This is a genomic window from Acinetobacter sp. ANC 4558 (assembly GCF_002135375.1).
Lineage (GTDB): Bacteria > Pseudomonadota > Gammaproteobacteria > Pseudomonadales > Moraxellaceae > Acinetobacter.
On record NZ_NEGH01000010.1, the window covers coordinates 1 to 57,671 of the forward strand.

Below are 57,671 nucleotides of genomic sequence, written 5' to 3' on the forward strand. Positions count from 1 at the left end.
CTTGGAAATTAAAAGATAGCGAGAAAAGTAATTATTCTCTCTATGACATAGCAGATAAATTACGTAGTCGTGGTTGGCAAGTTCCTGCATATTCAATGCCTGCACATCGCGAAGATCTTGTCGTACAACGAATTTTAGTACGTCATGGGGTGAGTTTAGATTTAGCATCATTATTAATTGAAGACCTAAAACGTACACTTGAATATTTTGATAAACATCCAGTAAGTGCGCCATTAACGGATGGGGAAGGTCGCTCTTTTAACCATGCTTAATTTTTAATAGACGGGGTTGAATTGAGTTTCAACCTCGTTTCTATATTAAACGGTACTGAATATATAGAAATAAAAATTTCTTCATTATAAAAAATGTATTTTTACTCAAATCTAAATAATAGATATCTGCGATTAAATTAAATTTAAACCAAGTATTGAAAAATAAAAATTTATGAGAAAAGCTTAAAAATGAGTTGAGTGTAGATTACATAAAGAAATATTGAAAATTTTCTAATCTTTATATTTATTTGTAATATTAAATGAATTAGTTTAAATGATTTTAAAAAGTATTTATATTTTTAAATTTGTAAAAATAATAATTTTGATTAAAATTTTTTCTTTATTTTTTAGAATAAATCATGTGTTAAAATGGTTGAAAATATATTTTAAATTAAAGTTAATATTTATATTAAATAAAAATTATTAATAAATTTAAAACAAAATAGAAAATCTATAAAATAAATTATATCTCAATTATTTTTTTAAGAATAATTGTATTTTTATGTAATTAAATTAATTTATAGTAATAAAAAATATAACAAATAATAATTTTTCTTTATCTTAAAAATAAAAAATCATATCAAATCTATTATTTTAAATATGGTATTTATAGTTGATTCTTAATAAATGATCATTATAAGAGTTACATCGAAGCAGGCATAAAATAAGGTGATAAATATGTCTAAAAGTATTGCAACACAAAATAAGAAAATGACCGTTGCTACATTAGCGGTCATGAATATAACAGCCGTAGTAAGCCTAAGATTTATTCCTTCAGAAGCAGAATATGGTCTAGGAGCAATATTCTTTTATACCTTCGCTGCGATTATGTTTTTGGTTCCTGTCGCTTTTGTAGCTGCAGAGCTTGCAACAACATACCCTCAAAAAGGTGGTGCATTTCGTTGGATTGGTGAAGCCTTTGGTGCAAGATGGGGATTTGTAGGTATGATTATGACTTGGTTGCAAGTCATCCCTTATTTTCCAACAGTACTAACCTTTGGTGCGGTGTCAATTGCTTTTATGGATCCTGATATGGGATTCGCCGAGTCATTCGCAAAAAACAAGTGGTATATTCTCTTTTTTGTTCTGATTGTATATTGGGGATCTGTAACTGTAGCTTTACGTGGTGTTGGAATATTCTCAACCATTTCTAAATGGTGTGGCATTATTGGAACTATTATTCCATCTATTGTTTTGGTTATATTGGGCTTTTCTTATTTATGGTTTAGTGGTAAGCCTGCGATTATTCCGTTGGGGTGGAATGATTTATTTCCAGATATGACAAATTTTCAAAATATTGTTCTAGCTGCCAGTATTTTTCTTGCTTATGCCGGTATGGAGATGAATGCTGTTCATGTGAATGATTTAGAGAATCCTACAAAGAAATATCCTATTGCAATCACTATAGCCTCTATAGGAACAGTTGCAATATTTTTATTAAGTACACTTGGTGTTGCATTCATTATCCCAGCAGATAAGATTAATTTGACACAAAGTCTTTTAATTGCTTACGACATGTTATTTGATTGGGTGGGAATGCCATGGTTGGGCTCAGTAATGGCCTTTATGCTTGCGCTTGGTGTTCTTGGTGGTGTTGTAACATGGATTGCAGGTCCTAATACTGGTGTATTGGCTATCGCAAAAGCAGGGTATTTACCAAAATTTTTCCAGAAAACAAATAAACATGGTATGGGGCATCATTTAATGTTTGTACAGGGTGTGATTGTTACACTACTGTCTATTACATTTGTAATCATGCCTTCCGTGCAAGCAGCATTTCAAATTTTATCTCAATTAACTGTAATGCTGTATTTGGTTATGTATATGCTAATGTTTTCTGGTGCAATCTATTTACGTCACTCACAACCAAATATCAAACGACCATATCGTGCTCCTGCATTACATTTCTGGGCGACATTAGGATTCATTGGTTCTCTTTTGGCCTTTGTATTGAGTTTAGTCCCACCTACACAAATACCAACTGGTAGCCCTGCTAGCTATGTCATATATCTATGTGTATTAGTTGCAATATTTGTCCTTATACCAATTGTTATTTTTGCTTGTCGTAAAGACAGTTGGAAAGATCCAAATTCTGATTTTGAGCCATTTACTTGGGAAAACCAGAATAAAACAAGTAGTTAAAAATACTCATCAATAAAATATTAAGGAATAACTATGTATAGTTTAGATGCCCCTATTGGAGTGATTGACTCTGGCGTTGGTGGTTTAACTTCAGTCAAAGAAATTTTAAATCTGTTGCCTGGGGAAAATATTATATATTGTGGCGATAATTTAAATGCACCTTATGGTAATCGAAGCGCAGATGAAATTATTGCATTAACAAAGAAAATGTTAAATTTTCTACAGTCAAAAAATGTCAAACTAGTTGCAGTTGCGTGCAATACAATATCATCTACTTTTGAATCTAAAGAGTATGAAGGGTATGAAAAGAACTTTAATTTTCCAATTTTATCTGTCATTGAACCAGCTGCAGAGGATGTGATTAGACAACACTATAAATCTGTTGGTGTTATTGCAACTGAATTTACCATTCAAACAGGTTGTCATAAGCAGTTAATTCAGAAAATGGATCCAACTATTCAAGTTTATGGTGAGCCTAGTAAGAATTTAGCAATGTTGATTGAGCAGGGGGATTTGAATAATCCAGCAATTCACAATGATATTAAGCAACATATTGCTAACTTGCTATCTCAACACCCATTAAAAGAGATTGTTCTTGGTTGTACCCACTATCCTATTGTTCAAAATATTTTTGAATCTATTGCTCCTAATATTAAGTTTATTAATCCAGCAAGAGATCAAGCAATTTCAGTAAAAAAGCATTTAAAATTATTAAATATTTTAAATCCTAATATATCTGGAACATTGGAAATCAACACCAGTGGTACATCGGAAATTTACACCACTATATTAAATGAATTGGAAATTAATAAAGATTACTCTCTGAACATTATAGAGTTTTAAAATTATCACTAGTTTAATATTAGGCTCTACGGGATATCTAAAAGAAAATATTTAGACTTTCCACTACCTATTCCGTAGAGTCAATATTTTAACAATAGAGTGATCTAATTGGATACAACGAACGATTCGAATTCAAAGCCGAAATACCAATATAATCGGGCTTTTAAATTTTAGCAGTATACTTAATTGCTAATAAAATAAGGTAAATATAATCAGATACTTAATTTTTAACCATTATATTTTCTGGTTGAGATAAATTCAAATATTGTGGATAGTATTGATGAAAAAATGGTGCCTTTATTCATAGGAATAGCAAGGTTATTTTTTCCACCCATCCACAATATCAATACATGGCAGAACAAGCTGACAAACACGCAGCTGATGCACGGCGATTAAGTGATGGGTGACCTGAATAAACAAAGGATCTCAACTTGTTATATCGAGTAGATTGTATGTTAAATTCGTATAGAGTTTATTATATTAGGTTTTATTGCGCTGAGTAGTTAGACGATCAATACTTTCTTAGAAAAATATCACCTATTAATTGCCCAAGAAAAAATTCTGTATTTATAGAATACATATAATCTATATTGAAGTTGAAATTTCTTTAAGATTAGATAGTAAATAATATATTTATTTTAAAGAATTTCAACTCCATTAATTTAAATTAGTAAATAAAATTAAAATATGCTTTATTTAGTAATAATTACTTTGAAATAACACTACATTAATTATAGTTCATAACTAAAGAGGCGGCTCCATTCGCAACACCTGACTCTACACTATTACTAGTTGTTTTATAACGAGCATAAAAAGGTAGTATATTGTTACCATCTTCTAATTTTTGAGATTCAGAAAAAATGGTTCCATCTGGTATTAAAATTTTTCCAGTATGATCTGTAATTTCAATACCTACGCCTGTTGCTACGGCTTGGTTTGTGCCACCACCATCAATAGCTAATAATTGATTATTGCTAATATCTTGATTACCTAAAAATGATACGCGCGCAGTTCCAGCAATTTCAGTACTGCAGTTAACTAATTTAATATAGAAAGGAACTTTAGGAGTCACTAGTCCTTTCTCACCTTGCAGAGGGTCAGTGCGATATTGACCTAAAATAACAGTTTGATTTCCAGTTTCATAACTTACAGAACATGCGGCATTTACGAATTCTCCTGTAAACTTTATAATTCCACCATTTACGATTACATTTGCTGAATTTGCATTTGTTATACCTATTAATAATAAAGACATTAATCCTATTTTTTGAATTGTATTTTTCATTGTCTCACCTTAATTAAAAATTGGTAGGGGAGTAAATAAAGTAAAATATTTTTAGAGTAATTTATTAAATTATTTTAATGCGTACAAAAATAATACAATTTAGGTACATTATTTAAATATTAATTATTTAACTTTGAGCACCTATTTTAATAGATTTATTATATAGCTAGTAAAAAACTACTGACTATTTTATAGCTAATTTAAATTATTTACTTTTTATTAAAATAATAAATTATTTTTTAGAGATTAAATTAAATATATGCTAGAAGGATTATTTAATATAAAAATTAACTATATAATTATTATATATTTTTTATCTCTATTTTACTTTAGATGATAGGTTTCTACAATTAAATTTAAAATGAATCTTTAAGTATTAGTTATTGCAGGTTTATTTAAAAATATAATTTGAAAATTAATATATTATTTATACTAAGAAATTTATCGTATAACCAATTGTGTCTTTTAGAATTGAGTTTTGATCAATCGGAGTATTCTCTATTTGGGCTTTGATGGTCATAGGTTCTATTCAAAGATTTATTAGCGAAGCTCAAAATTACTTTACCTTAAATACTAAATAAAAGACAAGCGTATATTGATTTTGTAATTAGATATAAGGAAAGCTTATCCACCTGAAAAAGACTATGTTATGAGGTTATTTGATCAGATGGTTGAGTTGATAGTGAATTGCATGAGTGAATATAAAATCAGAGATTTCGTTGAAATATTTTGCTTACTTAAAATGAGATCTAGGCAAAATATACCAAGCTTTAGATGTGTTATAAACTTAATTTTCAATTAAGAAAAGCTAAATAAAAGTCAATATAGGGTAACAAAAAATAAACAATTTTTCTTTACATGCTTGAAATTCTATAATAATATCCTTGAAAAATAAAGTGATAACTAAAAAACTTTATTTTTTTTTTATTAATTATGGGATTATATAAATGAAAGTTTCTCAATTCGTGATGGTATCAACATTTTTTGTAGCTGGATTAACTCAGGCGGCTACTGTTGTAAATGGCGGAACAGTACATTTTAAAGGTGAGTTTGTAAATGCTGCTTGTGCTGTAAGTTCAGATACTGCGAATCAAACGGTAGACCTTGGTCAACATCGTACAGCTAGCCTTACGGATGTAGGTCAGGTAACTGCTAATGTTCCATTCCAAATTAAGTTGGTTGATTGTGATACTAAAGTAAGCACAGCTGCTCAATTTGCATTCTCTGGTCCTCAAGATACAGTTGATGCGACATTATTAAAAGTTCATTCAGGTCCATCAGCGAATGCTGTAACAGCGACTGGTGTTGGCATTGAGATTTCAGACAGTAAAGGTAAAGTTTTAACTCCAGATGGTACAGACCTTTCTGCTGCTCAAACTTTAATTGATGGTAATAATACATTTAACTTTACTGCACGTTATAAAGCAACTGTAAAAGGTGTAACACCAGGTCAAGCTTATGCAGATGCAAACTTTGTAATTACTTATAATTAATCAATAATTGGTACTTCTGTGTAGTGTAGGAGTACCATTTTTTAGAATTATTTTTGATTAGCTATAAACTGGAATTCAAGAAAGATGTTGAAAGTATTTTCGAAGTTTTTTATAAAAATCATAGCAATATTCGCACTTTTGGTTAATATTTCATATGCTGCTGGTGGCATTGCATTAGGTGCAACTCGATTAATCTATGATCAAGATAAGAAACAAGCATCTATGCCTGTTGTTAATAGTACAACGGATAAAAGATTTTTGATTAATTCTTGGGTTGAAGATGCATCATCAAAAAAAATAAATACATTTATTGTCACTCCACCTATGTACGTTAGTGAGGCTAAATCAGAGAGTTCATTACGTATTATTAATATGAATCAAAATTTAGCACGTGATCGAGAAACACTCTATTATTTGAACGTGCAAGCAATTCCATCAGTAAGCAAAGAAGAGTTAGAAAAGACTAATGTTTTGCAACTTGCAATACTATCTCGAATTAAGATGATGGTACGTCCTTCTAATTTATCTATTCGTATCGAAGATGCACCTAATTTATTAACTACATCAGTTAACAATCATAAAATTTTTCTTAAAAATCCAACGCCATATTTTATGACAATTGCCAATTTGTCAGTTGATAATCAAAAACAAGCTATTATTATGCTTGAACCATTCTCAGAAAAGGCTTTAGAGCATTTTGGTCGTGAAGTTAAGTTTCAAACGATTAATGATTATGGAGCATTTACTGATGAACGAACAATAGCCATTCAGTAGAAGATAGAGTGTTAAGAATGGTAAGGGTAAAGCTAAATTTTTCAGGAAAAACATTCTCTGTCAATACGATTTTCTATTCTCTTCTCTTATCTGGAAATTTTGTTTATGCGAGAGATTATTTTAATCCAGCCTTATTGCTAAATACTGAAAACTCTCGAGTTGCAGATTTATCTAGTTTTGAACAAGGTTTTCAGTTGCCAGGGAATTATCAAGTCAATGTGTATGTCAATGATAATTTCGCTGTTAGTAAAGAGCTAAACTTTTTTCAGTCCGAACAGAGTGATGTGATTTCTGGTGGTTTAGAGCCTTGTATTGATAGTAAATGGTTATTATCGTTAGGTATAAAAATTTATGATTTACCAGAAGCAGAAACACTACAATATAAAAGTTGTTTAGATTTAAAAGAATATATTGCAGATGCTTCTGTTACATATAATTTTAATATTCAAAGATTGGATATTAGCATTCCTCAAATTTGGATGAAAAATAATGCACATGGCTATATTCCTCCATCTGAATGGGATCCAGGAATAACAGCAGCCTTTTTAAATTATAATTTAAATGGGAATGTGACAGATAAGAGTGATAGTATTTTTTTATCTTTGAATTCTGGTTTTAATATTGCAGGTTTTAGATTTAAAAACCTTTCTACTTATAATTATTTTAATCAACGTGATGAAAATACACATCGATCAGACTGGAATAATGTCCAAAGTTTTGTAGAAAAATCCATAATTCCATTGAAAAGCGAACTCATTTTAGGGGATAGCAATGTTCAAAATATGATTTTTGATGGCATTGGCTTTCGTGGAGCTCGTGTATATAGTTCTGAAGCAATGTTGCCAAGTAGTATGCAGGGTTATGCACCCGTAGTGCGTGGTATAGCAAATAGTAAAAGTATAATTACTATTCGCCAAAATGGTTATATCGTTTATCAAACTAATGTCAACCCTGGACCATTTGAAATTACAGATATAAGCGCAATGGCTTTGAGTGGCGATTTGGATGTAACAGTTGAAGGGAGTGCGGGCACGGTACAACATTTTGTAGTCCCTTATTCAGGTATCCCAATCTTGTTACGTGAAGGAAGGACTACTTTTGATATTACTGCCGGTGAGTTTCGAAGTGGGAATAAAGAACAAGATAATCCTTTATTTTTTCAAGGAACATTAAGCCGTGGCATAGGTTCGAACATAACACTATTTAGTGGTGCGCAAATAGCATCTAAATATCAAGCAGCATTGCTAGGTATTGGTCGGAATATGGGAACATTAGGAGCTTTTTCTTTTGACTTGACCCATGCAAATAGTACATTAGCAGATAACAAAGATTATAAAGGACAATCTTATCGTTTATTATATTCAAAATCATTAAATCAGTTTGGTACTACATTACAGCTATTAGGTTATCGTTATTCAACCAAAGGCTTTTATACTCTTAATGATGTTACATATAAGTCAATGGAACGATTTTCGCCTGAAGAAAAGATTGATGAGTTTGGTAATAGTTACTATGACCCAAGTTCATATTATAATTTAAACTATACGAAAAAAGGCCGATTTCAATTAAGTATTAATCAAAACCTAGGTCCGCATGGTTCCTTATATGGTTCTGCGAATTATCAATCGTATTGGAACTCCTCAAAAACAGTTAAGAATTATCAAATTGGCTATTCTAACGCAAATAAATATTTTACTTATTCAGTATCTTGGTCGATGCAAGATTCATCGTCTATGTATAATCAAAAAAGTAACTCTATCGCTGCCAGTATCACAGTTCCCTTAAATGCTTTTTTTGGCAGTAGAGATCGAGTAACCAACGAAATATATAGTAACTCTAGTGTTGTACAAAATTCATTTGGTGGAAATTCTATCCAGACAGGCATTAATGGATCTTTGGGTAAAAATCGACAATTTAGCTATAACCTTCAACAAGGCCGTAATAATGAAACGGGTGGATTTGGTATGGCTTCTACTCATTTAGATACAAAGTATGGACGTGCTGGAGCAAATTATAGTTTTACTGCTGGAGGAAAAGAAAAAAGTTTTAATTATGATCTAGCGGGTGGTTTGATTATTCATTCTGGTGGCATAACTTTAGGTCAAACTTTAGGTGATACTAATGTATTGATTGATGCTAAAGGGGCGAAAGATGTCAAAATTGAAAATTCAACAAATATTCATACAAATTCAAAAGGTTATGCGATTTTGCCTTTTGCTGAAAATTATCGATTAAATCGTATTGCTCTTGAAGCGGACAGTTTAAATGATCAAACGGAAATTTTAACTAACGTACAAAATTTAGTTCCAATGAAAGGTGCAATTGTACGTGCAAAGTTTGATACACGCATTGGACAACGAGCGTTAATGACTATCAAGCATTTTGGTGAATATGTTCCATATGGTTCAACGGTTACAGAAGAAGAGCAGAATATTACAAGTTTAGCGGGACTAGAAGGGCAAGCTTTTTTAAGTGGTTTAAAAGAACAGGGAAGGCTTAAAATTTCTTGGGGGTCATCTGAAAATGAAAGTTGTCATGCTCCATATGCATTTATTCAACAAGAAAAACAAAACTCAGATGATGGTATTAAAATGCTTGAACTTAATTGTCTATAGGGAGAGAAAATGAGCCTGAAAGTAAAATCTAGAGTAGCCAATCTGATATATTCAGCAGTATTCTTAATCTCAATATTGGGCGCAAATTCAGTTTATGCAGCAGTTTGTTTTCCCGTTGGTTCAGCTTTTATTTATGACCACGATTATTCATTTAATTCTACGAATAATTATCTAGGTTACTCACCACCTTGGAAGGAATTATTAAGAGGCGGTAATTATTCTGTTGGTGGCGCATGTGCATCTGTTATTCATGAGACATTTTTTACTTTGAAAGCAGCATCTGGTTTAACTCCTGCTGGAAGTGATGCAGAAGCTCAGTGGTTTAATTTACCTAATAATGATTATCTTCAAGTCGCAATGCAAGTTTATATTGCAGGTAATAGAGACGCTTATGTTAATGTGCCACAAACTGCTATTAGTAACTTGTGTACTGGTAACTGCAGTAATAGTTATAGCACAGGAAGTAAGGTTAAAGTAAAATTAAAAATTAAGAAGAAATTTGTTGGACAATCTTTTTTAGTCAGTCGTGAAATAGGGTATATATATGCCGCAAGTGCTGCGGCAGATCGACCAGATAGAGCTATAGTAATAATTAGATTGAATGCTGTGATGACCGTTCCCCAATCATGCAGTTTTGATGTAGGTGACACTATTGAATTTGACTTTGGGTCAATTCCCTCAAGTGCTTTTTCAGTAGATGCTGGATCCAAAGCAAAGGGGGTGAATACATTGACTAAAAACATTCGCATTGAATGTAAAAATATTGATGCACAACAGATGTTATCAGCTCGTCTTGAGGCAACAAATTATAATGATAATGTGATTTTTTCTGATAATCCTGATGTTGGGTTTCAATTAGCAGATAATAATGACAGAGTGCTGATACCTAATAATATGAGTAGTTTTATCCCATTTAAATTAGATGAAAATGCACGTAGTAGTTTTATACTTAAATCTTGGCCCATTAGTATAACTGGAAAAATTCCTAAACCAGGACCTGTTGCAGCACAAGGTCACATACGTATTGATTTTCAGTAGAGATGAGTGGTATGCAGAGTTAATATTATGAATATAAAAAAATTATTTATTACATGCTGTGTATTGTATACATCTGCTCTATATGCTGATCCGGTGGTAAAAGTAAATTTACGCTTTAAAGCAATGATTATTGATCGTAGTTGTACTGTTTCATCTGAAAGCCAAAATATCAATGTTGCTCTGGGGCGCTGGGGAACTAAAAATATGACAGATATCGGTGATCAAACTCGTCCGATATCATTTATAATTAATTTATCGGATTGCTCAGCTACAAATGTTTCACTGTCATTTAAGGGGCAAAAAGATTTGAGTAATCCACAATTATTAGCTTTATCAAATGAATCAACAGCTGGAAATGTGGCGATTCAAATTTTGGATCAAGACCGTAAATTATTACCTCTAGAGACATCAACTAGACCCATAATTGTAGGTAGTAGTAAAAATTTACAGCTTAGTTTCTTTGCTAATTATATTGCAACTCGTAAAAATGTCACAGCTGGTACTGCTGACTCAATAGCGAATTTTGTTCTTAATTACGATTAATATATGTGCTTAGAGCTTTTTATTTGGTTATAAATTATTACGCAAATGCGACTTTGTGATTATTATCACTCTAAAACAGTATAAATATCATGGAAGTTATACTTTAAAGACTGTGAACTGGATCAGCTTGATGAATATCTAAAATGTCAACATGTCTTGATGTTTTCTTTAGATAGTTTTTAATTTCAAGAATGCATGACTCTGGAACTCTGAGCACCTTTGTTAGTTCATTATAAATAAACTTTCTACCAGCACCTTCGCGCTTTCCACCGTGATTATTTGACATACCGTTTATTCGATAAAGTTACTCAATAAAATAGTATATTGAGGTTAAAATAAATTCAAATTTAAATGTTGTAGATAATTTGATCAAAATGAATAAATTGAATATTTTTTAAAATATTAAAAAATAGATACTTAATTAGCAAAAAATAAATATTGTTTAACATTAATCTCAATATGTGGTAAATACTAAACATTAATAAGATTTTATAAATATAATTATGGCAACAGGATTCGCAGTTCATAACGCCCCTACAGATCACGGAGGCTTCATTCCTTCAACTCAAGTTAGAAATTCACAACAGGGAAACCTCTTTGTTAGAGCTGGAGATGGACACTTTTGTCCTAAATGTAAAACATGGTCTACTGTTATTAAGAGTCATGATCATGTCATTTTTGACGGCAAGGCTGTTGCATATGCAGGTGATAAATTAACCTGTGGTGCAAGGATTTTAACTCAGCAAAGTCATGTTGTTGGTGATAAAGAGAATTATTATGGAGGTTCTACTTTGTCAAATTTAAAACTCATCAATTCAAAAGAACATTTAAATAATAATTTTACTCCAAAAGAGCAATATGAACATTTTTATGTGGAGAATTATAAAACAAATATATTTGTACAGCATAAGGCGGTAATTAGTGCGAATGAGCAAAAAAGTAAAGGTGTTGGTATATTGCAAATGCTTTCAGGAGCTGTTAGTTATTTTTTGAATTACAAAATCACAGATAATGAATTATTTGTTAGTGCTTCGATAAATGCGCATCCTTTATCTAATGATGCTAAAGTTTATCCTTTTGGCAAAGTAATTATATCAAGAGAGGATCAGATTTATACCACCAAACTATTGGAAAAAAACAAGGGATTTTGGAATACAGATGAATACAAATCTCCAGTTGGTAGTTGCACAATTATTTTACCACCGCCAAACTTACAAGTTATCAAAGTAAAAGTAATTTTAGGATATAGGGCACAATATAATGACGCGGTTGGACAGGTAGTTCCTGTACCTGCATCAGTATCGCATGGGTTCAGCATAAGTTCTTTTGCTAGGAAAATATAAAGATGTTGTTAAAAAAAATATTAAAGACCAGTTTTTTAATAATTTTGGTAAATAGTGTACTCGCTTGTAGTCATAATAATGATAAAGCTCAGAATAATTCACAAGTTAGATATGAGCAAAAAAAAGATATATCTGCAGAAGATAGAAGACTAATAGAAGAATATAACCATATTATTGAAGATCTAGTAAATGGTGATGAAAACAAATATCAACAAGAGCTAAAATTATTCTTACCAAAAGCATCACAAATAAAAGACTCAATTGAACGAAATAATATTCTTATGAACATTTATATGCAAACAAAGCAATATAAAAATGCATATAAGCTTAATGATGTTCAAATTCAGGAAGATCCGACTGCTAATAGGCTTGCATTCAGGTGTCAAATTTTAGAATTATTAAATAAAGAACAAAGTGTAATAAAACAGTGTTATGAGGTATCAGCTAAAGCAATTAAAGTAGAGTTGGAGCAAATACAAAAAAATGATCCTATGTATAACTATGCAGAGTTTACATACTATTTAGAAATGTATAGAGCAGGGCATACAGAATATAAAGAGAAGATGAGACAAGCTTTATCATCGATCAAGGATGAGTCCATGAAAATGAATGCAAATATCTGGTATGAAGATGCCGTATCTAGAGTGAGTAATTAGTGAGTGGGTAATGAAAATTTCAAAAATTTATTTGCTGGTATCTAATAAGGCTCTTTTATAAGTCACTTATCCCTCAATTTCTTGTTGTAAATACCAGTAATTAAATTGAATTTTAAACCAATTTTTGCCTCAGTTTCTATAATGCTTCGATCGGTACCTTTATTGATGAAGGTACCAATATCACTCTTTCCACCCATCCACAATATCAATACATGGCAGAACAAGCTGACAAACACGCAGCTGATGCACGGCGATTGAGTGATGCATGGCCTGAGTAAACAAAAGCCCTTAAATGAGGGCTTATTAAACAGAATAAAATTCAAAGTTTTATAATTAATTCTATAACCGTTTTGATTGAAAAAATAACCATAATAATTCTAGAAATAATATTGAAATAAGAAACTACAAAAAAGAGGAATTGTGAATTTATTGTTGTAAAATGTAATACAAATAGTAATAATAATGATTCTTATTTATATTTATCTTTATTACCGCAATGAATAGATATTTTCGATTTAAAAATCTTAGCCTGGGTATCCAATTAATTTTAATCTATGGTGGAGGTTCGGCTTTAGTATGGGCAGATGAACAAAGCCATGATACTAGCCCGATAGCATTAAAAACCATCACAGTCACCGCAACAAAAAGTGACAAAACAGAGGGAACAGGAAGTTATAAGGCGAATAAATCAAAGTCAGCATCGAAATTGAATCTGAGTTTAAGAGAGACACCACAGTCAGTCAGTGTGATTACACAGCAGCAAATTGAAGAAAGAAATTTAATTACGATAGACGATATCTTAGCCGCAACACCTGGTGTGACTGTGACTAAGCAAGATAGTGAGCGCTCAAGTTATTATGCGCGTGGTTTTTCGATTACTAACCGACAAATTGATGGAATGCCAGTGGGAGATAATAGTCCACGTGCAGATAGTTTTTTCTTTGATCGTATTGAAGTCATTAAGGGTGCAAGTGGGTTATTAGGATCGACAGGCAATCCATCTGCAACAATTAACATGATTCGAAAAAGACCAAATAAAGAGTTTACAGGGAATGTGAGTTCTAGTTACGGTAGTTGGGATAATACGCGTGTTACAGCGGATGTATCAATTCCATTGACAGAAAGTGGAAGTGTTCGCAGTCGTGTTATGGCTGCATATACAGATAAAGAATCATACATGGATTTTTATAAATTGAAGTCCACAGCAGCAATGGGAATCATTGAAGCGGATTTAACAGAAAATACCACAGCTGCTTTTGGTTTTCAGTTTCAAGACAATGAACCCAATGGTTCAACATGGGGAACCGTACCTTATTTTAACGCAGATGGAAGTCGTGCTAATTTACCAAGAAATTTTAGCTTAACAACAAATTGGAGTTCAATTAAGCATCGTGATAAAACTTTTTTCGCAGATATTCAACATAATTTTAACAATGAGTGGCTTGTAAAAGCGGCAGTTGGGCATAGTACTTCGAATAATAATTGGCTTGTTGCTTATGGTGCAAGTGGATTCCCTGATCCAGTTACGGGTAAAGGGCTTGGATTATGGACTCAAGTGTCTCCATATTCTGAAAGTAAAAAAATGCATTTAGATTTATATGCGACGGGACCATTCCAAGTTTTAGGTCGAAAACATGAACTTATTCTAGGTTATAGTGGATATAAATCAGAAACTACATCCCAAAAAGTAAAATCATTTATTGACTATCCTAGTCAGATTCCTGATTATCGAGATTGGACAGGTAATTTACCAAAGCCAACGTATGAAAAGACAGGCGCAGGAAGTAAAACAACAACAGAACTATTTGGGTATTACTCTACAGTACGCTTTGATTTAGCTGATCCACTCAAGTTGATTTTAGGTGGGCGTTATAATTTGTATGATTATAAAAATGAAACATGGACAGCGAATACCGGTAAGGTGTTATCAGATAAGCCAAGACATTTTAAACGTTTTGTCCCATATGCAGGTCTAGTTTACGACATTAATAGTCACTATTCTGCATATGTTAGTTATACAGATATGTTTACACCATCAGGTAAAAAAGATCGAACAGGTTCTTATTTAGATCCAGAAGTTGGAAGTAATACAGAACTCGGAATAAAAGCTGAATTTTTAGATGCCACATTATTAACGACAGCAGCATTATTTTGGTCATCTGTTAAAGATCTTGCAATTCCTGATAAGGAATATAATGATGCGATACCAGTAGGAGAAAATATAGAAATGGCATATTTGGCTTCTGGTAAGGGGCTGAAAGTAAATGGATTTGAAATTGAAGCCATAGGAAAGCTGCAAAATAATTGGAATATCAGTGCGGGATATACGTATGTGAATAGTGTGAGTTCAGCAATCTCCAAGTCAACAACAACTATTCCGCAGAATCAAATTAAATTATTTACAAGTTATACGCTTCCTGAAAGTTTATGGAATGGTGCAAATAAGTTAACCATTGGTGGCGGGGTAAATTGGCAAAGTGAAGTTTCTCAAAATTGGGGGGGAGCACCTAAAAATGCCTATAATAACGGCATAATTGTACAGAAAGCTTATTACTTAGCCAGTGCGTTTGCAAATTATAAATTTAGTGAAGAATTATCAGCAAGTATAAATGTAAATAATTTATTCGATAAAAAATATTATTTAAACGTAGGTTTCTACAATGGGGTTTATTGGGGTGAGCCAAGAAATGTCACCGTATCCCTTCGTGCTAAATTTTAAAATAAATAGGGCGAAAAACATTTTTATAAATAACATTGATCTAATTTATAAAGTTTAAATCAAATTACGGTACTTTTAAGTATAAAGGTACCGCCTGATATTTTTTATTAACGGTTAACTGTTACTTTAATTTGGCTGCTATTTAGTCAATTACCAACATCCCATCCCAACTAAAATAATCCCTCGTTAGATTTTCTCTATTCATCACCCAGCTTCGGTTAATCATCTTGCATGAACCAATAGCTAGTTTTTTATCTCCAAACTTAGCCCTTATTTCCTCAAAAGCACATTGTAGTTTTTCATTCTTTTCTATAAATGCAGTGTCTGAAAGTAAATCAAACAGGAAAAAGCCCTCAAGTGAGGGCAAATATTATAAGTTATTGAGGTGTTTTATTTAGTTTGCTTATATCATATCCATACTGTTCTGCTGTCTCTAGGTACGATTTATATATTGCTTCATCGATAGTTGGTGTACGAGATAATATCCATAAATACTCATTAGTAGGTCCTCCAATTAAGGCAACTTTATAATCAGGGTCTATGCGAAGAATCCAGTAATCTCCTTTTGTAAATGGCACCCATCTGAGCCCCTTGGGTAGAAAGCTAACTTTAAGTTTACTATTACCTGTATTTTGAGGGTAGGCAATGCCTTTTGCAGCAATAACCTCATTTGATGATGTTCTGCAACTATTTAAAACGGAAAGAGTATTGTTTGGGTTAATAGAATATTGTGCTGTAGTATTTGCGACACATTTACGTTGAAAGTACATAGGTATATGAGCAATCTCATACCATTTTCCTACATATTTTTGAATATCGATTTTACTAACTGCTTCTGGAATTTTAGTTTCGGAATGGGATATTGTTGGTAGTGTTAGAAAACAAATCACCAGTAAGCGCATAAAATCAAACTTCATTAAACTTTTCCCGTTAATGTCCTTTAGTTTTTGTCATCATCTTTAGTTACCTTAGTGACTATAAGTTGGATGTACTAATATTAGATGATTGTAAGAATAAATGTTTTGTTTTTCGACCACTTACTCGTTTGCGCCAAAGCTTAAAACTACTGGATTTTAAATTTTGGCGCATTAGAATGATTACTGCCGATTCATTCAAATTATATTCGCGATTAATGGCCTCAAATGGAATTTTATCTTCCCAAGCCATTTCAATAATACGAGACAAATCAGCATCTACAAGTTTTTGGGTATTTTTCATAGTAAACGATATTTTATCAATAAAAATCTAACCTAATGTATCAAAAATTGATAGAAACTTTATAATTTTATTAATAAATCATTCTAATTTTTATTTATACCAGATCAATCAAAACATCTGGTTTTAACTTAGTTGAAAAGGATGTGTATAACCTTTAAATAAAATCAATATCCTGTGCAGATTAATACATGGCCCGAATAAAATTAAGCTGCTTACGTGAAATACATGAGCAGCTGCAAATTAAATTAATTTATTGTTTTTATTGTATATGGCATTAAATTAATATCTTTCTAATCATTCACTAAACTTAAATTATTTGACACCTGCTTCCTCCAGAATCCATTCTTCAATTTTTGTATGATGAACACGAAGTAAATCCACTGGTCTATCTTTGTAGTGTTTTTCCGCAGTCGCACTTGGTTTATGTCCCATGATCTGAGCAACAACACCAGTTGGAATATCTAACCATTCTGCCAAATTTGAAAAAGATCGACGTAAATCATGAATAGTAAATTTGGGTAATCCCTTTTCTTCTAAAGCAATATAGTAGCTTCTGCGGATATCTGTGATATGTCCTGATTTAGATTGCTCAGACCAAAATACAAAGTCGGAATTAGGGTGCTTGGGAAGTAGTTGTAAAAGATGTTCCACATAAGGAGTCATTGGTATTATACGATCTTCTTGCTCTACCTTATCCCAAATGGAGATAGTTTTCCATTTAAAGTCTAATTGAGAGTAGGTGAGAGAGCGCATAGATTCAGATCGAGATCCGCATAAAATACTTATCTGTAAAAAAGTTTTATGCATAACATTTTGGATATCATTTACAGCCATAAACCAATCTTTTAACTGATTTCTCTGGACAGAATTTTTCACAGGTTTTAATACAGGTACAGCTCGACGCACACGTTTTGCTTGATGAACTTTTGAATCTATTAAATCTTGATAGGTATCATGCTCTTGACACCAATTAATACATGATCTCGCAATACGAAACCCAAGTGCAGCTCTACCTGGTCTCGTTTGACCTTCGATTGTTTGCCAATCAATTAATGTATCAGAGGTAATCATAACTAATGGTACGTCAAGTATAGATGCCATGACACCAGGTATGGTTAAGCCTTTTCCTCGAACTTTTTGTTCGCCACCTCGATGTGATAATTCAATATGATCTCTAAAATGACGATCCGACCATAAGTGTTTATTGGCTTCTATATATTCTAAGAAGACATGACCGAAAGTGATTTTTTCATTTTGCTTGGCTTGAGAAAACTCATCATTTTTCAGATCTTCCTCAGCTTTATTACGTCTGGGATCGATTCCTTGATCACACAATTATTGAAACTGTCTTGATTTTTTTCTTGCATCATCCAGAGACCAAACATTTACATCACCGATAGTTATGCGTAAACTTTTACCAGAAGCACGACCTTGAAAAATATATGATCTGTTTTCATTTTGGGTAACTCGAACCGATAGACCGAGTGTGTCAGTATCCCAATAGAAAATTTGGTTTTTATCATCAATAGGTTTTTCAAATTTTAAAACCTTTGAAGTCGTAAATTTTAGCTTCATTTGTTTATGGGTGCTTACATGAGAAGTGGTGTAAGCACTATGTAAGCAAATTAATTCAATATTGGTCAACACTAATAAATGCTAAAACAGTCTAACTAATTAAAATAAAAGGAAAAATATAAATTAAATCAACAATAGTAAATACTGATAAATGCATAAAAATCAGGACTCATAATCCGTTGGTCCCGTGTTCGAGTCACGGTGGGCCCACCATATTAAACCTCATAGATCATTGATTTATGGGGTTTTTTGTTGTCTACGATTTTTGGTCCATCGGATTTTACGGTCCATTTATTTAATAGTCCGTTGGTCTATCTAAACTCTCACCACATCCCCAGTACATTTTTCTGCATTTTGCTTCCCATTTGATTATCGTTACAGATTATTCATCATTTGATCAATGTAATCTATACGGGAATCGAATGGGAAATGAAATGCTTCAAGGGGGTAAATGCAGCTTGAATTTTGTATTGACTCCCTAGTGATTAAGGGGGGAACTGCTTAAAGGTATGGGGAGTTTTCTTAAAGATATTCTTCTTAAAATGGCCGAGGCTGTGAATTTATAACTTGAAGAATTCTAGAGTTCTTTACGTATTTAATCGATTATTACAAACATATTATTTACATGGTCCAAAGAACAAAGGAGCGACCATGAAAAAGTACTATCCTCAACTCGATGCCGGGTCAGATGTTCTCAATGAAATTCCTCACCCAAAATGCTAATCCATTACAAAAGCAATTCGTGTTTGTAAGAAACCAGATGAACATATCGTAAATAAACTACGTGCTGTTGCTCTAGTATTGTTATAGGCTCTTCAATGGATAAATTTAAACAATGGTTAATCAATCAACATCAGGCAAAAAAGTTATACCAGCAAGAACTTACTCAATGTCTCTTTAAACCAAGTAGTTATGTACAGCAGATTGAAAATGGGGAACATATCTTGGAGATTATGGAATACCTAGAGTATTGCAAGGTATTAGATGCAGACCCAAGAGAAGGAATTGCATTAATTGATTTAGCTATATCTTCTTTTTAGCAATAACCTGTCTAATCAAAGTAAGTCCAATTTGGAGATCGATCTTTAAACTATGGCAATACCAGACATATTCCACAACATCTAAGCGACGCTCGCCCTGTTCAAATTTTTGGACATATGAGTGTGGCTTATCCATGCGGTCAAAGCTATTCAAGAACTAAACATATCTCCGCAAATTTCAGACCTGCATTAACTCAGGTTAAGCAAACAAGCATTATGTCATGGACAATCATTGTATTAATTACCTTATGCATTAGTGTAATACCAACAGGTTTTGGTATTTTACTGGTCCCATTAATAGGCCTAGTTGGTGCAATTATCGGACTACCATTTAGTCAATGGTTAGTAAAAAGAGCACATAATGTCAGCGTTATCACGCGGGATAATCCTGAACATAGTGATTATTTTTGGTTATATGATTTAGTCTCTAATCTAGCTCAAAAAGCGAATATTCCAACGCCTGAAATCGGTATTTATGAAAGTCTAGATATGAATGCATTCGCTTCAGGTGCTACACCAAATAGTTCTGTAGTTGCATTTAGTACAGCGCTAATTGAAAAAATAACAATTTCTGAAATCGAAGCAATTGCTGCCTTATAGGGGGTGATTTTTTATCTCAATTGGGGCATGATATTTATGTTGTTGGGGGAACCCTCTGGGAAATACTTAGCTAAAAATTGCAAAATTTACAAGTTATAAAAAACCCGCATGCCGCGGGTTTTTAAATCTACATGAAATTAAGCATTTTCACGTGCAATAGCACGGTAACCAATATCTTTACGGTATTGAACACCGTCAAAAGTGACTTTTTTACATAATTCTAGAGCGGTTGTTTGTGCTTCACCAATAGTATGACCAAGTGCTGTTACACAAAGGACACGACCACCAGCAGTCACAATGTCACCATTTTCATTGCTTGCGGTACCTGCATGAAACACTTTGGCATCTGTCATTTCAGTTGCTAGACCAGAAATAACATCATCTTTACTTGATGTTTCAGGATAACCTTTAGATGCAAGTACAATTCCAACCGTTTTGCGTTCATCCCATTCTGCTTCACGTGGTAGGTTACCGGCAATACCAGCTTCAACCAGTTCAACTAAAGATGATTTTAAGCGCATCATGATGGGTTGTGTTTCTGGGTCACCAAAACGACAGTTGAATTCGATTACACGAGGTTGACCTTCAGCATCAATCATCAGACCTGCATATAAGAAGCCTGTGTATACATGACCATCTGCTTTCATGCCATCCACAGTTGGACGCATGACTTCTTTCATGACTTTATCAAAAACATCTGCTGTCACGACAGGTGCGGGAGAGTAAGCACCCATACCACCAGTGTTTGGACCTTGATCACCTTCAAAGATGCGTTTGTGATCCTGAGATGTTGCCATCGGAAGAATATTATCACCATCAATCATGCAAATGAATGAAGCTTCTTCACCATCAAGAAATTGTTCGATAACCACGCGTGAGCCAGCATCACCAAATTTATTACCTGCTAACATGTCATCAATTGCATCGAATGCTTCTTGATTGGTCATTGCAACAATGACCCCTTTACCTGCGGCAAGACCATCAGCTTTAATGACAATTGGCGCCCCATTTTTTTCAACAAATGCTTTTGCTGCTTCTACTTCAGTGAATACATCATAGAATGCTGTTGGAATATTGTGGCGCTTCAAGAAATGTTTAGCGAATGCTTTTGAACCTTCTAATTGTGCTGCAAATTGGGTAGGTCCCCAAATTTTTAAGTCTGCTTCTCGGCAAGCATCAACTACACCATTGACCAGTGGTGCCTCTGGACCAACAATAATTAAATCGATGGTATTATTCTTAGCAAACTCAATAATTGCAGCATTGTCTAAAATGTTTAAGATAACATTTTTACATTTGTTTTCTGTAGCAGTACCCGCATTACCAGGAGCGACAAAAACCTGAACAACTTTGTCATCTTGTGCGATTTTCCAAGCCAAAGCGTGCTCACGACCACCGCTACCTAATACTAAAATATTCATCGGTTCATACTCCATGAATCGAAATGATACAAAGTCCTCAACCCAATAAAAGGGGGAGGACTTTGTATCAGATTAGAAATCTATTTTATTCAGCATGTAAGACTGTAAATAAGTCATGATTTTCGTCAATTAGTGACGGAAATGACGCATGCCAGTAAATACCATTGCAATGCCAGCTTCATCTGCAGCAGCAATTGTTTCTTCATCACGCATTGAGCCGCCAGGCTGAATAATACATTTAATACCCGCTTTGGCTGCATTATCAATTCCATCACGGAATGGGAAGAATGCATCAGATGCCATAACAGCACCTTCGACTACAAGTCCTGCATGTTCTGCTTTAATTGCAGCAATACGAGCTGAGTTAACACGGCTCATTTGACCTGCACCTACACCAATCGTTTGACGATTTTTTGCGTAAACAATTGCATTTGATTTCACGTATTTTGCAACTTTCCAAGCAAAAATGAGATCATCAATTTCTTGTTCAGTTGGTGCACGTTTAGTGACAACTTTCAGATCATCTTTGGTAATCATTCCCAAATCTTGATCTTGAACTAATAAACCACCATTCACACGTTTATAGTCAAGTTGAGTTTTACGAGCATCAATCGCAGGTAATTCACCACAAATGAGAACACGAACATTTTTCTTCGCGCCAGTAACGTCTAATACGCCCTCAGCAATACTTGGTGCAATGATTACTTCGACAAACTGACGATCTACAATAGCTTGTGCTGTTGCGACATCTAATTCACGGTTGAATGCAATAATGCCACCAAATGCAGATTCTGGGTCTGTTGCATACGCTAAATCATAAGCAGTTTGAATACCCTCTAATGAAACTGCAACGCCACAAGGGTTTGCATGCTTGACAATAACACAAGCAGGTTTAGCAAAAGATTTCACACATTCAAGTGCTGCATCGGTATCTGCAATATTGTTATAAGATAATTCTTTACCTTGTAATTGCTGAGCCGTTGAGACTGAAGCTTCTGTTGCCGATGCTTCTACATAAAACGCTGCCGATTGATGAGGATTTTCGCCATAACGTAAATCTTGTGCTTTATTTAATTGCGTATTAAATGTGCGAGGAAATTGATCTGCTTGACCTTCATTTTTTCCTACGCGGGCACCAAGATAAGATGCAATCATGCCATCATATTGTGCAGTATGTTCGAATGCTTTTACGGCTAAATCGAAACGTGTTGCATAAGAAAGTGTAGAATTCTCTTTAAGCTCAGCAACAACAGTTGCATAGTCGGAAGCATTGACAACAATTCCGACAGACGCATGATTTTTTGCAGCTGCGCGAACCATTGTTGGTCCACCAATATCAATATTTTCAATCGCATCAGCAAGAGAGCAATTCGGTTGAGCAACAGTTTGTGCAAATGGATAAAGATTTACAACGACTAAATCAATTGCATCAATATTGTGTTCAGCCATAACAGCTTCATCAAGTCCACGGCGAGCTAAAATACCACCATGAATTTTTGGATGTAAAGTTTTTACACGGCCGTCCATCATCTCTGGAAAACCTGTATGCTCTGAAACTTCTACTACTGCTACATTATTATCTTTCAATAATTTATATGTACCGCCTGTAGATAAAATTTCTACCCCAAGAGCAACAAGGTTTTGGGCGAATTCAACAATACCAGTTTTGTCTGATACAGAGATTAAAGCACGTTTAATAGTCATGATCGTTGTCACAGTCACAGTAATTTAAAACAATTTTGCAAAAATGCAGGTTAAAAAAAATGCCTGCGGAATTCGCAAGCATTTTATCATTTATTCACTCATTAAACCGTGAGCTTTTAACTTTTTACGTAAAGTTCCACGATTTAGTCCAAGAATCTCAGCAGCACGTGTTTGGTTACCACGCGTATATTCTAGAACGACAGATAAAAGAGGCTTCTCCATTTCTGCTAGCACCATATCATACACTTGTGATGGTTGTTCGCCTTGTAATTGTGCAAAATAATGACGAACTGCGCGATCTACGTGGATACGAAGAGCAACATCAGATTGTGCAGTAAAAATAGGAGATTTGCTATTCATGCGAATTAATCCGAAAATCAGATATCACTAGGGTAAAGTGATATATAAATGTGGTCTATGAAATATGTGAATATCGCTTCAAATTATAAAACGATAATTCTGAAACTGGTATATAGCTTGCCACAAATCTTCGTTTTGGTCGAAAAATAAGCGTAACAATAGTTTAATTTTTGTTACAGGCTCATTTTAAACAATAAAATTGGTCTTATGCGCTTTATATGAAATAAAGCACATTAAACTAATAAATTTTATTGTATATATAACGAAGAGTTTGCAGCACAAAGCTTACGTGGCGCGTATAATACCATCCTTCTAGGAAAAGTGAGCAAGAAAACTGCATTTTTTTTAATTTTTTAATAGATTTTTTCAATACTCATGGGCGAATGATTTGTAATTTATAATGATCAAAGCTTTTTGCGGGTACTGGAATAAATAAGTCAAAGGTAAAAGGGCTTTCTATTGGAATTCGTTGAATATTTTTCAAACTATGAGTGAGATATTCTTTTGGTGTATAGGTTTGACTGAAAATGGTCTTTCCATCTTTACTTAGAGTTAACAATAAAAGTGGCATTTGTAAGCTTTGTTGATTTTTATTGGTTAATTCTCCTATCAACGTGAAATTTTCATGATTATTGGTGTGAATTTTTATATTACCTAAAAGAATTAAAGTATATTGTTTGTCTAAATTTGAACATTTAACAAAGTTACAAAACTTGATCATTATATTATTTATTGATGGATGTTGTGAAAAATTATGATTAAATACGAAAAGCTGAAGACATAAAATAATAATTAAGATAGAAGTTACTACTCCCCAAATTATGTAATAAGTAATACGTACGGTTTGTTGTTTTAAAAAGGCTTTATCTTCTGCAAGATTTAATATGGGGGTTTTTTGATGTGGTTCAGTATTGAAATAAGTTAAGTTGTTTAAATAGGTCTCTAAATTGATATTTGAATGTTCAACTTTTAAATTGAAAATTTTTAAAAGATCAGAAGATGAATTGATCGTCTCCTGTTCAAGACTTAAAATTTCAGTGTGTTGTTGTTCTTGGCTGTTATTATTTTTGATACTTTTTAAGTGAAGAAGAGCATTAAAAGAGCAAGCACACTTTGGACAACAAACCATGCCCTGAGCAACAGTCAATTGCGTGACTGAAACTTTATATATGCTTGCACAATTCGGGCATTGGGTTTGTTTGTCTGTCATATATTTATATTATTGTCATCAGTTTTATATGGGCTGGCGTTTCCCTGAAATTCGACACCAGTATTCATCATGCTTGGTAATATCTAATATATCAAAATATTCGGCATAAACTTGTGAAACTTCATCAACCTGTTCACTAATAATACCCGCTAAAGCAAATTCGCCTAAAGGTTGAATTAAATTTGCAAACTCAGGAGCAAGAATCATGAGCGGTCCTGCTAAGATATTTGCAACAAAAACATCGGCTTTTTGACCTTGCAAGGTCTCGTTAAACTCATCAGGCAAGCCAACGAATAAATTCTGGGCAACACCGTTTAATTCGGCATTTTGCTGAGTTGCTAGTACAGCTTGTGGGTCAATATCGGTTGCATACACTTTTTTTGCACCAAGTAATAAAGCAGCTACTGCTAATATTCCAGATCCACAGCCATAATCAATTACAATTTTATCCTTTAAATTGGTTTGACCTAACCATTGTAGGCATAAAAAAGTAGAAGCATGGTTACCTGTACCAAATGCAAGACCAGGATCAAGTTTTAAATTTACAGCATCTGCTTCTGGTGCTTGCATCCATTCAGGAACGATCCAAAATTTTTCGCTAATTTGAATCGGCGCATAAGCATCCATCCAAGTGCGTTCCCATTCTTGGTCTTCGATAAACTCAAAAGATAGAGGAGCATCTGGCATTTGTAGCTTAATAAAAGTAATGAGCGCATCTACATCAATTTCTTCATCTTCTTCTTGTGCATAAATACCAGTAACAATAACGTGATTCCAAAGTGGTGTCTCGCCTGGGAGTGGTTCTAATAAATCCTGATTTTCAGCGTCATCTAGGGTTACACTGACTGCTCCCAAGGAATTGAGTAAGGTCTCACTAAAATCGACTTGAGCTTGATCAACGGTAATATGAATTTGTAACCACTTCACAGATATAACCTAATTAATTTTCATTGAATGCATTATTGTAGCTGATATCTTTTTTTACTGTGTAAATTTCTTAATAGATTGAAATAAAATATATAAAAATTAAAAGATGAAGTTTGTTTATTATTGAATTAATACATCATAATTTCTTGTAGTAAGTGTTTATAAAAACAACTCACTACAAGATTTTAGCGTTAATGAAATTAATTAGCAGGTGCTGGCGCCGTATATGCTAGAGTACATTTACCAGCATATTGTTTACCTTCAATATTGATGGATTTTGCATTTAAATCTGATTTACAAATACTACTTAATTCAGCTTCAGTCCCTTTGATGTTCTTATAATTACCAGATGGGATAAACTGAGTTTGACAGGTTCCATTCCAGATAATACCACGTGCTGCGAAACTTACAGCATCACCTTGTTTTTTACCTTTACATACTTGCTGATATTTTTGAGGATTGTAGGTGCTATCGACTTTGTCATTCGCTTGTACAGTTAACGGTGCAAAAAAAAAGCAAGATAAAACGGCAGAGAGCAAAAAATTGGTTTTCATGATGACATTCTTCCTTTTGTGTTAATGTAATGTTCAACTTAATTTAATAAATAAATTGCACAATAAACAATCATATTCTTGTAGTAAATACGTAGAGCGATTCAATATTTTCACTACATTTTGAAACAAAATGAAATATACATAAATAATGTAGGGGTATTTATTTTCAAGATAAAATTGACTGAATTTGTCAACTTATTGCTGAAATTTTGCTACAATATAAAGTCATTCTTTTATTCTCTCTTTACCACTATGCATTATCCTAAAGTATACGATGTCATTGTTATCGGTGGCGGTCACGCGGGCACAGAAGCTGCACTCGCTGCGGCACGTATGGGTCGACAGACTTTACTTCTTACTCATAATATTGAAACTTTAGGACAGATGAGCTGTAATCCAGCAATTGGTGGTATTGGTAAATCACATTTAGTACGTGAAATTGATGCGCTGGGTGGCGCAATGGCTTTGGCTGCCGATAGAGGTGGTATTCAATTTCGTATTTTAAATTCACGTAAAGGCGCAGCAGTTCGTGCAACACGTGCACAAGCTGATAGAGTTCGTTTTAAGGCTGCAATTCGACATACGTTAGAAAATCAAGCCAATTTAGATATTTTTCAACAAGCTGCAGATGACTTAATTGTTGAGGGTGATACTGTAAAAGGTGTCGTGACTCAAATGGGTATTCGCTTTGATGCGAAAACTGTTGTATTAACAACAGGGACCTTTTTGGGTGGCGTAATTCATGTTGGTTTGAATAATTCATCAGGTGGACGTGCAGGAGATCCGCCTTCAATTTCATTAGCTGCACGATTACGTGAATTAAATCTTCCAGTAGGACGTTTGAAAACAGGTACGCCACCACGTATTGATGCTCGTTCTGTCGATTTTTCTGTAATGATTCCACAGCCAGGTGATTTCCCTTCACCCACTATGTCATTTATGGGTAATGCTTCAATGCATCCAGAGCAAGTGAATTGCTATATTACTCATACCAATGAAAGAACCCATGATATTATTCGAGGCGGCTTAGATCGCTCTCCTTTATATACTGGTCTGATTGAAGGTGTGGGACCACGTTATTGCCCATCCATTGAAGATAAAATTAATAAATTTGCAGATAAAGATTCACATCAAGTATTTTTAGAGCCAGAAGGTTTGGATACGCATGAACTTTATCCAAATGGCATTTCAACTTCACTTCCATTTGATGTGCAATTTGAGTTGGTAAGATCAATTCGAGGCATGGAGAATGCACATATTCTTCGCCCTGGATATGCGATTGAATATGATTATTTTAATCCACAAGCATTAAAATTTTCGTTAGAAACAAAAGCGATTAATAATCTGTACTTTGCTGGTCAAATCAACGGTACAACAGGTTATGAAGAAGCTGGTGCTCAAGGTCTTCTTGCAGGTTTGAATGCTGCACGTCGCGCGTGGGATCAAGAACAGTGGACTCCAAAACGTGATGAAGCATATATTGGAGTATTGGTAGATGATCTTATTACATTAGGAACCAAAGAGCCGTATCGTATGTTTACTTCACGTGCAGAATATCGTTTGATGCTTCGTGAAGATAATGCTGATCAACGCTTAACGCCAATTGGTCGTGAACTCGGATTGGTAGATGATGAGCGCTGGGCTATATATTGTGAAAAAATGGAAGCTGTAGAAAAAGAAACGAGCCGTTTACAACATCTATGGGCTGCGCCGAATAACCCAATGGGTAAGAAGTTTGTTGAATTAACAGGTGCGGATCTGTCTAAAGAGTGTTCTGCAATTGATTTGTTAAAACGACCGAATATTAATTTTGCGCAAATTGCTGAATTGACAGATTCAGAAGTATCTACTTTTGTGGGCGAACAAATTGAAATTGCGGTGAAATATGAAGGCTATATTCATCGTCAGCAGGAAGATGTTGCACAATTAAAGCGTTTAGAAGAATCTAGAATTCCAGCCGATTTTAATTATGATATTGTTTCTGGTCTATCACGTGAAATTACATTGAAATTGAAAGATGTTCGTCCTGAGACTTTAGCTCAAGCTGGTCGTATACCTGGTGTTACCCCAGCAGCTGTTCAATTATTGATGATCACGATTCGTAAAAATAATCAAGCTAAAAAATCTGCATAATATTGAAAATAAAAAAGCCCGTGTCCTCACGGGCTTTTTTATTGGAAGATGAGTATTTATTCGGATTATTAAATGTCCGTTTCGGCAAATTAAACAATTATTAATATTCTTATTCATTCAGAATACATCGCAAATTATCGTGTAGATCGAAAGGTTCTATTCATGGAATATTAAATTTTAAGGAGATCACAATCTCTTTCCTATTTTAAGCATATAGTAGTTCCATTCTTTCCTAAACAGAAAAAATGCTTTATGAAGCATTTCTTGTTATTTCACAAAATATCATTAATTTTATATATTTACTTTACGTTCAAAACTTAGAGGAGATGGCGATGACGATGAAGTTTATTCGTTATAATACCGCTGAACTTGCATGCGGATTTTAACAGTGCAGAGATGGTGTGATAAAGAAAATAATAATATTTAATATAATTAGAATTTGCAGCGTAAATAAAAAAAATACACAATAATAATCCGTGAGTCCCTGTAAAGGGACTTTTTTATTTCACTGCATTTTTTAAATTTTGAAATTTTTTTAGTAGATGATTCTTGATTTTTATTAAGTAGATTTTATAAAGGATTGAACGTATATTTTTAATATTTTTTTGAAACATATCTTGATGAATCCAAAAAATTAAGGAGGAGTAAAATAACTAAAGTATTTATCCAACAATTTAATAAGAATTATGTGGAAATAGCAGATTATCAAAAGACAATATTTTGTGCTTTTAAGCAGGATAGAGAATCATGCTATCTAGTAATTCAATCATATTTGAGCTTAAAAAAATTGTAGGCGAAGTCAGGTACAAATTTATAAGTAAAATAATTTAAGAACCTTGGTCTTAAAAAACCTTAGTAAAGAGGATATATCGGCAGAGATATGCTTTTCAGGGTAATGAAAAGAGATGTGTAGAAATTTAGATAAAGAAAAAGCCTGAAAGTTGAGTTCAGGCTTTTAATAATTCAATCAGTGAGAGTTGAATGTGAAAACAAATATAACACAAAATGTTACAAAAATGCAAGTTGAAAATTTTGAAGTCACTCAGAGTTATTGATATTTGTTATATTAATACGGTGAGTAGACATTTTTGAATCAATATACTTCACGATACTCTTGAACATGTCACTTGTTGGAGTAAGGTTAGGAATTGGATTTGGTTCTCCACATTTAGTAGTAATTGTATTTAATTATGCTAATAAGGGGGTGAAGTTTTAGCATCCTCTTTAGCCATCACCTTAGAGCTAATCGCAATGACAGTTGCAACAGCAATAGCAGGTATTGTTGTAAATAATACAAGAATTATTTTTACTGATCGTTTCAGGGGGGCGAAAACTCTAGCTTCTAGGTTATTTATAATTTTTGCTCTAGCTTCGATTATGTGAATATTCATGGTATATAAATCAGAAAAATAAAATAAAAAAATTTAAAAATCAATAAAGTAAATCCAATTAACAAATTAAAAGTTGATTAAAAATGATTGTGTAACATAATCATTATTCAATATCACACGATAGATTGCGTATGAAATTAATTAACTGTCGATCATGTGGGCGTTTATTGGCAAAAGGAAGCTTTACGACTTTAGAAATAAAATGTCCAAGATGTAAAACAATGAATTTTATGAGCATCACGAATGCCTTACTCGATTGCCCAGAGCAACCAAAATCTAAATCTAAACAGGTCGTTTAGATATTTATTGGAGAGAAAAATGGTTAAATTTAATGTAAATCAAAGTGCGAAAACTTTAGGAAAAATAGGGAAAAGTTCTTCATTACTTCAACATGAACGTTACTGTGTAGCTGAGAAAGTGATTAAAAAGATTTGCGAAGTATCTATATATAATAGTGATGAAATAGTTTTATCTAGAGCATTAACAAATTTAAAAGATGAATCAATAATCATGCCGAAAGGAGATCCTAGTGTTGGATATCCTCAGATCTGTTTACGATCGAATCGAAAACCTGAGCCAACAGATTTGGAAGCAATTAGTAAAATAGCAGATGATGCAGCAGCGGCTCATCCTAATGATCCTAATGCTAGAGCAAAAGCTGTTATCAAAGCCATAAATCAAATTTGTGGTGGAGGAAGTTTAGGGCATGCATGGGTCATTGTTTTTGAAAGTGACAATGTTACTGACTCAAATTGCCATAGATATGGATATCATGAAGGCGTGGGATATACAAAAAATAGAAGTAATGATAGGCCGAATCGAGGATTTGCTTATCAATTATGTTTGAAAATTAGTAAAGAGCAATTTCATGTACTTGAGCATAAAATTATTCCTCAATTAAATAAAGAAAGTACAGAGATTGCTAAGAATTTTCATCTACAACCTAATCCGGATGAACAAGGCGTTTATACGCCACTGACAAATTGTACTTGGTTTGCAGGTAATGTTTGGAATCGAACAATGAATCAATTTGTTGAGTTTAAACAGCCTTTTGATGGTAGCGAGCATGCAGAAGATTGGGGGATTAACTACCTTTATCATATCGATGAGGTATCTGATCCAGGTTATTTATCTCTGGAAATGGCGAAGATACTTTCTAATTATTAATTTTAGAAAGTGATTTAGTTGTTAATTCAGAAATAGTAACAAAAAATAAAAAAAGCCTACAGATTCTCTTTAGCGGCTGAATCTGTAGGCGATGGCTTCACGGAGTTATTGTCTGTTACTTATCGTTATATTTTAACTATAGGGTATAAATTAATATTTGATATTTATAATATTGTTACTCAAGTGTCAAAAGTATTTAAATTAATATTATTTTTTGAAACACTCTCTGTGATTTTTTTCACAGTACTATATGTATTGGATAAATACTTCATGAATGCTTGCAGAAAATATAGGATCGAAAATAAGAGGCTCACTTTTTGTGGGTTTTTTGTAATATTTAAGACGTCTTATAATTAGTGAAAGAGAAGTAGAAAGCTAGTTCAAACAATAATTAAAGACGTTTAGGGAGATCTAGGTTAAACAGGCTCTTTTGAAGCCAAGTGAATAGTTTGAAATTTGGTACAAAAAAGAAATTCAGATCAGTTAACTTCTTTAAGGGTTTATTTTTATTCTAATATTGCGTATTTTAAGATTAAATTAAGAGGCTGGTTTTATGAAAAAGACATTGGGATTATGTTTAATAATTGGTGTGGTTGGATTAGTCGGATGTAGTGGAACTGAAGCTGAAAAAGCCAGAACTAATCTTGAAGATCAGGCAGTTTTAAATATTAAAACAAAGTTAGATAACCCTAACGCCGCTCAATTTAGAAATCAACATGGGGGCTGTGGGGAAGTAAACGCTAAGGATAGTAATGGTAATTACACGGGTTTTAAAAAATATGTAGTCATTGATGGTAATGTGATTATGGAAGGTGAGGATAAAAATGGAATATTTGCGCAACAGTGGAAGCAGAATTGTACAAGTCATCGTTAAATAAATAATAAGTATAAAATGATCATATCTTGTGATTCTTATACATTCTTAACATATGAAGAAAGATCAGTATTTATCATATGAAGAAGAAATCAGTTTGCTTGATTTCTTCATTTCAAATGATTTTGAAGATTTTAAAATGATCGTTATATTTATTGAGTAATAGATTTTAGAAAAGTAATTCGATTTTGTATTAATTCAATTTCACATGAAGCAGAGATAGCCATTTGTGTTGAAGTAGGCCCCACTTCGGCTAAGCTAAAATTATCACATTGTTTTTCTTTATAATCATTCCAAGATTTTTGAGCTACTTCTAGTTTGGTTTTAGCTTTGGTTTGCATATATAGATTTATATATGTTTTGTTGAGCTGTTCTTTTAGAACGGAAACTTCATTATTTAAACAACCAACAACTTCGGCAAAATTACCTGCATTTTCTTCACAATTAGCAGCCCCAATATGTGTGCTTAGCAGTAATAGTGAAAGAAAAAATAGGTTTTTCATTGTTTAATCCTTTTAAATAAGAAGATTGTAGAGATAAAATATTTTGACGATATTAAAACATATCTGTACATAAATTAGCGTGCTCTTTATTTCTTTTTCAACTAATTTTCAGTATCTTAAAATCATTTAAATAGGGATATATTTATGAAAAAACTATTAGGACTTTGCTTGGTTCTGGGGTTGATAGGGTGCGTATCAAATCAAACTACATCTACACCCAATATAATCAAAAATGAGTTTGATGGTAGTAAGGCAATTACGTTTAAACCTTCTAACATTGTCTGTACGTATTCGAATTGTCCAAATTTCGGATTTTCATGGAATAGTAAAATGAAAGATGTGATTGGTGTAACCATAGTTACACCAAACCAAATTAAATATGTTCATGAGATATCTTTTAATATTGATGGAGATATAAGCAGTTTTAGTACTAAAGATATAGGCACTATTCAACTTATGCGAAAATCCGAATACAGCAGTCAAACGATTTTGGTTCCTGTAAAAGTGTTAGAAAAGACTAAGAATGCAAAAGTGGTCAAAGTCCAAATTAGTGGTCCAAGTTTTGTTCAGGATGGTTCATTGATGAGAAAAGATGGGGGCAAAGTGGTAGCATTTAGAAATCTTATTCAATTATTGAATCAAATTGAACAATGACATGTTACCCAAGTTTTAAATTAGCACTCCCTTTTAGGCGGTTTTAAATATCTAAAGAAGAGTCACAATAGTTAGTGATACTTGTTTTTAGCTTCTGATTTTTTTAGCAGAAAATAAAAAACATAATATGTGGAAGTTTATCCAAATTATCAACAAATCTAGGTAATTAGCTGACTTTACTTAATCAGGTTATGATGTCATTTTACAAAAGTTAGAAGGTGGCATCATGATTTCAGCGTACATTGAAAGGTCGCTACCTTACTGCGTTAAGTAGCCTATAAAAGCATTGAAGAATGCTGTAAGAAAATTCTAATGTAGAGCATTCTTTATTCCATTAGATTTTAAATAAAAAAGCCTCGTTCTAGTGGGGACTAGCAACGAGGCGTGTCTTAAAAGTGAGGTGAATTAAGACTAGGTTTTCAGAATATTCCTAGATTTTGTAAAAAAATAGTAGACACCTAATATGAATTGTAAAGTATTCAAATGGTTTTCTACTTAATCATGCTCTTATGTATTTCTTATGTGAAATAGGAAGAAAATGAGTATTGATAACTGATTTTAGGGTACATGATTCAGAGATTATATTTGTAATCCGCTGACTTGTGATGTATGGAAAAAGATCACTGGTAATAAAAAATGATTTAAAAAGATTACAAGATTGAGTAGATTCTAGAACTAAGAAGAAAGGATTATTTTAAGGGCTATTTGAATTATAAGGTGGGATTTTTATAAATCTCACCTTATTTTTTAACTCAAAAATTCTAATTTTTGCAATCTAAAGTTGTAGTACTTCGATGTGTAAAAATAACAAATTTTTGAATTTAATACCACGAATAAAAATGGGAGTTTAGAAGCCCCCATTTTGCCTTATGGTTAAGCAATATCAATTAATTTTTGGACATAATGAATTGCACTGTGTTCAACTTCATCAGCAGTCGGATTATTTTCTGCATTGTAAAATGCGTACATTGATTGATAATTGGCTTGGACATATAGAGCTGTTGTTTCAAAAGGATAAAGAATCTGATTTAAGGGTAACTTATATTTTCCAGTTTTTGAAAAATCTTCTGATTTAATTCCAGCAGATACAGCAAGCATAATTTTTTTGTTTTTAAGCTTATCACCAGTTGATCCATAGGCCCAACCATAGGTAAACACTTCATCTAACCATTGTTTCAGTAAAGGTGGGCAATTAAACCAATATAATGGAAATTGAAGTATTAAGTTTTCATGCGCTTCAATAAGAGACTGTTCTTTCGCAATATCAATTTCTCCATGTGGATATGATTGATAAATTTCATGAACTGTAAACTTCTCTGGGTATTTTCTTAACTCTTCAATCCATCGCTTATTGATATGAGATTCATCGATTTTAGGATGTGCGACGATGATTAACGATTTTTTCATTGTTACAGCTCTATTTAGTTCAAAGTTGATAAAAATAATTATATATTTATGCTTTACTAAATATAAGTACGGTACTTAATGTTATATACTATCCAAAAAGATAGTATGGGTGATTAAAATGAATGAATGTATTCCAACAAATACACAGTTAGAAGATACAGGGTTTGGATATACACTTTCTCTGATCAATGGAAAGTATAAAATGATTATTATGTATTGGCTTAATGAACATAAGGCTGTAATGCGATTTAATGAATTACAACGTTCTATAGGGAATATTTCATTTAGAACCTTGAGCAATACGCTAAAGGAAATGGAGAGAGATCAACTTATTATTCGTAAAGAGTATCCTCAGATTCCTCCAAAAGTAGAATATAGCCTGTCAGAAAGAGGATTATCTTTAATCCCTTTATTGGATATGATGTGTGAATGGGGAGAGCACAATAAAACTCTATGATGATGTTTAAGATAGATTTTATGTTTTTTGGGACTTCTTTTACAGGGAAAATCTAAAAAATTTTTAATTACTTATATAAAAGGTAAATCATGAAGCTCGTCATTTTAGGTGCAACAGGCATGGTGGGGAAAAGTGTATTACATGAAGCACTTCAAAATATAGATATTGAGAAAATTCTTGTGATTGGTCGTGAGAGCAGTGGTATAGAGCATGCGAAGCTCAGTGAGATATTGCTTAAAGATTTATTCAAAATGAATGAGATTGAGAAAGATCTTGTTGGATATGATGCATGTATTTGGGCAATTGGGATGAGTTCAGTTGGGAAAAGTGAACCTGAATATGCAAAAGTGACAGAAGAACTTACTCTATTATGGGCAAAAAACCTTTTACGTATTAATCCTAAATTCTCATTTTGTTATTGCTCGGCTAATGGTGCAGGAGGAAAAAGTATGTGGGCGCGTGTACGTCAGCGTGTTGAAACGGAATTACAGCAAATGCCATTTCAATTTTCCGGCGCTGTACGCCCTGCAGTGATTCAACCTAGTCAAAATATTACTAGTCGCACTCGTGCATATCGGATTGCTATAGGGGTTATGAAACCTCTCAATCCAATTTTTCCATATCTTATTCGCTACTGTCCAAAGCAATTCACGACATCAAAAATTTTAGCACTATCGATGATTGGCGTTGTTCAGGGAAAAGCAAATCAATTCATTCTGGAATCTAAAGATATCAATCAACTTGGGCAGCGTTTATTAAATAATTAACTCATAAAGCAGAATGACTTATTTGAGTTTGTAACTTAAATTTTATAAATATCAAATTAAATGTTGAATATGATTTAATGACGTGTTTGAAATTGATTTGGCTGGAAACATTGGTATATTTCAGTTTTTGGTTTTATTCGGCAGTTTTCTTTATGTAGAGAAACTGTTATTTTTTGCGAAAAGAAATCAATTGTTAAAAGTATTTATATATTTTTAGCTTATATAATTTTCATTATTTATTGATGGTTCCATTTTTTAGTCTTATTCAAGTTGAAATCATAGTGCTAACGGAGATTAATGTACTATACAAGTGAGTGTGCGAGCATTATCAAATGGATGTAAATCTGTTTTATTAGCAAATGTTGTAGTAATTCACATAAATAGTAGTCCTTAGTGTAGAGAATTTTTATAACTCAAAATGATCACTTTATAGAGTAATATTTGTACTCTAATCCTCTAAATATTCATACAAAATTAACAAATGAAATATATCAATGCAAAAAAGCTTTCTGCAGTACATATTCTCCCTATATCAGGGAATTTTTTTAATTATCTTTAACGGCATTCATCAGAAAGTCGGGTTCAATGTGTTGAATAATTTGTCCAAATCCACGAAGCCACCAAACTAACTGTGATGTATAGGGAACAGTTGCGCAGACCATCGAAATACCATCAGATAGTTTAGTAATTTTTTGATCTATGCTGAGTTGACACTCTTCAAAATAAGTCGAATCTTGTTCAGACATTGTTAATTTAATTTCGATCTGTTCAGTCGGCTTGGCGTAATCGACGCGAAACCCTAGAGCACCTGATTCGATATATTTATCAATATCAAAATTAACAGGATGCATTGCACGAGATTCTAGTACTTTAGCAGATTTAAAACGATGTAAGGCAAAGGTTTGGATGTCTGATTTATCGTATCGTGTACAAATAAGATAAATAATGGCGCCTTTTTGTACCAATCCGAGTGGATTTAAGGTGTAGGTTTTTTCTTCTGTCAATGTTGAAGTTCTAGGCTGATAAATACATTCTAGTTGTTTGTCTTGTAATAGTCCTTCATAAATAGCTTGCTGCGCTGATCTGTCGACTAAGGGAGGAATAAGCGGTTGATTCGCTGGCACAATACGAACACGATTAATCCATTGTCGAACATTATTTTGGCTTGATAAATTCCGCCGTGCCAAATCAAACCATGGATTCATTTCCTCGATAAGGCTCGGAGGGAGTAAGTGTTTCAGATGTTCTTCTACCATCATAAACGTGACAGCCTGAGAGCTAGTCATATGTGGCAAACTTTGAATGGGTGCATCTGATCGCCAGCGCCAACCTTGTGGAACTGTTCCATTATTTTCAATTGGGAATCGTTGAGAAATTTGATTTAAATCACGCTGAATAGTGCGTAAGCTAATTTCAATTCCTTCACGTTGAAGAATTTCTTGTAATTCACGTGTTCCCATCCATTTACCTGTAGATAATCGAGATAGGATTTGCCATTGTCGGTACAAGGTGTTGGAGGTTTCTTTTTCTTGGATAGACATATTTGATTTCAAAAAGCGTGTGAAGTTCAGTTTTATTAAAATATATGCACAAGAGAAAACAGTTGTTTTGACAGGCATGAATACGGTTATTGGTATTTTGCAACATTTATCAATATGAATGCAATTTATTATTTAAAACGTAAATCACATTCAAATAGACTGGATCAGATATCTTGTGCAAGGTGATACTACGCTGGCTAGAATAAATCATGATGGGGTGAAGAAGGTAGGAAATTTATATTATTAAAAAATTAGTGATTTTATACTTGAAAAAGTTGTGATATTCATCAATATTAAAAATGGAAATGAAGTTAATGGATTTTCGCTTTTTTGTAATTTATCGGTATAATTACTTGAAAGTTCAATAAAAGCTAGATAAAACAGTAGATAAATAAGTAACAAGGACTAAGAATGAAGCTTTATTATTCTCCAGGTGCATGTTCATTAGCATCTCATATTATTTTAAATGAAATTAATGTTGATTTTGATTTAGAAAAAGTAGATTTAAAAACACATATAACTGAAAAAGGTACAAACTATTACCAAATTAATCCAAAAGGCTATGTGCCAGCCTTGGAAATTAATCCTGGATTAATTTTGACTGAAAATGTAGCTATTCTTCCATTTTTAGCACAACACGATCCTAAACAGGATCTTATTCCACCATCGGGTTTGGGGCGTGCAAAAGTTTTAGAATGGTTAGGATATTTAAATTCTGAATTACATGATGCGTATTCTGTATTCTTTGGAGCGCCTTTAACTGATGATGCAAAACAAAAAGCATATGCTGAATTAGATCGGTTATTAACCTATATTGATCAAGCAATTGTTGCATCAGGAAATGAGTATTTAGTTGATGATAATTTTGGTCCAGCAGATGCATACTTATTTGTGCTTACCAATTGGTCAAATCTTATTAAACATGATTTAACACCTTTTCAAAATGTAGTTGCACTTCGTAAAAAAGTTGCAGCTCGTCAATCTGTACAAATTGCAATGCGTGATGAAGGTCTAATTCCATAAATATAAAAAGAATAAAAAACCACATATTAATATGTGGTTTTTTAGTCATAAAAGCGAAAATATTTATTTAAAGAAATATCCCGTTTCAGGAGAGCTAGCATTTGCCATGCGCTTACGTGGCATACGACCAGCCAAATAAGCTTCTCGACCAGCTTCAATGGCTTTTTTCATTGCAGATGCCATTAAAATAGGATTTTGTGCAGCTGCAATAGCAGTATTCATGAGTACGCCATCACAACCCAATTCCATCGCAATTGCAGCATCACTTGCAGTCCCCACACCTGCATCAACGAGAATAGGAACTTTTGCATTTTCTTTGATAATTGAAATGGTATGAGGGTTTAAGATTCCTAATCCAGATCCAATTAAACTACCTAAAGGCATAATTGCTACACAGCCCATACTTTCAAGTTCTTGAGCAACAATAGGGTCATCTGAGGTATAAACCATGACTTCGAAACCATCTTCGATGAGGGTGCGAGCAGCTTTCAGTGTTTCTGTGACATGTGGATATAATGTTTTTTCATCGCCTAATACTTCTAGTTTCACTAAATTGTGACCATCTAGAAGTTCTCGTGCAAGCATGCAAGTGCGGATTGCACTATCTGCATCAAAACAACCTGCAGTATTTGGGAGGAGTGTATATTTTTCAGGTGGAATAACTGAAAGTAAATTAGGTTGATCTGCATGTTGTCCGATGTTTACACGTCGAATCGCCAGAGTCACAATTTCAGCACCACTTGCTTGAATTGCTAAATCTGTTTCATTGAGATCTTTGTATTTCCCGGTGCCAACAAGTAGGCGAGATTGAAATGTACGTGAGCCAATTTTTAAGGCTGAATCTTCCATGGGTGCTCCAAAATTAACCGCCACCGACGGCATGAATAATTTCAATTTGATCGTTTTCTTGAAGAAGTGTTTGTTTGAGCTTGCTTTTTGAAACAATCATTTCATTTCTTTCAATAGCAAAGCGTTTACCTTCTAAAGCCAATGTTTGAATCAATTCGAGAAGATTAGTACAATCAGTGTCTTGTATTTCGCCATTTAAATTAATTCGCATTTGAATTCCTTACATTCTTATCTTGCATATTTAAATGCGTTCCAAGCCAATAATAACCAGCCAAAAATCATTAAAGCACCGCCAATAGGGGTGATTGCACCTAAGCCGCGTGGAAGTCCTAGTGCCATAATGTAAAGGGAGCCGCAGAAAAATAAAATACCGACTTGGATAAGAAGAAAACTAGACTTTATTGGAATCTGTGGAATGACTTTGGCAATGATGCCAAGTGCAAGTAACCCGAGAGCACTATAGAAAAAGTAATCTGTAGATGTTTGCCACCATTCAAGTTGGCTTTCTGTTGCGCGTACTTTTAGACCATGCGCACCAAAAGCACCTAGTATGACAGCTAAGGCCAAATTAAGTGCCGCAATTGCAATCCACATTATTAAATTTCACCAATGAATTTTATAACCAAACATAGCATAGATGACTAGCGCAAGAAAGTAGAGTTAGCGCCTATTCTTATGCATTTTTAAGATTAAAAAAGGGCACAAGGCCCTATATAAGTGAAAACAAATTTATTAATTTGATGACATCGCTACTTTTATCTTTTCCATGGCATTTTTTTCTAACTGACGGATACGTTCTGCTGAAACATTGTATTCTGCCGCAAGCTCATGCAAAGTCGATTTATCATCATCTAACCAACGACGTTGTAAAATGTTACGTGAACGATCATCTAACTGTTCCATTGCATCATGAAGAGCAGAAGTACTTTGCTCTTCATAGTCTTCATCTTCGACTAAACGTGCAGGATCATAACGACTATCTTCTAAATATAATGCTGGAGCAACATGGGTTGAACCTTCATCATCATCATCGCCAGATGCTTCAAAAGCAGCATCATAAGCAGTGAGTCGTCCTTCCATTTCTAGGACTTGTTCTGGTGTGACGTTTAAATCTTTTGCAATTGATTTTGCTTCTTCCAAAGTCAGTTTTTTACTGGATTTTTTCAGGCTTCTTAAGTTAAAGAAAAGTTTACGCTGAGCTTTGGTTGTTGCAATTTTAACAATACGCCAATTACGAATCACATATTCATGAATTTCAGCTTTAATCCAATGGACAGCAAAAGAAACTAAACGCACGCCCATATTGGGATCAAAGCGTTTTACTGCTTTCATTAAGCCTAAATTGCCTTCTTGGATTAAATCACCTTGTGGTAAACCGTAACCTGCATAACTACGTGCGATATGGACAACAAAACGTAAATGAGACATCACCAATAACTTAGCAGCATCTAGGTCTTGGTCGTAAAAATACTTTTCAGCTAACTCTTTTTCTTGTTCAGCTGTTAAAATTGGAATTTGATTGACAGTACTAATATAAGCACCGAGATTTGCACCTGGCGCCGATAATGACAGGGGCATCAATTGATTGCTGCTGTCACTCATATTGACTCCTTATAGGATGGGATAAAATTATCAATAGTTTATCTTAAAGCGAATATCATCTGAAATTAAAGAACAATTAGTGAAAAAATGTAATCTTTAATATCAAATATGAATGAAATACGAATATTGAATCATATTTATACGTCAATCTTATAATGAAATTCATTTTCAGCGATTTTAAGTACTTCACAGTGAATGTGATGAATCTGACAATAACGTGAGATATCTTGTAAACTATGTGGATCTGAGGATTTTAATAAAAAATGCTTTGTATTGCTATTTTTTAATGAGCGTTTGAGCATTAATAATGGCATAGGGCAAGGTTTACCCATAGCATTGATGATATTGATTGATGTTTCAATGGCACTCATACGCACAGTAAAAGCATGTTACATTAATGATCTCTCTATCTTAGCAAATTTAAGGCAAAAGCCAAAAATAAATTTATTAAAATTTAGACAGATGTATGCTTTAAAAAGTTTCATAACTTAAAATGCTAAAATTGAATAAGATATATAAAAAAAAATCTATTAATTGTTCCAAACACATGATAAGCTCAAGTCGAATTAGGTTTTACAGCAACCTTAAATTGTTTGAAACCTACTTTAAATTATGGATGTAACCGGGAATTTGTTAATAGTTTCACAGAATGATTACAAGATTAGAAATAAAAATTGTTTTTAACCCTTGTTTGTTTGTCTGCTGCTTGCAACACCGGGTGGTCCTTTTTATGAAATCAATGAGGATTAACTAATGACAGCTGCTCGCGAACAAGGCGTAGTAAAATGGTTTAACGACACTAAAGGCTTTGGCTTTATTCAACGTAATGGCGGTGATGATGTATTTGTTCACTTCCGTGCGATCCAAGGCGACGGCCACCGTTCACTTCGTGACGGTCAACGCGTTGAATTCAGCGTAGTTAAAGGTCAAAAAGGCTTCCAAGCTGAAGAAGTTCAGCCATTAGACTAATCTTTAGATTAGTTTGAGAAAAACGCCCTAATGTATATTGGGGCGTTTTTGCTTATAATGTGAAAACATTATTTATCCCTTAGTAAGATAGAGCAAATCAATATGTCAGTAGGTTTTGAAACCTTAAATTTACATCCCGATTTAAAAAAAGCAATTGATGCCTTAGGCTTTAGCATGATGACGCCAATTCAGGAGAAGGTTTTAAAATATACATTAGCTGGGCATGATGCAATTGGTCGAGCACAAACTGGAACTGGTAAAACAGCTGCTTTTTTAATTAGTGTCATTAATGATTTACTCACTAATCCGATACAAGAACAGCGTTACCGTGGCGAGCCTCGTGCATTAATTTTAGCACCAACACGCGAACTTGCATTGCAAATCGAAAGTGATGCGAAGGAATTAACTAAATTTACAAATTTAAATTTAGTTACATTACTTGGTGGCGTGGATTTTGATAAACAAACAAGTTTATTGGATCGTAATTTTGTCGATATTATGGTGGCTACACCAGGACGATTGATTGATTTGGTCGAACAAAAACAGGTTTGGTTAGATCAAATTGAGTTTTTAGTGATTGATGAAGCAGATCGTTTATTGGACATGGGATTTATTCCATCAGTAAAGCGAATTGTTCGTTATTCACCTAGAAAAGAACAGCGTCAAACATTAATGTTTTCAGCAACTTTTAACTATGATGTGTTGAATTTAGCGCAGCAATGGTTGTTTGAACCTGTAACGGTAGAAATTGAGCCTGAGAAAAAAACCAATGCTGATGTTGAGCAACGTGTATACATGGTTGCAGGATCGGATAAGTACCAGTTATTAAAAGATATTCTACGTGATGAACCGATTGATAAAGTGATGATTTTTGCAAATCGCCGTGATCAAGTGCGCAAACTTTACGATCATTTAAAGAGAGATGGCTATCGGGTTGTGATGTTGTCAGGTGAAATTGCACAAGATAAACGTTTAAAAATGCTTGATCAGTTTAAAAGTGGAAAGCAGAATATTATGATAGCAACAGATGTTGCTGGACGTGGTATTCATGTGGATGGGGTATCTCATGTAGTGAATTTTACCCTACCTGAACAATCAGATGATTATGTACATCGTATTGGGCGTACTGGTCGAGCAGGATCTCAGGGTGTGAGTATTAGTTTCTTATCCGAAGATGATGCTTTTTATTTGCCTGAAATTGAGAAAGCAATTGGGCAAAAACTACCTTTGACACGTTTAGAGGGATATTGTTAAATTTTTGCTGATCTGTGAGTTGTTTAATTGATTGTATTTAAAATGCCACTGTTGTGGCATTTTCGTTTATTGTTTATTTGCACTGAAAATGAAGAGTAGTTTGATAATCCTCATCGGTTGCGATATCTGTTTGAGTTCCTGAAATTTTACCGAAAATATTACTGGCAGCCTGTATGAGTTTTCCAGTATTTGGGTCAACAACTCCTTGTAATATACCGTTATAGGTGGTTTTTTCATCTAGCACGATGGTTGTTGATGTTTTACATGTCTTATTTGCTGCATTGATTGCATTATTTTTAGCAATTATTTCCGTTTTTCCAATTCCAGTCACTTCATATTGATGGTTGGCTTTTTGAATTACTGTGGTGTGGTTATTTGGGGTGGTTGCACACGCACTGAGGAAAAGAAAAGATAATGTGCTACTTATCATTAAAATTTTTTGCATTGTTTTCTCTATTGTTCAATCATTTAATTTCTATATTGTCTGATAAACTTGTAATAAGATGCCGAAATATGTATCAAATGTTTAGTATTCTTGTATGACTATTATATTTAAATAACTTCGTTAGATAGGAAATAAAAATAGATGCAAATATTACGAGAAAATAGTGAACAAAAAAGAGTTTATGCTAATCTTGATTATCATTTAATTTAGAATTTAATACGCCATGGTTGATTCAGTTTCAGATATCGTTCATCACAATATTCATCAACGTCAATCTATAGGTCATTTGGTTGAACCTGCACCGAATGATGATCAACTTGAACAAGCCTTTTTGGCAGCATTGGCTGCACCAGATCATCATCGATTGAATCCGACGCGTTTTGTGATTATTCCAGCAGATCAGCGTGATGCTTTTGGTACGCTACTTTCTCAGGCACTTGCAGATACTGGTCAAACAGAAGCTGTACAGCTAGAACGTGTAAAAAATCATCCTTATCGTGCACCACTTTTAGTGCTTGCATTAACTCAGTTTGTGGATCATCCTAAAGTCCCATATTTTGAGCAAACATTAAGTACTGGTGCAGCAATTCAAAACTTTTTGTTATCATTGCAAGCACAAGGTTTTTCAACAATATGGCGCAGTGGAGCAGTGGTTGAATCTCAACACTTTAAACATATACTTGCACTTACAGAACATGATTTAATATCAGGTATAATTTATATTGGTACGGCAGTGAAAGAAATTCCGCCTCGTGCTCAAATAGATACACACAAATTTGTAAGTTATTGGAATAAATAAAACGAGGGAAGACGAAATAATGTCTGAATTGGATTTTTCAGGATTGGTTGATCATTTACCCACTACATCGAAAGCTGACTTAAGAATTACTGTGCTTGGTGGTGGAAGTTTTGGTACGGCAATGGCAAATACTGCTGTCCGAAATGGTTGTGATACGATGATCTGGATTCGTGATGAGGTGATTGCTCGAGAAATTAATCAGACTCATTTAAATCAGCGTTATTTGCCAGATTTTCCTTTAGAGCATGGTTTACGGGCAGTTTCTAATTTAGAAACTGCTGTCAGAGATCGGGATATTATTTTGGTTGCAATTCCAAGCCATTCATTTAGACATGTCTTAAAGCAAGCTCAACCTTATATTAGTGGACAAGCGATTGTTTCTTTAACCAAAGGAATTGAGGCGGAAACTTTTTGCTTTATGAGTGATATTATTCAGCAAGAATTGCCAGAAGTTCCATATGGCGTACTTTCAGGTCCAAACTTAGCGAAGGAAATTGTTGCTGGTCAACCCGCAGGTACCGTTATTGCTAGTCATTCCGAATTGGTTCGAACCTCCACACAACAAGCTTTACATAGTGCATTATTTCGTGTTTTTGCCAGTGATGATGTTAATGGTGTAGAGCTTGGAGGTGCATTAAAGAATATTTATGCGGTCGCAATGGGGATGGCTGCGGCTTATGATGTGGGTGAAAATACTAAAAGTATGATTTTAACACGTGCGTTAGCAGAAATGAGTCGTTTTGCGGTGACGCTTGGTGCAAATCCTTTAACGTTTTTAGGTCTTTCTGGTGTTGGGGACTTATTTGCGACGTGTAATAGTCCATTGAGTCGAAACTATCAAGTTGGTTTTGCTTTAGGAAAAGGAAAAACACTAGAACAAGCAACAACAGAATTAGGACAGACGGCTGAAGGTATTAATACCATTGTTCAGGTGCGAAAGCGAGCGGAAGAGCTTGATGTATATATGCCAATTACATGTGCATTATATGATGTAATTTATCAAGGTGCACCACCTGTCAGTATTGCATTTTCATTAATGAAAAATGGTAACAGAAGTGACGTAGAGTTTGTTCTCCCGCATCAATAATTGCAAAAAATGAAATATCTTCAGATTTTTGTCACAATTGCTCTTTATAATATCGGCATACTTAAATAAGGAAACTTTATGCAGCAAATCACACTCATAAGACATGGGGAAGCTTTGCCACCTGTTCATGGTAATGATATTAAACGTCCTTTAAGTTCAAGAGGGCATTTACAAGCTGCTGAAACAGCAAATTATTTAAAAGATATCGTTTTACCTGAAATTTTTATTGTGAGTCCATTGCTCAGAGCACAAGAAACTTTGGGATATCTGCAAAAGTATTTTGAACATGTACCTGTCTTGATCTGTGATAAAATTAAACCTGAAGATGATGCCAAGGATGCAGTGGATTGGTTGTCACAATTGCCTTATCAATCTATAGTGGTTGTATGTCATATGAATGTGATTGCGCATATATCCTCTATTTTAACGGGAGATGATGCATTTCAATCTTACGCATTGGCAGAAGCACGTATTTTTGAACAAGAAGTTATAGCAGCTGGGCTTTCAACTCAAATTAAAAGCTATATACCAACAATATAAAAATTAAATTAATGATAATGGCAGATACAAATGTTGCATTTATGGATGCCCGAAAATAACGGTGCATGGTATTGGTCTGTTGGAGAAAATTGGTTGAAGGCAGATAGTTTGGATGTTTTAATCCAAGCGATACAGCCTTATCAAGGTAGTGAAACCACTATTTTTTTCCCTAGCCGATATAGTCAGATCATTGAACAGATTATTCCTAAAGCACAGCTGAGTAAGTTGGGTGCAGATGGTATACGATATTTATTGGAAGAATTTGTTGTCTTACCGATCGATGCTATGAGTGTGAAACATGTTTTTAAAAATCCTGATCAATTATTTGTGCTTGGGGTCGCAAACTTAACGATAGAGAATATGCTACAAGCATTAAATCTTCTTCCCATTAAAGTAACGGCTCTATTACCCGATTTTTTAATTTTACCTGTACCCGATTTAAATCAGATTGTAATCGCAAATTTTGATGGAAAACTTTTGGTACGAGAAAATGAATATATGGGAAATTCTATAGATGATCTGTCGGTATATTTAGATTTTCAAAAAATAGAACAAAATTATAAAGTGACAAACTTAGATGAGTATCAACATCACATGTTGACCTCTTCAGTGACGCAAGATCAGTTGGAGCTTTTTGATTATCAGTTTGAGTTAATCAAAAAAGTCAAGCAACATCCTTGGAACATGCTACCCAAAATTAAAGCTGATATTTCTATTTCGGGCTATTGGAAAGCATGTGTTGTATTGGTTTTTGCCATTATTATCGTGCAGTTTAGTTACGACGCATTAAGGTGGGTGAAGTTAAGCAGAGTTGCAGATCAAACGGCAACACAGGCAATACAGCAATATAAAGAATGGTTTGGACAAAATGCTCGTGTGACCGAGCAAAATATTCGTGGTGAATTTAAGAGTCAACTCAGAGCAAGTCAAACAGCCAATGTTTCAGCATTTAAGCTGTTGAGCCAAATTGGACCAGTTTTAATGCAAAATCGTATTATTGCAGATCAAGTCAATTATGAAAATCTGACTCTTAATATGACATTAAAAGCAAAAGATGCAGAAAGCTTACAAACTTTAAGTCAGCAACTGAATCAGCAAGGTTTAAAAGTTGAGTTAGGGAATATTCAAACGAATACTTTGGGTGTGATCGGATTGGTGAAAATACAATAATGAAATTCATGGATCGGTTTGAACAAAAAATTGCCGTATTGAGTGAGCAAGTTACAGAATATCTAGAGCGATTGAGTCCTCGTGAGCGAGTGATGGTTGTTTGTACGGCAGTTTTTGTGATCATTGCATCGATCGGTTCTGCACTTTGGTATATGCATCAAGCTGCAGCCAAACAACAAGAGCGGGTTCAGGAACTCAATGATTTGATCGTTTGGATGCAAACAAATGCAGTCACGATGAAGCCTGTAGATGAAATGGCACTCAGTCTTACGGATAAAATTCAGCAAGCAGCGCAATCTCAAGGTTTATCAGTGAGTGCGCAAGAAAATAATGGGAAAGTGCAAATTGTAGTCACACATGAAAATTATGTCGTTTTGGCAAATTTTTTAACTAAGCTGGCAGAATCAGGGTTGAGCATTGAAAAAATGGAGTTGGTTTCAGAAGGTGGAAAGATTAAATTAGTAGCAGCGGTTGGATGAGAAATAAAAATATAGTGCGCTAAAGCATGGTTTTTTTTGTCACCAATGCCTATAATGCATTGACTTAAAAAGCAGTAGACTTTTACCGATATGTTGTATTCTCTTGCCCGCCCATTGTTATTTTCTTTAGCACCGGAGCGTGCACACGAGCTAACATTATCTTTATTGAAATCAACTCATAAAATGGGCTTGATGCGTCAAGCTGTTGCAAAAAAACCAATTACCTGTATGGGCATAGAGTTTCCAAACCCTGTTGGTTTAGCTGCTGGATTAGATAAAAATGGTGCATATATTGATGCATTAGCAGATTTAGGCTTTGGTTTTATTGAAATTGGTACAATTACGCCACGTCCACAAACAGGTAATCCACATCCACGCTTATTTAGGCTTCCAAAAGCAAAAGCGATTATTAATCGTATGGGATTTAATAATGAGGGTGTAGATAAGCTCATTGAAAATGTAAAGTCCGCACGTTTTAAAGGAATCTTAGGAATTAATATTGGTAAAAATGCCGATACACCAGTAGAAAATGCGGTTGATGATTATCTCATTTGCTTAGAAAAAGTTTATAACCATGCATCATATGTAACGGTTAATATCTCTTCGCCAAATACCAAAAATTTACGTAGCTTGCAAAGTGGTGATGCACTCACAGATTTGCTCAAAACATTAAAAGAACGTCAGTTACAGTTGGCTGATGAGTTTTTACATTATGTTCCACTTGTACTTAAAGTTGCACCAGATTTAGAACAAGAAGACATTCACTTTATTGCAAATCAATTGATTCAATTTAAAATTGATGGCTTGATTGTAACCAATACCACTTTATCGCGTGATGGTGTTGAAGGTTTACCAGATGCGAATGAAGCCGGTGGATTATCAGGTGCCCCTGTTTTTGAAAAAAGCACAAAATGTTTGGCTGAATTTTCAAAAATCTTAAAAGATCAGATTCCTTTAATTGGTGTCGGTGGGATTTTATCAGGTCAGGATGCGGTGGCAAAACGGGAAGTTGGTGCGACCTTAGTTCAGGTGTATAGTGGACTTATTTACACAGGACCAAAACTGGTTCCAGAATGTATTAATGCTCTGTAGATATGAATACCATTGATATCTTTATTCTGATTATTCTGCTCATTGGAGGGCTAAACGGTTTGCGACAAGGATTTATTAAAGCCTTTGCGAACTTGATTGGATGGATTGTGGCACTCATTATTGCTGCAAAATATGCATCTATTCTAGCGCCTTCTATGACCGTGCTCAGTTCAGATCCTGTGGTACAAAAAATTGCTGCATTTGCATTTATTATTCTGACTATTCTTGTATTCACTTGGATTGTTACTTTTGTATTGAACCGAATTTTAAAAACATTGAAATTAGGTCCATTAAATCGTCTTGCTGGTGGGGTGTTGGGCGGTTTAAAAGGTTTATTGGTTGTTTTGATTACAATTCAGGGGATAGGGCCATGGGTTGAAAGCTCACCTCATTGGAAGCAATCTAAGTTTGTGACTATGTTAATTCCCTATGCACCATGGGCAACCCAAATATCTAAAGATGTTGCAAATGAAGCCTTACAACATATGAAATCTGAAGATTCACAGAAAACTTCAGATATATCTTCTGACATGAGCAAAGATCATTCAAGCTCAGAAGGTAAATCAACGAAAAATCCTTTTTATTAATCCTAGCTTGTCTGCGAGGTTGTTATGTGTGGAGTTGTTGGTATAGCTGGTAAATCGCCTGTTAACCAAATGTTGTTTGATGCTTTGACGATGTTACAACATCGTGGACAAGATGCTGCAGGAATTGTGACCTGTCATGAAGGGCGACTATTTCTTCGTAAAGACAATGGCATGGTGCGAGATGTGTTTCACACTCGCCATATGCGTGCTTTAAAAGGGAATTATGGTATCGGGCATGTTCGTTATCCTACGGCAGGTTCTGCAAGTAGTGCAGAGGCTCAACCATTTTATGTAAACTCACCTTATGGTATTACCCTAGCGCATAATGGTAACTTAACGAATACTGATGAAATTCATGATGATTTGTTTAAAACAGATTTACGTCATATGAATACCGATTCAGATTCAGAAGTTTTGCTCAATGTTTTTGCACATGAGTTACAAAAGCGTGGAAAATTAGTACCCAGTGCTGATGATATTTTTAGCGCAGTTACACGTGTCCATGAGCGCTGTGAGGGGGCTTATGGCGTCGTTGCGATGATTACAGGACAAGGAATTGTTGGCTTTCGTGACCCAAATGGTATTCGTCCTTTAATTTATGGTTCTCGTGAAACAGAAGCGGGCGTTGAATATATTATTGCCTCTGAATCTGTTGCTATAACAGCACTTGGTTTCAAAGTAGAACGTGATTTATTGCCGGGAGAAGCGATTTTTATTGATTCGGATGGACAATTACATTCTAAACAATGTGCAGCAAATCCTGAATACCGTCCATGTATTTTTGAATATGTATATTTTGCTCGACCAGATGCAATTATTGATGGAATTTCGGTTTATAAAGCGCGCTTAAAAATGGGTGAGAAATTAGCGCAAAAGATATTGAGAGAATGGGGTGATGACCATGATATTGATGTGGTTATTCCAATTCCTGATACATCTCGGACATCTGCTTTAGAGTTGGCAAATATGCTTGGTGTTAAGTTCCGAGAAGGTTTTATGAAAAACCGTTATATTGGACGTACCTTTATTATGCCAGGTCAACAACAACGCGAAAAGTCAGTTCGTCAAAAATTAAACCCTGTTGAGCTTGAATTTCAAAATAAAAATGTATTACTGGTTGATGATTCTATTGTTCGTGGAACAACTTGTAATGAAATTATTCAAATGGCACGAGATGCTGGCGCTAAAAAAGTATTTTTTGCTTCAGCTGCACCAATGGTGAAATATCCGAATGTGTATGGTATTGATATGCCAGCAAAATCGGAGCTTATTGCATCGGATCGTAGTGTGGAGGAAATTCGAGAAATTATTGGTGCAGATCGTTTAATATTCCAAGATTTGGATGATCTAAAAGCAGCTGTTCGTACCACTAAAGTTCCAGATGTCAAAGAGTTTGATTGTTCTGTCTTTGATGGTATTTATGTTGCTGGTGGAATTGACGAGCAATATCTTGCGAACCTTCAACAAAAGCGCAATGATTCGGCGAAGAAAGATAAAGATGGTTATGTCGATGTCAATATCGATGCAGCATCGGTTGATTTAACAGGAATTAAAGAAGAATAAATTCTTCTGTGATTTAAATTAAAAAAGCAGGTAATTCCTGCTTTTTTAATTTATGATGTGTGTGGATTGGGTTATTAGGAAATTTACATTGGAGAATGTAAGTTACTATTTGTTTAAAAAGAAAAAAATTTTCTGGGCAATTTGTGTTTGGTTAATTGTGCTTATATTAACCATATTTATTTTAAATATATTGCTTGGTATTGTCGTTTATTTTTTTGATACGTTGCAGCCTATTTTATGGAATGATTTTAGTCTTTATTTCATTATATTTTTATTATTACTCATGACAACTTTTATGTTGAATGATTACTACATTTTTCGTAATGGAGGGCATTCGTTTGCCTCTCAACTACGTGCAAGAAAAGTCGAAAAAATTGAAAGTACACCTGAAGAATATTCTGCACTTAAAATAATTAGGGAATTGGCAACTAAGTTTAATATAGAAACACCCGCTTTATATATTTTACCAGATGAAGTTGGGGTGAATGCGCTGACCGCAGGCTTTAACCCAGATGATATTGTGATTATTTTAACTTGGGGTGCTTTGCAGAATTTAGATGAACATGAGTTATATGGACTACTCAGTCATGAGTTTAATCGAATTTTATCGGGTGATACGGTTGGTAATACTTGCCTTAAAATTTTATATAGTTGTTTGACAACATTTAGTCAAATTGGAAGTAAAATTGCAAAAAAAGGTTTTAATCGTAATGGCGTAAATTCGCAGCGTAAATTGGCGACCCTTTTTGTCGCTATAGGTGGTACCATTTGGTTGATGGGAAGTTTGGGTATTTTGATAACGCGGTTTTTTAAATACGTAATTCTAAGTAAGCGAACTTTAAAGAATGATTTAAAAACAAAACAGATGAATCAGAATAATGCCAATATTCAAACATTATTAAGAATATCAGTACATCATATTGGATCGCAAATTTATAGTGAATATTCTGAATCTATTTCACATATGTGTTATGCCAATTCTTTGAGCCCGCAAAGTTGGTTGAATATTCACCCCAGCATTCAAGAGCGAATATTTGAGTTGGATCCGACAATTATCCAGAATATACACTTGGAAAGTTTAAAGAATAAACGTAGATTATCGTTATTTAGCATGTTTAGATTGCTAGAGGAGCTGACAGAAGAATATCGTGTACCCACATGGTCATCACCGCAACCATTACCTTTATTAAGATTATCTCCGATTAGTTTTGCGATCAAAGATGCAATAAAACCATTGAATCCAGACGTGCGTAAAAATATGCAGCGTCCTGAACTTATTCAACGTGCACTGCAAACTTCTGCGGGTGCAAGAGAGTTGATGGTTTCAATTCTGATGATTCGACAATATCGTGAATTTATTCCTTCTGAAGCGAGTGTTAGTCGGGCAATTGTGGATGAGTTACTCCGTTTGGATGGGCGTTATCATATTGCAATCTTTCACGATGCATGTCGCCATTTAGGAACATTACCAGAGACGATTGCACGACAATTTTTAACCAAATTAGCAAAAATTATTCAAGAAGATGGTGAAATTGGTTTGCTTGATGCGCTATTGCTCGAAACAGTGAAAGATAAACTTAATCTTTTGCCAGAGCGAATGCCAAAGTCATTTGAAGAGGTGAAGCCACAAATTGTACGTTTAATTGATGCAATTTTACATGTACAACAAATAAATACTGGAAATCAGTTACATGCACGAATTGATATCCTAAAAAGAATCTTAACGATCGATGAGCTAAAATTATATGGGGAAATCTCCGATGAACCGATTGATTTGGCGGAAATATTGCAAGATATGGCTGGATTATTATTAAGAGATCGCTTGAGTATTCTTGCAGATGCTGAGCTTTGTTTATGGGGTGATCGTATTATTACGCAAGATGAACTTGATGTTTTGGAATTACTCTATTGGCGTTTTGGTTTTGAAACCCAAGAAATGATTGAGATGATGCAAAAGAAAAATAGTCTCATGATTATTTGATTGATCATCTTTATAATTTTTTCCTCTTCTTGAGGATTCGGGGTAAAATAGAAATAGAATATGTGTTGTGTAAATGAGTAACATGATTGGTCATCAAAGAGAAGTATTAACGCAATTAGGAATCGATGTTTGGATTCCGCGTAATGTTGCTTGCCAAAAAATAGATCAAACAATGTTATGGCGTGATCAAGAAATATTTGAGATAGCTACACAGTTAGAGTCTATACCCGTTCCACAAGTTAAACAGTCATTGACATCTCAAAAAGTCATTGTTGAAAATAAGCAAAAGCAAAAAGATTTGGTTGTAAAAGAAAGCTTATCTGAAGTGATACAAGAAGAACAACCAAGATTAGAAATTGCTAACTTCTCATTACAAGCAATTGTTTTATCAAATATTGTTGTTATTTTAAATAGCACAGATATCAATGAGCCACAACAACACTTGTGGGCGAATATTCAACGTGCAGTACAAGCCGAGTTTTTTGAATTAAATTGGCCATTCGCAATGGAAAATATGAATGATGGTCAAGGTGCAGCATATTATGTTCAGGGATTTATAGATTCTATTTCAAGTGAAAAAAAGGTTATTTGCTTGGGGGAGATTCTGCATTTGAAAAATTCAACAATCATGCATTTAGCAAGTTTACAAGAGATGTTAGAAACACCTATATTAAAGCGTCAATTATGGAATGTTATACAAAGTTCACAAATGAGCGTATAGGTGGGGAATGAAAAAGAAAGTTGTAGTATTTAGTCAGCTTGATCGAAGAATCTTGGATAAATTACAAGCCCAATATCATGTGGTAGAAATTAATCCTAAATTAGGAGATGTAAATCAACAAATTTTGCAAGAAGTCAAAGATGCTGATGGAATGATTGGGGCGGGTCGATTATTAAATCAAGATAATTTATCGAGTGCGACCAAGTTAAAAGTGATTTCAAGCATTAGTGTTGGTTATGATAATTATGATATAAATTACTTGAATGAAAAAAAAATATGGTTGTGTAACACACCTCATGTATTAACGGAAACTACAGCCGATTTAGCTTTTACCTTATTAATGAGTGCCGCAAGAAACGTAGCATCTTTGGATTCATGGACTAAATCAGGTCAATGGGCAAGAACAGTATCTTCTTTGCAATTTGGTCAAGATATTTTTGCTAAAAAGCTCGGTATTATTGGATTAGGAAACATTGGCGCTGCAATTGCTCGACGTGGCTTTTATGGCTTTAATATGGACATTTTATATCATAATCGTCATGAAAAGCCCGAAATCGCACAGAGTTTAAATGCTCAATATTGTAGTCTAACGGAGTTGTTGCAATATTCTGATTTTATTGTTATTGCTGTAGATTTAAATCAAGAATCTAAGGCACTGATTGGGGCTGAGCAATTTGCACAGATGCAGAAACATGCTGTGGTGGTTAATATTGCACGCGGTTCAGTGATAGATGAAAAAGCACTAATACATGCATTAAAAACCAATCAAATTTTCGCTGCTGGTCTGGATGTATATGAGAAAGAGCCACTACAAGAATCTGAGTTATTTCAGCTAAAAAATGTGGTGACATTACCACATGTTGGCTCTGCAACAGCAGAAACACGTTTAAAAATGGCAGAGTTGGCTTATGCAAATTTAGTTGCTGTTCTGGAAGGTGGAATTCCAAAGTATATTGTTAATCCTTCATAAGAAATTTGTATAATAAAAAAGGATGCCTTTGCATCCTTTTTTAATGACGTTACAGGATTATTTTTTGTGGTATAAGCTATAATAGCTGATATAACAGGCAATAATAAAGATGATACATCCTATAAAGCCTGGCAACATTTCTGCATCAAATACCATGCTAATACATGTAATCAAACAAAAAACAAAACCAAGAATAGGTACGAGTGGAAAGAGTGGTGCGGCAAAACCAAGCTCATCTTTTGTATGTCCTTCTTTATACCACTGGCGTCTAAAGTTAAACTGACTCAAACAAATACTCATCCAGACAACAACCATGGTAAATGCGGCAACACCAAGTAAGTTTTTAAAGATAGTTTCAGGAGAGAATTGTTCTGAAAGCAGGCCTGGTAAAGCACCAAACATTGTGATGATGACTGCAATATAAGGAATTCCTCGTGTATTTACTCTAGAGAAAATTTGAGGTAACTGCTTTTTATATGATAAAGACCACATCATACGAGAGGCTGCAAATAATCCTGAATTGGCCGCAGAGAGTAATGCTGTGATAATCACAAAACGGATAATGTCTTCAGCATATGGGATGCCAATTTGATTGAACACAGTAACGAAAGGGCTACTGCTCACACCTTCAGCATTTAAGCCTGCTGCTTGGTGAGGTAATAATGCACTAATGACAACAATTGTGCCGACAAAGAAAATTAATAAACGCCATATTGCGGTATTAATTGCTTTGGGTACATTTTTAGCAGGATCTTGCGTTTCTCCTGCGGCTACACCAATTAATTCTGTTCCAGAAAAGGCAAAATTTACAATGAGCATGGTCGCAAATATTGGAAATAAGCCTTCAGGGAACCAACCTGATGCTGTGAGATTACTAAATAATGGTGCGGACTCATAACTTTCATATGAGAGTACGCCAACAATTGCCATTAAGCCTAAAATAATAAAAGCGACCACTGTAATGACTTTAACTAAAGCAAGCCAAAACTCGGACTCTGCAAACCAACGCGTTGAGCTCATATTCATGCCAAAAACAAATGCAGCAAAAATGATGGTCCAGATCCAAACGGAAATGTGGGGAAACCATTCTTGCATGAGTAATGCGGCGGCAGTGAATTCTGTTCCTAAGGTTGCTGACCAAGTTAGCCAATATAACCAAGTCATTGTATAACCAGTACCAGGGCCAATATATCTGCTCGCATATGCACCAAATGAACCAGATTCTGGCATATGAACGGCAAGCTCACCTAAACAGAGCATGACCATATAGGCGATAAGTCCACCGAGGAAATAGGCGATGATGGCACCAATTGGGCCTGTTTGAGCAATAACTTCACCAGAACCTAAAAATAAACCAGTTCCGATTGCGCCACCAAGGGAAATCATGACAAGGTGTCGCGTACTCATTGCACGTTTTAGGGGCGCTGGGTTGCTTTGGTGCGAAGTGCCTTCACTCGGAGATTGATGCATATAATGTGAAAAAATTAAGAATTGAAGCACACTATTTTAGTGAAAATATTCATTTGTGCAATCGATTAGTGATTAATTAATAGAAAGATAGTTTATTATTTTACATGGCGTCCCTACGGGGATTCGAACCCCGGTTACCGCCGTGAAAGGGCGATGTCCTAGGCCTCTAGACGATAGGGACGTTTAGAAGATAGCGGTATCTTATTGATTCGCTATCAATGTGTCAACTAAATTTGGTGCTAATTTGTTTAAAATATAACAAAACAGTTCAGCAGTCTTCTGCGTATCGTATAATGCAGAATGTGCTTCTTTTCCATCGAACTCAATTCCAGCTTGAATACAGGATTTTGCAAGCACTGTTTGACCAAACATAACGGCACTAAGAGTTACTGTATCAAAAACAGAAAAGCTGTGGAACGGGTTTTGATTTTTTGTTCCTGTGCGTGTAATAGCAGCTTGCAAGAAACCTAAATCAAAATGTGCGTTATGACCGACCAAAACGGCATGTGTGCAGTTTTGGTCACGACGAACATTATTCACTGCTTTGAATATACGCTTGAGCGCAGATTTTTCATCTTCAGCCATTGCAACACGCATTGGATTGAAGGGGTCAATGCCAATAAAATCTAGAGAGCGACGATCTAGATGCGCTCCTTCAAATGGATTAATATGTGCATGATAGGCTTCACCTGGAACAAATTTTCCTTCTGCATCATATATAATCGGTATTGCAGCAATTTCTAATAAAGCATCGGTTTGTGAATTAAAACCTGCTGTTTCGACATCGACAACAACAGGTAAAAATCCTCGAAAACGCTGACCAATGATTGGTAGGGTTTCGTCTGTCACATTTTTCTCCATTGAATGGTTTTTCCTGCGTAAAGCGGAATAATTTTTTCACCATCCAAATAGTCTAAACTTTCTGGAATAACTTGATCTTCTTTCACTAAGGTAATTGTTTTAGTGTTACGAGGTAGACCGTAAAAATCTGCACCGAAAAAGCTTGCAAACCCTTCTAGACGATCAATTTTACTGACTTGATCAAATGCTTGTGCATATAACTCAATTGCAGTAGGCGCACTATAGCATCCTGCACAACCACATGCATTTTCTTTTGCATTTTTTGAATGTGGCGCACTATCGGTACCAAGGAAAAACTGTGGATTTCCACTGGTTGCAACTTCAAGTAGAGTTTGTTGATGTGTCTGGCGCTTTAAAATCGGCAAACAATAAAAATGAGGTTTAACCCCACCGACCAACATATCATTACGATTAAATAATAAATGCTGTGGCGTGATTGTTGCAGCCACGTTACGATCTTGTTCTAAAACAAATTGTGCAGCATCACTGGTGGTAATGTGTTCTAGTACAATTTTTAACTTTGGAAATTGTCTTAGAAGAGGGGTTAATACTTCATCTAAAAAGCGTTTTTCACGATCAAAAATATCAACATGATTATGAGTTACTTCACCATGTAATAATAATGGTACTTGATGCGTTTCTAACTGTTCAATCACGGCATAAACTTTACGAATATCGCTAACACCATTATCGGAATTCGTTGTTGCACCTGCTGGATATAGTTTAATTGCATTAACGAATTCAGAATCTTTAACCTTCTTTACTTCGTCTGGAGAGGTATGGTCTGTAAAATATAACACCATTCGAGGGTCAAATTGCGTATCAATGGGTACGTGAGCCAAGATTCTTTCACGATATGCCTCAGCCTCAGCAACGGTTTTTACAGGAGGAACTAAATTAGGCATACAGATCGCTCTGGCAAATTGTCGAGCTAAATCTGGCACAGTTCTTTGGAGTGCAATACCATCACGTAAATGTGCATG

At 34.3% G+C, this 57,671-nt stretch carries 57 protein-coding genes, 1 tRNA gene and 3 pseudogenes (1 of these 61 running past the window's edge); 34 read left to right on the forward strand and 27 right to left on the reverse strand.

Annotation, left to right across the window (positions count from 1 at the left end):
- The 3 genes and pseudogenes from B9T31_RS12300 to murI all read left to right on the forward strand — a co-directional run.
- A pseudogene (locus B9T31_RS12300) lies at window positions 1-272 on the forward strand (hypothetical protein); the annotation flags it as partial.
- 678 nt (window positions 273-950) lie between these two features.
- Entirely contained in the window at window positions 951-2,414 is a 1,464-nt protein-coding gene (gadC, locus tag B9T31_RS12305; RefSeq protein ID WP_086182253.1) for a putative glutamine/gamma-aminobutyrate antiporter GadC, read from the forward strand.
- A gap of 33 nt (window positions 2,415-2,447) precedes the next feature.
- Window positions 2,448-3,257: a glutamate racemase gene (gene murI, locus B9T31_RS12310; RefSeq protein WP_086182254.1), complete on the forward strand. Its 810-nt coding sequence runs from the start codon at window positions 2,448-2,450 to the stop codon at window positions 3,255-3,257.
- Between the two features lie 727 nt (window positions 3,258-3,984).
- Here the strand turns inward: murI and fimA (B9T31_RS12315) are convergent.
- On the reverse strand, window positions 3,985-4,542 hold the full coding sequence (fimA, locus tag B9T31_RS12315) for a type 1 fimbrial major subunit FimA (protein WP_086182255.1): 558 nt from the start codon (window positions 4,540-4,542) through the stop codon (window positions 3,985-3,987).
- 947 nt (window positions 4,543-5,489) lie between these two features.
- On the opposite strand from fimA (B9T31_RS12315), the gene fimA (B9T31_RS12320) reads away from it, so the two are divergent.
- The 5 genes from fimA (B9T31_RS12320) to B9T31_RS12340 all read left to right on the forward strand — a co-directional run bounded on the left by fimA (B9T31_RS12320) (window position 5,490) and on the right by B9T31_RS12340 (window position 11,005).
- Window positions 5,490-6,035 carry a type 1 fimbrial major subunit FimA gene (gene fimA / locus B9T31_RS12320; RefSeq protein WP_086182256.1) on the forward strand — a complete coding sequence of 182 codons (546 nt, stop codon included), beginning with the start codon at window positions 5,490-5,492 and terminating at the stop codon, window positions 6,033-6,035.
- A 138-nt stretch (window positions 6,036-6,173) separates the two neighbouring features.
- The gene (locus tag B9T31_RS12325; RefSeq protein WP_228146038.1) at window positions 6,174-6,809 is read left to right on the forward strand and encodes a fimbria/pilus periplasmic chaperone; all 636 of its coding nucleotides are present in this window, start codon (window positions 6,174-6,176) and stop codon (window positions 6,807-6,809) included.
- A gap of 17 nt (window positions 6,810-6,826) precedes the next feature.
- Window positions 6,827-9,424 carry a fimbria/pilus outer membrane usher protein gene (locus tag B9T31_RS12330; protein WP_086182258.1) on the forward strand — a complete coding sequence of 866 codons (2,598 nt, stop codon included), beginning with the start codon at window positions 6,827-6,829 and terminating at the stop codon, window positions 9,422-9,424.
- 9 nt (window positions 9,425-9,433) lie between these two features.
- On the forward strand, window positions 9,434-10,462 hold the full coding sequence (locus tag B9T31_RS12335) for a fimbrial protein (RefSeq protein WP_086182259.1): 1,029 nt from the start codon (window positions 9,434-9,436) through the stop codon (window positions 10,460-10,462).
- A gap of 27 nt (window positions 10,463-10,489) precedes the next feature.
- Window positions 10,490-11,005, forward strand: a complete 516-nt coding sequence (locus B9T31_RS12340; protein WP_086182260.1) for a fimbrial protein — start codon at window positions 10,490-10,492, stop codon at window positions 11,003-11,005.
- 103 nt (window positions 11,006-11,108) lie between these two features.
- Here B9T31_RS12340 and B9T31_RS12345 read toward each other — a convergent pair whose 3' ends face one another.
- On the reverse strand, window positions 11,109-11,291 hold the full coding sequence (locus B9T31_RS12345) for a hypothetical protein (RefSeq protein ID WP_228146039.1): 183 nt from the start codon (window positions 11,289-11,291) through the stop codon (window positions 11,109-11,111).
- A 217-nt stretch (window positions 11,292-11,508) separates the two neighbouring features.
- On the opposite strand from B9T31_RS12345, the pseudogene B9T31_RS12350 reads away from it, so the two are divergent.
- The 3 genes and pseudogenes from B9T31_RS12350 to B9T31_RS12360 all read left to right on the forward strand — a co-directional run.
- Window positions 11,509-11,847 (forward strand): annotated as a pseudogene (locus B9T31_RS12350) (PAAR domain-containing protein); the annotation flags it as partial.
- A gap of 503 nt (window positions 11,848-12,350) precedes the next feature.
- On the forward strand, window positions 12,351-13,004 hold the full coding sequence (locus tag B9T31_RS12355) for a hypothetical protein (protein WP_086182261.1): 654 nt from the start codon (window positions 12,351-12,353) through the stop codon (window positions 13,002-13,004).
- 496 nt (window positions 13,005-13,500) lie between these two features.
- Entirely contained in the window at window positions 13,501-15,723 is a 2,223-nt protein-coding gene (locus B9T31_RS12360) for a TonB-dependent siderophore receptor (RefSeq protein ID WP_086182262.1), read from the forward strand.
- A gap of 142 nt (window positions 15,724-15,865) precedes the next feature.
- Here B9T31_RS12360 and B9T31_RS12365 read toward each other — a convergent pair whose 3' ends face one another.
- From B9T31_RS12365 to B9T31_RS18050, 5 genes are all read right to left on the reverse strand, one after another.
- Entirely contained in the window at window positions 15,866-16,090 is a 225-nt protein-coding gene (locus B9T31_RS12365; RefSeq protein ID WP_086182263.1) for a DUF4113 domain-containing protein, read from the reverse strand.
- 10 nt (window positions 16,091-16,100) lie between these two features.
- Window positions 16,101-16,640: a lipocalin family protein gene (locus B9T31_RS12370; protein WP_416202541.1), complete on the reverse strand. Its 540-nt coding sequence runs from the start codon at window positions 16,638-16,640 to the stop codon at window positions 16,101-16,103.
- Window positions 16,641-16,698: 58 nt separating this feature from the next.
- Entirely contained in the window at window positions 16,699-16,941 is a 243-nt protein-coding gene (locus tag B9T31_RS12375; RefSeq protein ID WP_086182264.1) for a TIGR03643 family protein, read from the reverse strand.
- 312 nt (window positions 16,942-17,253) lie between these two features.
- Complete coding sequence (locus tag B9T31_RS12380) at window positions 17,254-18,276, reverse strand: tyrosine-type recombinase/integrase (RefSeq protein WP_228146040.1); 1,023 nt, start codon at window positions 18,274-18,276, stop codon at window positions 17,254-17,256.
- Window positions 18,277-18,588, reverse strand: a complete 312-nt coding sequence (locus tag B9T31_RS18050) for an Arm DNA-binding domain-containing protein (RefSeq protein WP_228146041.1) — start codon at window positions 18,586-18,588, stop codon at window positions 18,277-18,279.
- Window positions 18,589-19,334: 746 nt separating this feature from the next.
- Here B9T31_RS18050 and B9T31_RS12385 point away from each other — a divergent pair.
- Complete coding sequence (locus B9T31_RS12385; protein ID WP_086182265.1) at window positions 19,335-19,556, forward strand: transcriptional regulator; 222 nt, start codon at window positions 19,335-19,337, stop codon at window positions 19,554-19,556.
- Here the strand turns inward: B9T31_RS12385 and B9T31_RS18055 are convergent.
- Window positions 19,540-19,698: pseudogene (locus B9T31_RS18055) on the reverse strand (transcriptional regulator); the annotation flags it as partial. The gene B9T31_RS12385 and the pseudogene B9T31_RS18055 sit on opposite strands and share 17 nt — an antisense overlap.
- Window positions 19,699-19,772: 74 nt before the next feature.
- On the opposite strand from B9T31_RS18055, the gene B9T31_RS12395 reads away from it, so the two are divergent.
- Entirely contained in the window at window positions 19,773-20,156 is a 384-nt protein-coding gene (locus B9T31_RS12395) for a M48 family metalloprotease (RefSeq protein ID WP_228146042.1), read from the forward strand.
- A 137-nt stretch (window positions 20,157-20,293) separates the two neighbouring features.
- On the opposite strand, the gene purD is transcribed toward B9T31_RS12395, so the two are convergent.
- The 6 genes from purD to B9T31_RS12425 form a co-directional block, all read right to left on the reverse strand.
- Window positions 20,294-21,577 carry a phosphoribosylamine--glycine ligase gene (purD, locus tag B9T31_RS12400; RefSeq protein ID WP_086182267.1) on the reverse strand — a complete coding sequence of 428 codons (1,284 nt, stop codon included), beginning with the start codon at window positions 21,575-21,577 and terminating at the stop codon, window positions 20,294-20,296.
- A gap of 129 nt (window positions 21,578-21,706) precedes the next feature.
- Window positions 21,707-23,281: a bifunctional phosphoribosylaminoimidazolecarboxamide formyltransferase/IMP cyclohydrolase gene (gene purH / locus B9T31_RS12405; protein ID WP_086182268.1), complete on the reverse strand. Its 1,575-nt coding sequence runs from the start codon at window positions 23,279-23,281 to the stop codon at window positions 21,707-21,709.
- 90 nt (window positions 23,282-23,371) lie between these two features.
- Window positions 23,372-23,641 (reverse strand): DNA-binding transcriptional regulator Fis, encoded by a 270-nt coding sequence (gene fis / locus B9T31_RS12410; protein ID WP_001086304.1) that lies wholly within the window; start codon window positions 23,639-23,641, stop codon window positions 23,372-23,374.
- Window positions 23,642-24,014: 373 nt separating this feature from the next.
- Window positions 24,015-24,851, reverse strand: coding sequence for a DUF3426 domain-containing protein (locus B9T31_RS12415; RefSeq protein ID WP_086182269.1), 837 nt, complete (start codon window positions 24,849-24,851; stop codon window positions 24,015-24,017).
- A gap of 24 nt (window positions 24,852-24,875) precedes the next feature.
- Window positions 24,876-25,778, reverse strand: coding sequence for a 50S ribosomal protein L11 methyltransferase (gene prmA, locus B9T31_RS12420; protein ID WP_086182270.1), 903 nt, complete (start codon window positions 25,776-25,778; stop codon window positions 24,876-24,878).
- Window positions 25,779-25,978: 200 nt separating this feature from the next.
- Window positions 25,979-26,332: a hypothetical protein gene (locus B9T31_RS12425; RefSeq protein ID WP_086182271.1), complete on the reverse strand. Its 354-nt coding sequence runs from the start codon at window positions 26,330-26,332 to the stop codon at window positions 25,979-25,981.
- A 252-nt stretch (window positions 26,333-26,584) separates the two neighbouring features.
- Between B9T31_RS12425 and mnmG the strand changes: the two genes are divergently transcribed.
- The 4 genes from mnmG (at window position 26,585) to B9T31_RS12450 (ending at window position 31,897) form a co-directional block, all read left to right on the forward strand.
- Window positions 26,585-28,465 carry a tRNA uridine-5-carboxymethylaminomethyl(34) synthesis enzyme MnmG gene (gene mnmG, locus B9T31_RS12430; protein ID WP_086182272.1) on the forward strand — a complete coding sequence of 627 codons (1,881 nt, stop codon included), beginning with the start codon at window positions 26,585-26,587 and terminating at the stop codon, window positions 28,463-28,465.
- Between the two features lie 1,522 nt (window positions 28,466-29,987).
- On the forward strand, window positions 29,988-30,155 hold the full coding sequence (locus B9T31_RS12440) for a Com family DNA-binding transcriptional regulator (RefSeq protein WP_086182274.1): 168 nt from the start codon (window positions 29,988-29,990) through the stop codon (window positions 30,153-30,155).
- Between the two features lie 19 nt (window positions 30,156-30,174).
- Window positions 30,175-31,023, forward strand: a complete 849-nt coding sequence (locus tag B9T31_RS12445; RefSeq protein ID WP_086182275.1) for a hypothetical protein — start codon at window positions 30,175-30,177, stop codon at window positions 31,021-31,023.
- 553 nt (window positions 31,024-31,576) lie between these two features.
- On the forward strand, window positions 31,577-31,897 hold the full coding sequence (locus B9T31_RS12450) for a hypothetical protein (RefSeq protein WP_086182276.1): 321 nt from the start codon (window positions 31,577-31,579) through the stop codon (window positions 31,895-31,897).
- 152 nt (window positions 31,898-32,049) lie between these two features.
- Here the strand turns inward: B9T31_RS12450 and B9T31_RS12455 are convergent, their stop codons facing one another.
- Window positions 32,050-32,400: a lysozyme inhibitor LprI family protein gene (locus B9T31_RS12455; protein WP_086182277.1), complete on the reverse strand. Its 351-nt coding sequence runs from the start codon at window positions 32,398-32,400 to the stop codon at window positions 32,050-32,052.
- Between the two features lie 144 nt (window positions 32,401-32,544).
- On the opposite strand from B9T31_RS12455, the gene B9T31_RS12460 reads away from it, so the two are divergent.
- Window positions 32,545-33,054: a hypothetical protein gene (locus B9T31_RS12460; RefSeq protein WP_086182278.1), complete on the forward strand. Its 510-nt coding sequence runs from the start codon at window positions 32,545-32,547 to the stop codon at window positions 33,052-33,054.
- 873 nt (window positions 33,055-33,927) lie between these two features.
- Here B9T31_RS12460 and B9T31_RS12465 read toward each other — a convergent pair.
- Complete coding sequence (locus B9T31_RS12465) at window positions 33,928-34,461, reverse strand: NAD(P)H-dependent oxidoreductase (protein ID WP_086182279.1); 534 nt, start codon at window positions 34,459-34,461, stop codon at window positions 33,928-33,930.
- A gap of 118 nt (window positions 34,462-34,579) precedes the next feature.
- Here B9T31_RS12465 and B9T31_RS12470 point away from each other — a divergent pair, with 118 nt between their 5' ends.
- Window positions 34,580-34,918 (forward strand): winged helix-turn-helix transcriptional regulator, encoded by a 339-nt coding sequence (locus B9T31_RS12470; RefSeq protein WP_086182280.1) that lies wholly within the window; start codon window positions 34,580-34,582, stop codon window positions 34,916-34,918.
- An 89-nt stretch (window positions 34,919-35,007) separates the two neighbouring features.
- On the forward strand, window positions 35,008-35,685 hold the full coding sequence (locus tag B9T31_RS12475) for a hypothetical protein (RefSeq protein WP_086182281.1): 678 nt from the start codon (window positions 35,008-35,010) through the stop codon (window positions 35,683-35,685).
- 545 nt (window positions 35,686-36,230) lie between these two features.
- Here the strand turns inward: B9T31_RS12475 and B9T31_RS12480 are convergent.
- Window positions 36,231-37,226 carry a helix-turn-helix transcriptional regulator gene (locus B9T31_RS12480; protein WP_086182282.1) on the reverse strand — a complete coding sequence of 332 codons (996 nt, stop codon included), beginning with the start codon at window positions 37,224-37,226 and terminating at the stop codon, window positions 36,231-36,233.
- A 411-nt stretch (window positions 37,227-37,637) separates the two neighbouring features.
- On the opposite strand from B9T31_RS12480, the gene B9T31_RS12485 reads away from it, so the two are divergent.
- Entirely contained in the window at window positions 37,638-38,249 is a 612-nt protein-coding gene (locus tag B9T31_RS12485; protein WP_086182283.1) for a glutathione binding-like protein, read from the forward strand.
- A 63-nt stretch (window positions 38,250-38,312) separates the two neighbouring features.
- Here B9T31_RS12485 and B9T31_RS12490 read toward each other — a convergent pair whose 3' ends face one another.
- From B9T31_RS12490 to B9T31_RS12510, 5 genes are all read right to left on the reverse strand, one after another.
- On the reverse strand, window positions 38,313-39,098 hold the full coding sequence (locus tag B9T31_RS12490) for a thiazole synthase (RefSeq protein WP_086182284.1): 786 nt from the start codon (window positions 39,096-39,098) through the stop codon (window positions 38,313-38,315).
- A gap of 13 nt (window positions 39,099-39,111) precedes the next feature.
- Window positions 39,112-39,309 (reverse strand): sulfur carrier protein ThiS, encoded by a 198-nt coding sequence (gene thiS, locus B9T31_RS12495; protein ID WP_086182285.1) that lies wholly within the window; start codon window positions 39,307-39,309, stop codon window positions 39,112-39,114.
- Between the two features lie 17 nt (window positions 39,310-39,326).
- Window positions 39,327-39,692 (reverse strand): DUF423 domain-containing protein, encoded by a 366-nt coding sequence (locus tag B9T31_RS12500; RefSeq protein WP_086182286.1) that lies wholly within the window; start codon window positions 39,690-39,692, stop codon window positions 39,327-39,329.
- Window positions 39,693-39,830: 138 nt separating this feature from the next.
- Complete coding sequence (gene rpoH, locus B9T31_RS12505; protein ID WP_086182287.1) at window positions 39,831-40,700, reverse strand: RNA polymerase sigma factor RpoH; 870 nt, start codon at window positions 40,698-40,700, stop codon at window positions 39,831-39,833.
- Between the two features lie 137 nt (window positions 40,701-40,837).
- On the reverse strand, window positions 40,838-41,071 hold the full coding sequence (locus B9T31_RS12510; protein WP_086182288.1) for a sulfurtransferase TusA family protein: 234 nt from the start codon (window positions 41,069-41,071) through the stop codon (window positions 40,838-40,840).
- Between the two features lie 382 nt (window positions 41,072-41,453).
- Here B9T31_RS12510 and B9T31_RS12515 point away from each other — a divergent pair, with 382 nt between their 5' ends.
- On the forward strand, window positions 41,454-41,669 hold the full coding sequence (locus B9T31_RS12515) for a cold-shock protein (RefSeq protein ID WP_004280099.1): 216 nt from the start codon (window positions 41,454-41,456) through the stop codon (window positions 41,667-41,669).
- A gap of 102 nt (window positions 41,670-41,771) precedes the next feature.
- The gene (gene rhlB / locus B9T31_RS12520; RefSeq protein ID WP_086182289.1) at window positions 41,772-42,923 is read left to right on the forward strand and encodes an ATP-dependent RNA helicase RhlB; all 1,152 of its coding nucleotides are present in this window, start codon (window positions 41,772-41,774) and stop codon (window positions 42,921-42,923) included.
- A 73-nt stretch (window positions 42,924-42,996) separates the two neighbouring features.
- Here the strand turns inward: rhlB and B9T31_RS12525 are convergent, their stop codons facing one another.
- Window positions 42,997-43,368 carry a hypothetical protein gene (locus B9T31_RS12525; protein ID WP_086182290.1) on the reverse strand — a complete coding sequence of 124 codons (372 nt, stop codon included), beginning with the start codon at window positions 43,366-43,368 and terminating at the stop codon, window positions 42,997-42,999.
- A 223-nt stretch (window positions 43,369-43,591) separates the two neighbouring features.
- Between B9T31_RS12525 and B9T31_RS12530 the strand changes: the two genes are divergently transcribed.
- From B9T31_RS12530 to B9T31_RS12580, 11 genes are all read left to right on the forward strand, one after another.
- Window positions 43,592-44,167: a nitroreductase family protein gene (locus B9T31_RS12530; RefSeq protein ID WP_086182291.1), complete on the forward strand. Its 576-nt coding sequence runs from the start codon at window positions 43,592-43,594 to the stop codon at window positions 44,165-44,167.
- Window positions 44,168-44,186: 19 nt separating this feature from the next.
- A complete protein-coding gene (locus tag B9T31_RS12535; RefSeq protein ID WP_086182292.1) occupies window positions 44,187-45,254 on the forward strand; it encodes an NAD(P)H-dependent glycerol-3-phosphate dehydrogenase in 1,068 nt (355 codons plus the stop codon).
- 78 nt (window positions 45,255-45,332) lie between these two features.
- Window positions 45,333-45,794, forward strand: coding sequence for a SixA phosphatase family protein (locus B9T31_RS12540; protein WP_086182293.1), 462 nt, complete (start codon window positions 45,333-45,335; stop codon window positions 45,792-45,794).
- A gap of 30 nt (window positions 45,795-45,824) precedes the next feature.
- On the forward strand, window positions 45,825-46,964 hold the full coding sequence (gene gspL, locus B9T31_RS12545; protein WP_086182294.1) for a type II secretion system protein GspL: 1,140 nt from the start codon (window positions 45,825-45,827) through the stop codon (window positions 46,962-46,964).
- Window positions 46,964-47,443, forward strand: a complete 480-nt coding sequence (gene gspM / locus B9T31_RS12550) for a type II secretion system protein GspM (protein WP_086182295.1) — start codon at window positions 46,964-46,966, stop codon at window positions 47,441-47,443. Before gspL ends, gspM begins: the two co-directional genes overlap by 1 nt.
- A 90-nt stretch (window positions 47,444-47,533) precedes the next feature.
- Complete coding sequence (locus B9T31_RS12555; protein WP_086182296.1) at window positions 47,534-48,535, forward strand: quinone-dependent dihydroorotate dehydrogenase; 1,002 nt, start codon at window positions 47,534-47,536, stop codon at window positions 48,533-48,535.
- Between the two features lie 2 nt (window positions 48,536-48,537).
- Window positions 48,538-49,122, forward strand: coding sequence for a CvpA family protein (locus B9T31_RS12560; RefSeq protein WP_086182297.1), 585 nt, complete (start codon window positions 48,538-48,540; stop codon window positions 49,120-49,122).
- Window positions 49,123-49,146: 24 nt separating this feature from the next.
- Complete coding sequence (gene purF / locus B9T31_RS12565; RefSeq protein WP_086182298.1) at window positions 49,147-50,685, forward strand: amidophosphoribosyltransferase; 1,539 nt, start codon at window positions 49,147-49,149, stop codon at window positions 50,683-50,685.
- Window positions 50,686-50,773: 88 nt separating this feature from the next.
- A complete protein-coding gene (locus B9T31_RS12570; RefSeq protein ID WP_086182299.1) occupies window positions 50,774-52,666 on the forward strand; it encodes a M48 family metalloprotease in 1,893 nt (630 codons plus the stop codon).
- Between the two features lie 73 nt (window positions 52,667-52,739).
- Window positions 52,740-53,387 carry a hypothetical protein gene (locus B9T31_RS12575; protein ID WP_139840923.1) on the forward strand — a complete coding sequence of 216 codons (648 nt, stop codon included), beginning with the start codon at window positions 52,740-52,742 and terminating at the stop codon, window positions 53,385-53,387.
- Between the two features lie 7 nt (window positions 53,388-53,394).
- Window positions 53,395-54,357, forward strand: a complete 963-nt coding sequence (locus B9T31_RS12580; RefSeq protein WP_086182301.1) for a 2-hydroxyacid dehydrogenase — start codon at window positions 53,395-53,397, stop codon at window positions 54,355-54,357.
- 57 nt (window positions 54,358-54,414) lie between these two features.
- Here B9T31_RS12580 and B9T31_RS12585 read toward each other — a convergent pair whose 3' ends face one another.
- The 4 genes from B9T31_RS12585 to pyrC form a co-directional block, all read right to left on the reverse strand.
- The gene (locus tag B9T31_RS12585) at window positions 54,415-55,827 is read right to left on the reverse strand and encodes an amino acid permease (protein ID WP_086182384.1); all 1,413 of its coding nucleotides are present in this window, start codon (window positions 55,825-55,827) and stop codon (window positions 54,415-54,417) included.
- Between the two features lie 105 nt (window positions 55,828-55,932).
- Window positions 55,933-56,008 (reverse strand) — tRNA-Glu (locus B9T31_RS12590).
- A 20-nt stretch (window positions 56,009-56,028) separates the two neighbouring features.
- Entirely contained in the window at window positions 56,029-56,688 is a 660-nt protein-coding gene (gene rnt / locus B9T31_RS12595) for a ribonuclease T (RefSeq protein WP_171264755.1), read from the reverse strand.
- Window positions 56,673-57,671, reverse strand: the 3' portion of a protein-coding gene (pyrC, locus tag B9T31_RS12600; RefSeq protein WP_086182302.1) for a dihydroorotase. 36 nt of this gene lie beyond the right edge of the window; the window shows 999 of its 1,035 coding nt (coding positions 37-1,035); its start codon lies beyond the right edge, outside the window; its stop codon occupies window positions 56,673-56,675. Before pyrC ends, rnt begins: the two co-directional genes overlap by 16 nt.

Excerpts from the sequence above, each read along its gene's own strand:
- B9T31_RS12535 (WP_086182292.1), top strand. The coding sequence starts at position 44,187 with ATGTCTGAATTGGATTTTTCAGGATTGGTTGATCATTTACCCACTACA.
- B9T31_RS12385 (WP_086182265.1), top strand. The coding sequence starts at position 19,335 with ATGGATAAATTTAAACAATGGTTAATCAATCAACATCAGGCAAAAAAG.
- rhlB (WP_086182289.1), top strand. The coding sequence starts at position 41,772 with ATGTCAGTAGGTTTTGAAACCTTAAATTTACATCCCGATTTAAAAAAA.
- B9T31_RS12475 (WP_086182281.1), top strand. The coding sequence starts at position 35,008 with ATGAAGCTCGTCATTTTAGGTGCAACAGGCATGGTGGGGAAAAGTGTA.
- B9T31_RS12455 (WP_086182277.1), bottom strand. The coding sequence starts at position 32,400 with ATGAAAAACCTATTTTTTCTTTCACTATTACTGCTAAGCACACATATT.
- B9T31_RS12425 (WP_086182271.1), bottom strand. The coding sequence starts at position 26,332 with ATGAAAACCAATTTTTTGCTCTCTGCCGTTTTATCTTGCTTTTTTTTT.
- rpoH (WP_086182287.1), bottom strand. The coding sequence starts at position 40,700 with ATGAGTGACAGCAGCAATCAATTGATGCCCCTGTCATTATCGGCGCCA.
- purH (WP_086182268.1), bottom strand. The coding sequence starts at position 23,281 with ATGACTATTAAACGTGCTTTAATCTCTGTATCAGACAAAACTGGTATT.
- B9T31_RS12375 (WP_086182264.1), bottom strand. The coding sequence starts at position 16,941 with ATGAAAAATACCCAAAAACTTGTAGATGCTGATTTGTCTCGTATTATT.
- B9T31_RS12530 (WP_086182291.1), top strand. The coding sequence starts at position 43,592 with ATGGTTGATTCAGTTTCAGATATCGTTCATCACAATATTCATCAACGT.
- B9T31_RS12580 (WP_086182301.1), top strand. The coding sequence starts at position 53,395 with ATGAAAAAGAAAGTTGTAGTATTTAGTCAGCTTGATCGAAGAATCTTG.
- B9T31_RS12395 (WP_228146042.1), top strand. The coding sequence starts at position 19,773 with ATGTCATGGACAATCATTGTATTAATTACCTTATGCATTAGTGTAATA.
- B9T31_RS12540 (WP_086182293.1), top strand. The coding sequence starts at position 45,333 with ATGCAGCAAATCACACTCATAAGACATGGGGAAGCTTTGCCACCTGTT.
- B9T31_RS12525 (WP_086182290.1), bottom strand. The coding sequence starts at position 43,368 with ATGCAAAAAATTTTAATGATAAGTAGCACATTATCTTTTCTTTTCCTC.
- B9T31_RS12370 (WP_416202541.1), bottom strand. The coding sequence starts at position 16,640 with ATGAAGTTTGATTTTATGCGCTTACTGGTGATTTGTTTTCTAACACTA.
- B9T31_RS12465 (WP_086182279.1), bottom strand. The coding sequence starts at position 34,461 with ATGAAAAAATCGTTAATCATCGTCGCACATCCTAAAATCGATGAATCT.
- gspL (WP_086182294.1), top strand. The coding sequence starts at position 45,825 with ATGTTGCATTTATGGATGCCCGAAAATAACGGTGCATGGTATTGGTCT.
- B9T31_RS12470 (WP_086182280.1), top strand. The coding sequence starts at position 34,580 with ATGAATGAATGTATTCCAACAAATACACAGTTAGAAGATACAGGGTTT.
- purD (WP_086182267.1), bottom strand. The coding sequence starts at position 21,577 with ATGAATATTTTAGTATTAGGTAGCGGTGGTCGTGAGCACGCTTTGGCT.
- B9T31_RS12345 (WP_228146039.1), bottom strand. The coding sequence starts at position 11,291 with ATGTCAAATAATCACGGTGGAAAGCGCGAAGGTGCTGGTAGAAAGTTT.
- B9T31_RS12485 (WP_086182283.1), top strand. The coding sequence starts at position 37,638 with ATGAAGCTTTATTATTCTCCAGGTGCATGTTCATTAGCATCTCATATT.
- B9T31_RS12450 (WP_086182276.1), top strand. The coding sequence starts at position 31,577 with ATGAAAAAGACATTGGGATTATGTTTAATAATTGGTGTGGTTGGATTA.
- B9T31_RS12355 (WP_086182261.1), top strand. The coding sequence starts at position 12,351 with ATGTTGTTAAAAAAAATATTAAAGACCAGTTTTTTAATAATTTTGGTA.
- B9T31_RS12510 (WP_086182288.1), bottom strand. The coding sequence starts at position 41,071 with ATGAGTGCCATTGAAACATCAATCAATATCATCAATGCTATGGGTAAA.
- B9T31_RS12555 (WP_086182296.1), top strand. The coding sequence starts at position 47,534 with ATGTTGTATTCTCTTGCCCGCCCATTGTTATTTTCTTTAGCACCGGAG.
- fimA (WP_086182255.1), bottom strand. The coding sequence starts at position 4,542 with ATGAAAAATACAATTCAAAAAATAGGATTAATGTCTTTATTATTAATA.
- B9T31_RS12415 (WP_086182269.1), bottom strand. The coding sequence starts at position 24,851 with ATGACAGACAAACAAACCCAATGCCCGAATTGTGCAAGCATATATAAA.
- B9T31_RS12575 (WP_139840923.1), top strand. The coding sequence starts at position 52,740 with ATGAGTAACATGATTGGTCATCAAAGAGAAGTATTAACGCAATTAGGA.
- B9T31_RS12500 (WP_086182286.1), bottom strand. The coding sequence starts at position 39,692 with ATGTGGATTGCAATTGCGGCACTTAATTTGGCCTTAGCTGTCATACTA.
- murI (WP_086182254.1), top strand. The coding sequence starts at position 2,448 with ATGTATAGTTTAGATGCCCCTATTGGAGTGATTGACTCTGGCGTTGGT.
- gadC (WP_086182253.1), top strand. The coding sequence starts at position 951 with ATGTCTAAAAGTATTGCAACACAAAATAAGAAAATGACCGTTGCTACA.
- B9T31_RS12460 (WP_086182278.1), top strand. The coding sequence starts at position 32,545 with ATGAAAAAACTATTAGGACTTTGCTTGGTTCTGGGGTTGATAGGGTGC.
- B9T31_RS12560 (WP_086182297.1), top strand. The coding sequence starts at position 48,538 with ATGAATACCATTGATATCTTTATTCTGATTATTCTGCTCATTGGAGGG.
- B9T31_RS12585 (WP_086182384.1), bottom strand. The coding sequence starts at position 55,827 with ATGCATCAATCTCCGAGTGAAGGCACTTCGCACCAAAGCAACCCAGCG.
- rnt (WP_171264755.1), bottom strand. The coding sequence starts at position 56,688 with ATGGAGAAAAATGTGACAGACGAAACCCTACCAATCATTGGTCAGCGT.
- fimA (WP_086182256.1), top strand. The coding sequence starts at position 5,490 with ATGAAAGTTTCTCAATTCGTGATGGTATCAACATTTTTTGTAGCTGGA.
- B9T31_RS12360 (WP_086182262.1), top strand. The coding sequence starts at position 13,501 with ATGAATAGATATTTTCGATTTAAAAATCTTAGCCTGGGTATCCAATTA.
- B9T31_RS12335 (WP_086182259.1), top strand. The coding sequence starts at position 9,434 with ATGAGCCTGAAAGTAAAATCTAGAGTAGCCAATCTGATATATTCAGCA.
- mnmG (WP_086182272.1), top strand. The coding sequence starts at position 26,585 with ATGCATTATCCTAAAGTATACGATGTCATTGTTATCGGTGGCGGTCAC.
- B9T31_RS12480 (WP_086182282.1), bottom strand. The coding sequence starts at position 37,226 with ATGTCTATCCAAGAAAAAGAAACCTCCAACACCTTGTACCGACAATGG.
- gspM (WP_086182295.1), top strand. The coding sequence starts at position 46,964 with ATGAAATTCATGGATCGGTTTGAACAAAAAATTGCCGTATTGAGTGAG.
- B9T31_RS12440 (WP_086182274.1), top strand. The coding sequence starts at position 29,988 with ATGAAATTAATTAACTGTCGATCATGTGGGCGTTTATTGGCAAAAGGA.
- purF (WP_086182298.1), top strand. The coding sequence starts at position 49,147 with ATGTGTGGAGTTGTTGGTATAGCTGGTAAATCGCCTGTTAACCAAATG.
- B9T31_RS12490 (WP_086182284.1), bottom strand. The coding sequence starts at position 39,098 with ATGGAAGATTCAGCCTTAAAAATTGGCTCACGTACATTTCAATCTCGC.
- thiS (WP_086182285.1), bottom strand. The coding sequence starts at position 39,309 with ATGCGAATTAATTTAAATGGCGAAATACAAGACACTGATTGTACTAAT.
- B9T31_RS12340 (WP_086182260.1), top strand. The coding sequence starts at position 10,490 with ATGAATATAAAAAAATTATTTATTACATGCTGTGTATTGTATACATCT.
- fis (WP_001086304.1), bottom strand. The coding sequence starts at position 23,641 with ATGAATAGCAAATCTCCTATTTTTACTGCACAATCTGATGTTGCTCTT.
- B9T31_RS12515 (WP_004280099.1), top strand. The coding sequence starts at position 41,454 with ATGACAGCTGCTCGCGAACAAGGCGTAGTAAAATGGTTTAACGACACT.
- B9T31_RS12445 (WP_086182275.1), top strand. The coding sequence starts at position 30,175 with ATGGTTAAATTTAATGTAAATCAAAGTGCGAAAACTTTAGGAAAAATA.
- B9T31_RS12330 (WP_086182258.1), top strand. The coding sequence starts at position 6,827 with ATGGTAAGGGTAAAGCTAAATTTTTCAGGAAAAACATTCTCTGTCAAT.